Below are 49,451 nucleotides of genomic sequence, written 5' to 3' on the forward strand. Positions count from 1 at the left end.
GCCGCGTCTCGCCGGCCTGCCCCGCCGCCCGCGCGGTCCTTGACGGCACGCCCGACCAGGACGTCGCTCACGAGAGCGGCCGCTCGCCGAGGCACGGCGGCCCGGCGCCGAATGGCGTCGTGCCGGCCGTGCTCCGCCACCACACGACGCCGTGACCCGGGCGCCGTGCCTCGGATCCCGACACGCTCCTGGCCCGTTCTCTGCCCGTACCGGCAGGTCGGGTGCCGTATCGAGCGAGGCGGACATGGAACGCGGCAGGAGCGAGATCGTCGTCATCACCGGAGCCAGTGCCGGCGTCGGACGGGCGACGGCGCGCGCCTTCGCGGCCGAAGGGGCGCGGATCGGCCTGCTCGCCCGCGGGCGGGACGGACTCGTCGCCGCCGCCGAGGAGGTCGCGAGGCTGGGCGGGCGAGCACTGCCGATTCCGACCGACGTCGCCGATCCCGAGGCCGTCGAGCGCGCGGCCGCCGCGGTCGAGGCGACGTTCGGGCCGATCGACATCTGGATCAACAACGCGATGGCGACGATCTTCTCGCCCTTCGCGCGGATCACGCCCGAGGAGTTCCGGCGTGCCACGGAGGTGACCTATCTCGGCACGGTGCACGGCACCATGGTGGCGCTGAAACGGATGCGGCCGCGCGATCGTGGCACCATCGTCCAGGTGGGCTCGGCGCTGGCCTATCGCGCCATTCCGCTGCAGTCGCCCTATTGCGGGGCCAAGTTCGCGATCCGCGGCTTCACGGACGCCTTGCGCTCGGAGCTGCTGCACGACGGCAGCGCCGTCCACCTCACCATGGTGCAGCTCCCGGCGGTCAACACGCCGCAGTTCGACTGGGGTCGCAACAAAATGCCGCGCCGGCCGCAGCCCGTGCCGCCGATCTTCGAGCCCGAGGTCGCGGCCGGGGCGATCCTGTTCGCGGCCCGGGCACGTCGCCGCGAGGTCTGGGTCGGTGGCCCGACCGTCAAGGCGATCCTCGCCAACAGGCTCATGCCGGGTCTGATCGACCGCTATCTGGCGCATTTCGGCTACAGCGGCCAGATGGCCGACGAGCCTGCCGTGCCCGGCGCTCCCGACAATCTGTTCGCGCCGGTACCCGGCGACCACGGCGCGCACGGCCGCTTCGACCGGCTCGCCACCGACCACAGCACGGCACTCTGGGCGAGCGAGCATCGTGGCCTCCTCGTGGCGGGCGGCCTCGCGCTCGGCGCTCTGCTCGCGACGGCGCTGGCCGGTGGCGCGAGGCGCAGGCTGCCCTATGGCGAAGTCTGATCCGGCCATCCTGCGGCTGACGCGGACGCGAGCCGCCACCGGCCCGGTGGCGCACCGCGGCTCATTCGCCCGGTACGATGGCCTCCTCGGCCGCCCGGCTCTCGCTGCGCCCCCGCAGCAGCCGGCGCGAGAACGCCGCCAGATCCTCCATGTAGCTGTAGAGGACGGGCGTGATGAAGAGTGTCAGGAGCTGCGAGACCAGGAGCCCGCCCACGACCGCGATGCCGAGCGGCTGACGTAGCTCGGCGCTGGCACCTTCGCCCAGCGCTATTGGCAGCGTGCCCATGATGGCGGCGAGCGTCGTCATCATGATCGGCCGGAACCGCAGGAGGCAGGCTTCGCGGATCGCCCGCAGCGGCGGCAGCCCCTCGCGCTGGCGCACGAGTGCCACGTCGATCATCATGATCGCGTTCTTCTTGACGATGCCGATCAGCATCAGGAGGCCGATGATCGCGATCACGCTGAGGTCGAGCCCGAAGAGCGTCAGCGCCCCCAGAGCCCCCACCGCCGCTGCCGGCAGGCCGGTCAGGATCGTGAGCGGGTGGATGAAGCTCTCGTAGAGCACGCCGAGCACGATGTAGATCGTCACCACCGCCGCCAGCAGCAGGATGCCCTGGTTCGCGAGCGCATCCTGGAACACGCGCGCCGTGCCGGAGAAGGTCGTGCTGATCGTGGTCGGCACGCCGAGCTCGGCCTTGAGCGCATCGAGCCGCTGCACCGCATCGCCCAGGGAAACGCCGTCCGGCAGGTTGAACGAGATCGTCACCGCCGGGAGCTGGCCGAGCTGGTTGATCGTGAGCGGCCCCGCCGTCCGCTCGATGCGCGCGAAGGCCGAGAGCGGCACGAGCTTGCCGGAGCCCGAGCGGATCCGCACCTCGTCGAGCCGGGCGGCGGTCCAGGGAATGCGCGGGTCGAACTCGACGATGACGGCGTAGTTGTCGCCGGTGGCATAGATGGTCGAAGCCTGCCGCGCGCCGAAGCCGGTATAGAGCGTCGAGCGGAGCTGCTCGGCCGTGATACCGAGTGCGCGCACCTTGTCCCGGTCGATCACCACCTTCGCCTGCAGCGCCGTGTTCTGCAGATCGGTGGTGACATCGGTGAACAGCCGGTCCCGGCCCATGGCGTCGGCGAGCTTCATCGCCCAGCCGTCGAGTTCGTCGCGGTCGATCCCCTGGACCACGAACTGATACTGGCTCTTGCTCTGCCGCCCGCCGAAGTTGAGGTTCTGGATCGGCACGACGAAGCTCGCGAGGCCCGGCACCTTGGCGAGGTCGCGCCGGAGATCGCCCACCACCTTCGCGAGCGGCGGGCGCTGGTCCTGCGGCTTGAGCTCGACGAAGAACCGGCCATTGTTGAGCGTGCTCGTGGGCCCGCCGGCACCCACGATCGAGGCCACGTGCGCGACATGGAGCGAGCGCGTCAGAACGGCCTCGGCCTCGCGCTGGAGCGCCAGCATCGCCGGGAACGACACGTCCTGCCGTGCTTCGGTCTGGATCGAGAGCTGGCCGATGTCCTCCTGCGGGAAGAAGCCCTTGGGGATGTTCTGGAACATCCAGCCCGTGGCGCCCAGCGTGGCGAGGAACACCAGCAGCATCAAGGGCCGCACCTTCAGGCACGCATCCAGCGTCATGCGGTAGGCCGCGAGTAGGAGGGCGAAGCCCCGCTCGAACAGGTTGCGGCGTGGCTCGCCTTCGGCCGCGTGCCCGCCCCCCGGCAGCCGCGCGCACAGCATGGGTGCCAGCGTGAGCGAGACGAACGCCGAGGCCGCGATCGCGATCGTCACCGTGACCGCGAACTCGCGGAACACGCGCCCGACCACGCCGCCCATGAGCAGCACCGGGATGAACACGGCCACGAGCGAGAGCGTGATCGAGAGGATGGTGAAGCCGATCTCGCGGCTGCCCGCGAGCGCGGCCTCGAACGGGCGCATCCCCTCTTCGATGTGGCGGACGACGTTCTCGAGCATGACGATCGCATCGTCCACGACGAGCCCGACCGAAAGCGTGAGGGCCAGGAGCGAGATGTTGTCGATCGAGTAGCCCAGAAGACGCATCGCGCCGAAGGTCGCGATGATCGAGACCGGCACGGCCACGCTCGGGATCATGGTGGCGGCGAGCCGGCCCAGGAACAGGTAGATCACGAGGACGACGAGGCCCACGGTGAGCAGCAGCGTGAGCTGCACGTCGTGGACCGCCGCACGCACCGAGGCCGAGCGGTCGTTGAGGACGTGGATGCTGGCGGTGGGGCCGAGCTCGGCCTGGAACCGCGGCAGCATCTCCTTCACCTTGTCCACGACCTCGACCGTATTCGCCCCGGGCTGCCGCTGGATGGCGAGCACCAGCGAGCGCTGGCCGTCGTAGGCGCTGGCCTGCTGCGTGTTCTCGACCGAATCGATCACCCGCGCGAGGTCGCCGAGGCGCACCGGATGGCCGTCGCGTGTCGCCACGATCAGGTCGCGGAACGCGGCGGCGTCGGCGAGCTGGGTCTCGGCCTCGATCGTGAGATTCTGGGTCGGCCCCTGCACCGTGCCGACCGGCGTGTTGGCATTGGCGGCCGCGATCGCCGCCGCGACCTCGTCCACGCCGATGCCGCGCGCTGCCAGCGTGTCCGGGTCGAGCTGCACCCGCACCGCATATTTCTGGCTGCCGAAGATCAGCACCTGGCCGACGCCGTTCACGGTCGAGAGGGCCGGCGAGATCACCTGCTCGGCGAAGGCGTCGAGCTTGGGCAGCGGGGTCGTGTCGCTGGTCAGCGCCAGCAGCAGGATGGGGGCATCCGCCGGGTTCAGCTTGCGATAGCTCGGCGGGGTCGTCATCTCGACCGGCAGCAGGCGCTGGGTGCGCGCGATCGCGGCCTGCACGTCGGCGGCCGCCTGGTCGATGTCGCGCTCCAGGTCGAACTCGATCGTGATCGAGGTCGAGCCTTGCGCGTTGGTCGTGCTGATCTGCTGGATCGCCGGGATGGTCGAGAACTGCTTGATGAGCGGGGTCGCCACCGCGTTCGCCATCGTCTCGGGCGAAGCGCCCGGAAGCTGGGCCGTGACCGAGATCGTCGGGAAATCGACCTGCGGCAGGGCCGCGACCGGCAGCTCGCGGTAGGCGAACAGCCCGGCCAGCGTCAGCGCCAGCGAGAGCAGGATGGTGGCGACCGGCCGGCGGATGAACAGAGCCGAAAGGTTCAAGCGCCCGCTCCCTGCTTCGTACCCGTCCCGCCGGCACCCGTCACCTTCTCCGCGACGCGCGTCCCGTCGCGCAGGCGCTGCTGCCCCTCGATCACCACGTGCTCGCCGGGCTCGATGCCCTTGTCGACCACCACCACGTCCCCATGTGTCTCGCCGGTCACCACCTTGCGCACGGCCACCTTGCCGTCGGCGCCCACCACGTAGACGAACGGGCCGTCCTGACCCGGTTGGACCGCCGCCAGCGGCACGGTGACCGCATGCTCGTGCCTGCCGAGCTCGATCTCGACGTCGACGTACTGGCCGGGCCACAGGCTCCCGTCCTCGTTCGGGAGCAGGGCCTTGGCCGTGATGGTGCCCGATGTCGGATCGACGCCGCTGTCGATGAAGTCGAGCGTGCCTTGACCTTGCGGCCCCGTCCCGCCGTGGGCGAGCACCCGGACCGGCACCTCGCCCTGCGCCGCGGCCGCCCGCAAGGTGGGCAGATCGCGCTCGGGCAGGGTGAACGAGATGCGCAAGGGCTTCATCTGCGTGATCGTCACCAGCCCCTCGCCGCCGTCCGAGGCGCGGACGATGTTGCCCGGTGTCACCCGCACGACGCCGAGACGCCCGTCGATCGGTGCCCTGACCTGGGTGTAGCCGAGCCGGATCCGGTCGGCGTCGAGGGCGGCCTGGTCGGCCTGGATGTTGGCGGCCGCGATCTTGGCCTCGGCCTCGGCCTGGTCCACCTGCTGCGGGGCGGCGACGCGCTTCTCGAGCAGGTCGCGGGCGCGTCGGGCATCGGCCTGGGCACGGGCCAGCGTCGCCTGATCGCGGGCCAGCGCCGCCTCGTCCTTCGCGATCGCCGCCCGGATCTCGCGGTCGTCGATGCGGAACAGGAGATCCCCCTTCTTGACGATCTGACCGTCCCTGACGAGCTGCTCGACCACCTCGCCCTCGACCCGGGCGCGGACCATCACGGTCGCGACCGGCTCGACCCAGCCTACCGAACGGCGCGTCACGGGCACGTCCTGCCGCGTCGCCACCGCCGAGACCACCGCGATCCGCGGCGCTTCTGCCGGCGGAGACGCTTTCTGCGCCGCTCGCGCGTCCGGCGAGGCCGACTCGTTCCCGAGCCGGGCATAAGCACCGTAGCCAGCCGCACCCGACAGGGCCAACCCGACGAGGATCAATCGCACGTACCGCATCGAGGCGCGCTCCGCCGATCTCAGGGCGAGGGGCCGGCGGGCCCGCGCGGCGCCAGCCCGGCCAGGAGGAGATTCGCCACGGCCTCGGCCGGGTCGCCGCTGCCGCTGTCGGCCGCCATACGTACCCCGCCCAGAACCACCATGGCCGCGAGCTCGGGCTCGACGTCGGCGAAGGCACCGCTCGCGACCCCTTCGCGGATCACGGCCGCGATCTCGCCGCACACCTGCCGCAGCTCGCGCCGCAGCACCGCCCGTCCGGCGTCGCCGGGTCGCGTGGCGCTGCCTTCCGCGATGCGGATCAGGGCCTTGAGCCGACCGATCTCGGCGAACATCACCCGTACGAGCGCGCGCAGCCGTGCCGCCGGCGGCCCGGACTCGCGGGCGATGGCGGCGACCCGGCTTTTGAGCCCGGCCAGGATCGCCTCGATCGCCTCGACGAAGAGGGTCTCCTTCGTCTCGAAGTGCCGGTAGACGGTGGGCTTCGCTACCTGCGCCGCGCGCGCGATGTCGTCCATCTGCACGGCTTCGTAGGGTGCCGCGGCGAAGAGCCGTGCCGCCGCATCGAGGATCCGGCGGCGTCGATCCGGAAGGGAAGGAGAGGCGGGCAGGCAGGTCATCACGGCGACGAAATTGAACTCGCGGGTTTCGTTCAGCAAATGGTCACGACCGGAGGAGCCCGCAACCCGCTCACGCAGCCGTGCTATCGCGTCGGGTTCCGGTGCGCCGGGGGCCTGCCACCACGCCCCGACGGATCTTCGTCGCATGTGCTCGATCCGCTTCGTCCCGCCGGTGATGCACCGAAGAAACGGGGCGGATGTGGCGAAAATTTGCTGCGGACCCTTTCTCTTCGTCACAGTCCTTTGCAGAGGTCCGGTTCTGCGACAGCTCGTTACATTCGACCGCCCTCTGCTCGGACGACCGCAGCCGGCTCGCGCGACGACACTCGAGCCCGAGCGGCGGGTCCTGCCGGCGCAGTACATCATGTCCCGGCTGCTCGACCGGCTGGAGAAGGGAGAGCCTCGTCGCCCGCGAGCCGCAGCGGACGGTATGGCCCGTCTCGCCGCCTCGATCCGGCGCTGCGTGGGGACCGGCCGTCCGAGGCGGAAGCGGAACTCCTGGCCTACCTGCTCGGCCGGCTGACGGACCGCTCCCCCGGCGGAAAGACCCGGACACAATGGCAGCCGCGGACGGGGTCGGAGACCCGCCCGCGGCCGCATGCCGCCCCGCGACGGACAATCGGCTCAGAAGCGGTAGCCGAGGCTCAGGCCACCCCACAGGATGCCCTTGTGAAAGTCGCCGGGGTTGCGGAACTGGTAGTCGTAGGCGACCTTGGCGCGGAGCGGTACGGACCTGATGATGTTGATGTCGAACCCGAGCTCCGGGCCGACCACGAGGCCGTCCTGAACGCCGGCGCCGTAGACGCCGCCGAAGTTGGCGCTGAGATACGGGCGGAAGACCATGAGATTCAGGGGTGTGATGCCGAGATTCAGCACCGTGCGGCCCACGAGGCCGTTGTTGACGCCATTGAAGCTCTTCAGGATCGCCTGATCGATGGTGAGCTTGCCGAAGCGCCCGGCCATGACGTCGAAGGTGAGGTCGAGGCCGGCCATGTCGTTTTCGGTCTCGTGCTGGCCCGATGGTCCATCGGTCTCGCCGAAATTGTGGCCGTAGAGGCCGCCCACCGTGAACGTGAAGCGGGGCTGACGCTCGGGCTCGGCCGGCGGCGCCTGCTCCGCGACGGGAGCCGGTGCAGCCTCCGGTGCCGGAGGGGCTGCCGGTGGCGCGAAAGCGATCTCGACGCGGCGGTTCCTGGGCTCGCGCACACCATCGCCCGTCTGAACGGCCAAGTCGTGCTCGTCCCGTCCGGTCGCCACGATCTGGCTGTCCGGAACGCCCAGCCGCACGAGTTCCTGCCGCACGGCCTCGGCGCGGCGCTCCGACAGGCGCTGGTTGTAGGACGCCCGCCCCGACGTGTCCGTATAGCCGGTCACGGTGATCTGCGCCGAGCCCGTTCGCTTGTATTCATCGGCAGCCTGCGCCACCACCCGCCGCGCTTCCGGACCCAGGGTCGCCCGATCGAAGGCAAAATAAACGGTATAGTTACCTGGTGCTGTTTGAGTAGAGGGGGCGACAGACGAGGATCCACCGGTTTGCTGCGCGTAAGCAGGCGCAGCCAGAAGAGCCAGCATCGATGCGCCAAGGAGAAGAGATCTCATTGCGATGCCTCATCCAGTTCTCGGTCACACGCTCGCGAATCCACCCAGGATCATAACGTCGATCACTACCGATCGGTCACGACGAGATCGACGAAATTCTCATTGCGATATCTATTGTTGCTATTTTGCAACATGTGTTGTTTCCGAAACAGGAATGATTGCCCGCCAGCCATCGGAGCATTGCCCTCCTTGTAATAGATAATCTTGCCTAGATGATAAATTAATGATTGAATAACCGATGGCACGTTGACGGCACGAACACATGAGCGCCACGAATCCGTTGGACGACATATCGGCCCCGCCGTCCCACCACGGACACCGGCCGTTCCGGCTCTCGCTCGAAAGCATCGCTCTGATGCTGCGCCTCGCCGATCTTGCGGTGGTGGTGCTGTCGGCTCTGGCCGCCTGGTCTCTCCGTGGGAACGCCGGCCCGTCGCCACAGCTCTTGGGCTTCGGCATCGCTTGCGCGAGCCTGATGACGCTCGATCTCTTCGCCGCAGCGGGCCTTTATCGGCCGCAGGAGCTCGGCCGCATCCGGGTTCAGGCCGTACGCGTCGCCGGCGCATGGAGCATCGTGTCCCTCCTCCTCTGGCTTCTTGCCGCCGCCACCGGCAGCATGCGGTCGCTTCCGTCAGGGTTTCTCGCGAGCTGGTGGCTGTCCGCGCTCGCCCTCCTTACCGGTCTGCATGCCGCCATCGGCGATGGGGTGAGCCGCAGCCAGCGCCGGGGCCGGCTCGCCACCCGGATCGCTCTGGTCGGCGCCGGCCCACAGGCCGGCCATCTCGTCCGGGAGATCCGCCGCGGCGCGCCGGCGCTGCGGGTGGTCGGCATTTTCGACGATCGTCGCACCCGCATCCCTGATACGGTCGAGAACTGTCCCGTGCTCGGCACGCTCGACGATCTCGCTGCCTGGACCCGCCGTGGGGAGGTCGATCTGATCATCGTCGCCCTGCCGCACCATGCGGCGGCGCGCCGACTCGCCTGCCTCGAGAGGCTGCGCGTCCTGCCGATCGATGTCCGCCTCAGCCCGGACCTGCCAGGGCTCGAGTTCGGGATACGCGGTGCCGCCGAGATCGCGGGCCTGCCGCTCGTGCGCGTCTTCGACCGGCCGCTGGGCGGTGTCGCGTGGCTCGTCAAGGCGATCGAGGACCGGGTGCTCGCCGCCTTGATCCTGCTCCTGACCGGTCCACTCATGCTGGCGCTGGCGGTTCTCGTCCGGCTCGATTCACCGGGGCCCGTGCTCTACCGTCAGCAGCGTTTCGGCTTCGACGGCCGGCCGATCGACGTGCTCAAGTTCCGTACCATGTACGTCGACCGCTGCGATCCCGCCGATGGCGACGTCATCTCGGCCCGCCGCGGCGATCCGCGCGTGACGCCGTTCGGCCGGTTCTTGCGCCGCACCAGCCTCGACGAGCTGCCGCAGTTCTGGAACGTGCTCAAGGGCGAGATGTCGATCGTGGGGCCGCGGCCGCACGCCACGGCGCAGAGCCGCGAGTACGCCGCCCTCATCGACGGCTATCTCGCCCGCCATCGGGTCAAGCCCGGCATCACGGGCTGGGCGCAGGTCAACGGCCTGCGCGGCGAGGCCGACACGCTGGCCAGGATGCAGGAGCGCGTTCGCTACGATCTGCACTATATCGAGAACTGGTCGCTTCTGTTCGATCTGCGCATTATCCTGCGCACGCTGCTCGTGGGTTTCTCGCACCCGAACGCCTATTAGAGCCGTTCTCGAGCGACTCGGGAGCCTTCCCCCGACCTTCGCCCGACGGTGGAGAAAAGGTCGGGGTGGGGTGCTCCCTCGCCGGAGGAACGGCTCCGGAGCATCGGCTGCCTTGCCGGCCGCCCGAGAGCGCACGAGATCGTGCGAGGCCGCTTTCGCTCGGGAGCCGAGATCTTGCCTGTTTCCACCGCCGAGTACCTTGCCGGGATGCGCCGGCTGGCCGCCGGCGTCACCATCGTCACGACCCGGCACCAAGGCGTGCCGGCCGGTCTCACCGCCACCTCGGTGTGCTCGCTCACGGCCGAGCCGCCGCGCCTCGTCGCCTGCATCAACCGCGACACCGACACCCATGCGCTGATCCGGGCGAGCGGCATCTTCGCCGTCAACCTGCTCACCCAGGCGCACCGGGATCTTGCCGATCATTTCGGCGGCCGCACGGATGCTTTCGGTCCCGCCCGCTTCGCGCTCGCCGCCTGGACCACGGCCGTCACCGGTGCGCCCCTGCTCCTGGATGCGGCCGCGAGCTTCGACTGCCGGCTGGTCCAGGCGATCTCCGCCGGCACGCACTCGATCTTCATCGGCGAGGTCGAGGCGGTCCTGGCCCGGGACGAGGCCGAAGAGCTCGTCTACCACGATCGCGGCTACGCGGCGCTCGCCCGCGGCGACGGCTGAAGGCTCAGCCGGGGCGCGCTGCCGTCTCGTCCTCGGCTCCGAGCCGGCGCGCGCTTTCCCAGGCGAGGAGCGCCTGCTTGCGCTCGAGGCCCCAGTGATAGCCGCCCAGAGCGCCGGTATCGCGGATCACCCGGTGGCAGGGAATCAGCACGCCGATCCGGTTCCGGCCGCAGGCGCTGCCGATCGCCCGCGCCGCACCCGGCCTGCCGAGCTCGGCGGCGAGCTGGCCGTAGGTCACCGTCGTCCCTTCCGGAATCCGCATCAGCGCCCGCCAGACCTGGACCTGAAAGGGTGTGCCCTTGAGAAGGAGCTTGAGCGGTGCTCTGGTCGCCGACCCGCCGAAGGCGGCGTGCGCGAAAGGTGCGGTCGCGTTCGTATCGGCGACGAACCGGCTCAGGGGCCAGTCGGCCTTGGCCTCGACCAGGGCCTCCTCGACGGTCTGCCCTTCGAGGAAGACGAGACGAGCCAGTCCCCGCTCGCTCGCGACCAGGAGCGCTTGCCCGAACGGCGTCTCGTGCACCCCCCAGCGTAGGATCAGCTTCGCCCCTGCCTCCTTGTATTCGCCGGGCGTCATCGCCTCGAAGGTGAGGAACAGATCGTGCAGCCGCGACGGTCCCGACAATCCTACCTCGTAGGCCGCTCCCATGACGCTCTCCGCCCCGCGTAAGAGCTCTTTCGCGTGCTCGACCGTGAGCAGGCCCAAAAAGCGCTTCGGGCTGAGGCCCGCCCAGCGCGTGAACAGGCGCTGCGCATGGAAGGGGCTCAAGCCCATGGCCTCCGCCACCTCCTCCAGCGTCGGCTGCTCCAGCCGATGCCGGGCGATGTAGCGGATCGCGTGCGCAACGCGGTCGTAATCGCGCGCTTGCGTCATGCCGCTCTGCTCCATCACGGAATCTCCGTCACCATCGACCCTGTCGGCCGAGGGTCTAGCGCACGCCCGCCTCGTCTGCCGACCCGCTTCTTGCGCTGCTCCGGTGCTCGAGCGCGGCCAGAGCCCGCTCGTGCAGCGCCGCGGAATCCCGGCCGAAGCAGCAGAAGATGGCTTCCATCTCGGGATGCCGTTCCAGCGCCTCGGCCACGGCGCGGACCGCGATCGGGGCCGCCCGCTCCGGTGGGAAGCCGTAGATCCCGGTCGAGATCGCAGGGAACGCGACGCTCTTCAGCCCATGTGCCGCCGCCACCTCGATCGAGCGCCGATAGCAGCTCGCGAGCAGCGCATCCTCGCCGGCTCCACCGCCCCGCCAGACCGGCCCTACCGCGTGGATCACGTGCCGCGCCTTCAGCCGATAGCCACCCGTGATCTTGGCATCGCCGGTGGCGCAGCCGCCGAGCCGCGAGCATTCCGCCTCCAGCTCCGGGCCGGCCGCCCGGTGGATCGCCCCGCACACGCCCCCGCCACGGTGCAACTCGCCGTTGGCGGCGTTCACGATCGCGTCCACGTCGAGGCCGGTGATGTCGCCCTCGACCACGCGCATCCGGCTCTTCACGGTCCCATCTTGCACCATCGTCGTCCTCCCACGATGTTGGAGACAGTCTAGCTCCATCGCGGCCGTGAGGTCCCCTTGCATCGGCGTCCGCCTTTTCCGACGACCCGGCACAAGCTCCGCAACCTGTTCCAGTCGCTCGCCCTCCTGGCGGGGATGCTGACGCTCCTTGGCGTGTGCGCTCTCGTGGTGTGGGGTCCGCAGGGGCTGGTCTGGGCCGTCCTCACCGGTGCTTTCAGCCTCGTTCTCACGCCCACCGTGGCGCCCGATCTCGTCATGCGGCTCTACCGCGCCGTGCCGTTGCGGCCGCACGACGCCCCCGACCTCCACCACCTGCTCGAGACCCTCTCGCGGCGCGCCGGTCTCTCCCGCCTGCCGCGCCTCTACTACCTGCCGAGCCCGATCCTGAACGCATTCGCCGTCGGTACGGGCGACGCCGCCGCCATCGCCCTCACCGATGGCATCCTGCGCACGCTGACCTCCCGCGAGCTCGCCGGCGTGCTCGCCCATGAGATCAGCCACATCCGCCACCGCGATCTCTGGACCATGAGCCTCGCCGACCTGATGAGCCGGCTCACGAGTCTCATGTCCTGGTTCGGCCAGCTTCTTCTCCTGCTCAACCTGCCGGCCGTGCTCCTGGGCGGGGTCACCGTGCCCTGGACCGTCGTGCTCGTCCTGATCTTCGCCCCCACTGCCATGGCGCTGCTGCAGCTCGCCCTCTCCCGAGCACGCGAGTACGACGCCGATCTCGGCGCCGTGGCGCTCACGGGCGATCCCAGAGGCCTCGCTTCGGCGCTCGCCAAGCTCCAGCGCTACCAGGGCGCTTACTGGGAGGAGATCCTGCTGCCCGGCCGCCGCATGCCCGAGCCCTCGCTGCTGCGCACCCATCCGCCGACCGAGGAGCGCATCCGCCGCCTCCTGGCCCTGGAGGCGGAGGCCGAGCCGCCGGTCCTTCCACCCGTGCGACACCACCTGCCCGCCTGGGCCGCCGCCGTCCCGCACGGGCCGCGCTGGCGCTGGCCCGGCGTCTGGTACTGACCGGAGGCCGGCGCTATCTTGCCCCCGAGCCGCCCGGCGTCGCGGTGCGCGACGCCGCCCGCATCACCGACGGAAGGGAGCAACCCATGCCCGCCATGGCCAAGGCCGGAGAGCCCGGTGCTGCCGGCGCCTCGCTCGCCCGCTTCGACTGGCTCGATCCGTTCCATCTCGCCGACCAGCTCGGCGAGGAGGAGCGGCTGGTCCAGCAGGCGGCTCAGGACTATTGCCAGTCCCGCCTCCTGCCGCGGGTGCAGCAGGCCTTCCGTCACGAGACCTTCGACCGCGCCATCATGACCGAGATGGGCGAGCTCGGCTTCCTGGGCGCCACCATTCCCGAGGAGTTCGGCGGCGCCGGTGCCTCCTACGTCGCTTACGGCCTGATCGCGCGCGAGGTCGAGCGGGTCGATTCCGGCTACCGCTCGGCCATGAGCGTGCAGAGCTCGCTCGTCATGTACCCGATCTTCGCCTACGGCGACGACGCCCAGCGCCGGAAATATCTCCCGAAGCTCGCCAAAGGCGAGCTCGTCGGCTGCTTCGGTCTCACCGAGCCCGACCACGGCTCGGATCCCGGCAGCATGGTCACCCGAGCGCGCAAGACCGCGGGCGGCTTCGTCCTGTCGGGGGCGAAGATGTGGATCACGAACAGCCCGATCGCCGATGTGTTCGTGGTCTGGGCCAAAGACGACGAAGGTCAGATCAGGGGCTTCGTCCTGGAAAGGGGCATGAAGGGCCTCTCCGCGCCCAAGATCGAGGGCAAGTTCAGCCTTCGCGCCTCGATCACGGGCGAGATCGTCATGGACGAGGTCTTCGTGCCCGAGGCCAACCTGCTGCCCAACGTCAAGGGCCTGAAAGGTCCCTTCGGCTGCCTCAACCGTGCCCGCTACGGCATCGCCTGGGGGGTGATGGGGGCCGCCGAGTTCTGCTGGCACGCCGCTCGCGCCTACACGATGGAGAGGAAGCAGTTCGGCCGTCCCCTGGCCGCGAACCAGTTGATCCAGAAGAAGCTCGCCGACATGCAGACCGAGATCGCTCTGGGGCTTCAGGCCTCCTTACGCGTCGGCCGCCTCATGGACGAGGGCCGGGCGGCGCCCGAAATGATCTCGCTCATCAAGCGCAACAATTGCGGCAAGGCGCTCGCGATCGCACGAGCGGCGCGCGACATGCACGGCGGCAACGGCATCTCGGACGAGTACCACGTCATCCGCCACGTCCTGAACCTCGAGGCCGTCAACACCTACGAAGGTACCCACGACATCCACGCGCTCATCCTCGGTCGCGCCCAGACCGGCATCCAGGCCTTCACGGGATAGGAGGCGTGATCGCTCTCCTTCCGTGGACGCCGGATCGGGCGGCTCCGATGAACGAGCGCGACCTCGAGCGGGCGCAAGGAGCTCCTCATCGGGCATCGCCGTAGCAGCAGCTCTTGCGGCCCGTGAGCTGCCGCATACCCCGGCCCTCGGGCGGTGTGGCAGGACCCGGGCGCGTATCGGCTGCAACGTATCGGAAAGGATCACGAGACCCGTGGCGAGGTACGCCACTGCCGGCGAGCCGTCTCGGCGCTCCCCCTCGGCGGCCATGCGGCCGCCATCTCTGCGGGATCGGCTCGATGCCCGCCCGGCATCGACGGGTGGCGCTCGTCTCCGGCCTCGTTGCCATCAGCCCCGGCTCCGGCTGCGAAGCAGCGGACGGCAGGGGCCGATATCCGTGAGAACCGCTCTGGCGAGACGGGCGGACACGCCCGCCGTTCGTTTTCCCGAACGGAGCTGCCTCAGAAAAAGCGCACGCTCACGGCGTAGCCCAGATCGTCGAAGTCGAACGGCCGATCGGGACGGATGACCACTGGTACCATCTGTCGGGACGAGTCCTCGAGGCGCACCGGTTCGCCGGGCCGGTCGCTCTTGAGCCGGAAGTCGATCCGCTCGATCTGGCCACGATAGGGCTCGGCCTTGCCCGGCACCGTGACCTCGGCGGTCTGGCCGACACGCAAGCGCCGTGCTCGGTCGAGCGGCACCTCGGCGCGCACGGTGAGCGGCTGGTCGGCGGCAACCAGGGTCGCCACGAGCCCGCCGACCTGCACGGTCCGACCCGGCGGCACGAGCCAGGTGTCGATCACGCATTCGCACGGGCTCGCCAGCGGCACGGCCGTTCCGCCCTGACCGACCACGCGCGCTGCGGGGTCGCCCGGGTGCAGAAGGCCCTGGCCTGCCGCCTCGACCCGGCCAGTGGCGGTGGCCTCGAGCCGGTAGAAGGGCGCCTCGATCACCGCCCGGTCGGTGGTGACGACGAGATAGCGTTCATAAATGCCGGCCGCGATCAAGGCGGCGAGCCCGAGCCCGACCAGGACCAGGAGCGTCGAGCCCAGGATCCGTCGCACGCGCCGGCCGCGCGTCTCCTCCTGGCCGAGCCCTTCGAAGAGCCGTCGGACCCGTGCCTCGCCGCTATTGTCCCGGGCCACCACCGCCAGGATGTCGCCGCCCGAGACCAGCTCGCCCGAGAGGTAGGCGTCGACGAGATAGCGGAAGAGGTCCGCCTGGCCCTGGGAGAGCGAGAGGAACCGGCCGCCGAACCGGCTCTCGTCGGCGAGCACGTAGACCAACTGGCAGTCGAGTCGAAGCGAGAGCTCGAAGTCCTCGAACGGAAAGATCAGCCGGGCGGGAAACCGCTCGCCGGACCGGCGCGAGGCCATCGGGCCCGCTACGCCGAAGCCGCCCACCGACCAGTCGTCGACGGTGTAGCGCGTGCCGTCGATCTCGATCGCGATCGGGATGCGCAGCCGCACATGCTGGCGGTGGATCTCGGCCTCGTGGACGATCTGGGCCTGCATCGTCGTTTCCTAGCGCAAGGCGGCCGCGGCGGCGGCGAAGGTCGAGGTGCTGGGCGGCGTCAGCACGCCCGTGGCGAACGCCACGCCGGTCGTGAGCGCCGCCAGCGCCAGGAGATGGAGATAGGAGGAACCGAGCGCGCGCAGACCCGCCCGCCAGGGGCCGAGCGGCGGCGCCCAGCTTATGTTCTGCCGGGTCCAGCGCTGCCGATCCAGCCGGAACAGGACCCAGCTCTTGAGGAAGGCGCCGTAGAGCTGGGTGAAGTAGAGGAGCGGCGGGTAGAGCCCGCTGAACCGCGGCCGCACGGCCAGGAGGAGGAGGCTCTGCACGAGTCGCGTGAGCATCACCCACAAGGTATAGGCGTAGAGGAAAGCGGGGCTCGCGGCGAAGGCGAGCAGGATCGCTGTGATCGGCCCGATCAAGGGCGTCCACATCGAGATGCGCTGGTCGACCAGACACCACCAGACGAACCATCCGACCCGTGCCGGTCCCAGGGCCAGGCACCGGCCGCTCGCCCGCAGCATGTTGCCGAACCAGCGCAGCATCAGCGCGGTCGAGGCGCGCAACAGATCCGGCGCCGGCGGCTGCTCGATCGTGAGCACGGTGACATCGGGCACGTAGAGCGTGGCACGGCCCTGCCGGAGCAGCCAGTAGGCCGCCGACTTGTCCTCCCCGGTGAGGAGCGGGATGGGGCCGTGCCGCCAGTGGTCGAGCCGGTCGTGCTGGATCAGCGCGACGAAGGCCGGATCGGTCGCGATCTCGGCCCGGTAGGCCGACATCCGGCCCGTGAGCGTGATCAGCCGCCGCGACAGCCCGAGCGAGGACATCAGGAGGTGGCGCTGGGTGAAGCGGAGCTGATGCCAAGCCCGCAGGAGCGGCCCCCCGTGCGGCACGACGCAGTCCTCGTCGGTCGTCAGCGCCGCGAGGTCCGGCATCAGTCGGAAGAACGGCAGGATACGGGCGAGGCAGTCGGGCGGCAGCACCGTGTCGCCGTCCATCACGAGGACGACCGCGCCCGGCGCCGGTGCCTGTCGTGCCACCGCACGCAAGGCCGTGGCGAGCCCGTCGCGCTTGCCCGTGCCGCGGCCGCGCACGAGGATCAGCCGGACATGCTCGGGCGGGGCGGCCAGGCGGAACAGGTCCTTGATCAGGCGCTGGTCCGCCATCTCGACGATCGAGGTCACGATCGTGACCCGGCCACCACGGTAGCGCTCGGCCTCGACGAGTGCCGCCGCGAGCACGGCCTCGGTGGTCGGGACCGGAATCCGGTAGCTCGTGACGACGATGTAGACCTCGGGCGCCAGGAGCGCCCTCTCCACCTCGGGGTCCGCGGCCGCGAGATCGAGGATGCGGCGTCGCCAGCGCGGGAACACGTGCGCACGATACCAGAGCGAGCGGAGAAGATGCACCCCGCCCCAGCCGTAGCGCCAGACCGCGATCCAGCCCACGATCAGGACGAAGCTGCGCGCTCCCGGATCCCAGACCGGAGCCGGAGCCAGGAGTGCCAGCGCAGCCAGGAGAAGGAGATAAAGGGCGAGGAACAAGGCAGCTCTCAGTGCTGTGGTCGGCGCGGAGCCGGTGCGGCCCTCGCCATGGCCGGCGCGGTACGCGGGCTGTCGCTGCGGAGCCTGGGGCTCTCCATGAAAGTTTCCCGTTCGTTCGCCCGTCGGGGCATAAGGCCTGCCGTCGTCGTGGTCGATAGTGAAACTGCTGCTTCCGGACCCTACGCCGCAAGGGAACGGCGTACCGCGCTCTGCCGATCACAGCGGCACCATCCTGCACCCGTGATGATTGACGAAGGGTGAACGGCGGCACGCGGTACACCCCCTTTGCCGAGCTCGCCGCAACCGCCACATAATGGGTCCGCGCACGCCCACCCGGCCTGCGCGCGAGGAAGGCTGCGGGCCGACGAAAGGGCTTCTTTGCGACCATGACCGCCACCAACACCATCCTGATCGTCGACGACGACCTGGCGCTGCGCCGCGAGCTGGCCGAGCAGCTCTCGCTGCACGAAGGCTTCGAGATCCGCGAGGCCGGCACCGGCAAGGAGGCTCTCGAGCTCGCGAGGGGCCTGCCGTTCGCCGCCGTCCTGCTCGATGTGGGCCTCCCCGACATGGACGGCCGCGACGTCTGCCGTCTTCTGCGCAAGCAGGGCCTGAAGGCGCCGATCATCATGCTGACGGCGCATTCGAGCGACGCCGACACCATCCTGGGCCTCGAGAGCGGCGCCAACGACTATGTCGCGAAGCCCTTCCGCCTGGGCGTCCTGATGGCGCGCCTGCGTGCCCAGCTCCGCCAATTCGAGCTCAGCGACGACGCCGTGTTTCCGATCGGCCCCTACAGCTTCAAGCCGGCGGCCAAGATGCTGGTCCGGAGCGACAACCGGAAGATCCACCTCACCGAGAAGGAGACGGCGATCCTGAAGTATCTCTACCGCGTGGGCGATCGCCCGGTCTCGCGCGAGGTGCTGCTCGACGAGGTCTGGGGCTACAATGCCGGGGTCACCACCCACACGCTCGAGACCCACATCTACCGCCTGCGCCAGAAGATCGAGCCCAAGCCCGGCGAGACCACGCTGCTCGTGACCGAGCCCGGCGGCTACCGGCTGGTGCGCTGACGAGCGTCGGCCTCAGGGCCGGGGCGGATCGGCGGGTGAGAATTGGATGGCGGCGCGGCAGCGCTCGAAGCCGTCGTCCCTGTCGCGCTCCTGCTGCTCCTGCTCGACCTGGATCAGTGCCGGCGGCTTGGGATAGAGCACGCCATCAGTGGCGATACTAACCCCTAAATATAGGGATCGAGCAGCGCAGCGGGTGGTTGGCGCCTGGAAGAACGCCCGCACCCGCTCGGGCTGGCGCTGCAGCCGGCGCAGGTAGCCGCGCAAGCGGCGCTCGAGCCCATTCGATCCGTTGCCGCGGGACGGCGGCCCAGGCGCGGCTCGCGGTCGTTGGGCAGGAACGCGTCCGGGTTGTGGTCCGGCGCGTAGGCCGGCAGGAAGAACAGCTCGATCCTGTCGCGATGCTGCGCCACCCAGGGCTGGACCCTCCCGGCCTCGTGGGCCTCGAGATTGGCGACGATCAGGAACAGCTTGCGCCCGGCGCCGTGTTGAGCTCGGGCCTGTCAGTATTCGCGGTGAATGTGGCCTCGGACTTCTGGCGCGCGACTTCCTCGGCATTGACAAAGGCCGGCATCCGCGCGACCTGCTCCGAGCTCAGGACCACCGGCGTGCCGGTGCCGTCGAGGAAATGCTCCAGGTGCGCGATGGCGAGCTCCCAGCCATTATCGACTCCTCGGGCCTTGTCGCGGGCGGCATTCTGCCGGAAGAAGGTGAGATCATCCTCCATCTTGCGCTGCGCCTCGGCAACGTTGCGCGGATCGAGATAGGCGCGATTCGCGCTCGCGACGGACCCGCCGCGTCTAGGCAGCGGCCAGCTCGCGCAGATAGGTCGAGAGACCGATGCCGCGCCCCTGGCGGCCTCCTCGAGCGCTCCCGAACCGCTTCGTCCAGGCGAACGGCAACCGGGCTGCCCGTGTCGCAGCTTCTCGCAGGTTGTCCTCGGCTTTCGGATCGGCAGCAGGGGCAGGCAAGGGCCGCGGTCAATGGAACGGCTGCCGCTCGATGCAGGTGCCGTCGGCGGCGAAGAGGTAGCAGGCAGGGGCGGGGATGCCGATCCGGACCATGTCGCCGGCGCGGATCGGGGAGGCGGCTTCGGTCTTGACGACGAGGGGCTCGGGCGCGCCGGTGTCGACGTAGAGATAGCTCTCGGCCCCCAGGCGCTCGACGGTGATGGCGCGGCCGGGCAGGGCGGCGTCGCCGCTGCCATCCGCCCGCAGATGCTCGGGCCGGATGCCGATCTCGGCAGGCGGGACGTCGGTCCGGTGGAGATCCGATGGCAGGGGGAGGATGGTGCCATCGGACAGAGCGAGGCGGAGCGTGCCGTTCTCGGTGCCGGCGGGGGTGCAGGGGAGAAAGTTCATCTTCGGACTGCCGATGAAGCCGGCGACGAACCTGTTCCTGGGGTGCTGATAGAGCTCGAGGGGAGCGCCGAACTGCTGCACCCTTCCGGCGTCGAGGACGACGATGCGGTCGGCCAAGGTCATCGCCTCGACCTGGTCGTGGGTGACGTAGACCATGGTGGCGTCGAGCTCTTGGTGGAGCTTCGCGATCTCGACCCGCATCTGCACGCGGAGTGCTGCGTCGAGGTTGGAGAGCGGCTCGTCGAACAGGAACACCTTGGGGTCGCGGACGATGGCGCGGCCGATCGCCACCCGCTGGCGCTGCCCGCCCGAGAGCTGCCGGGGCTTCCGGTCCAGGAGGTGTTCGATCTGGAGGATGCGGGCGGCGTTCCTGACCCGTGCGTCGGCGGCCTCCCTATCGAGCTTCGCGAGCTTCAGGCCGAAGGCCATGTTGTCGTAGACGCTCATGTGCGGGTAGAGCGCGTAGGACTGGAACACCATCGCGATGTGGCGCTCGGCCGGCGGCAGGTCGTTGACGATCTCCTCGTCGATCATGAGCTCGCCCGAGGTGATGTCCTCGAGCCCGGCGATGAGGCGAAGCAGGGTGGACTTGCCGCAGCCCGAGGGCCCGACGAAGACGACGAACTCGTTGGGCTCGATCTCGAGGTCGACACCCTTGATGACGTGGACCGGCCCGAACGACTTGGTCACCCGGCGCAGCGTGATCGCGGCCATTCGCCCTCTCCTCGGCTCATTCCAGATGCGCGAACGCGAAGCCCCAAGGCGGCAGCAGGACGCTGCGGCCCGTGATCCTCGCACCCTCGGCCGAAAAGCCGGCGTCGAGCAGGGGCTCGCGCGAGCGGTAGCGCTGCGGCTTCGGGCCGAGGTTGAACAGGCACAAGAGCCGGTCGGCCTCGTTCGTGCGGACGAAGGCCAGCACGTCGGTCGTGGTGCGCAGGAAATCGATGGCGCCGGTCTTGAGCGGCTGGCGCTCGCGACGCCAGTTGAGGAAGGCACGGGTGGTGTTGAGGACGGAGTGCTCGAGCGGCTCCTGCAGATCGACGGCACGGGCGAGGTGGACGGCCGGCACGGGCAGCCAGGGCTCGCCCGTGGTGAAGCCGCCATGCGGCGCATCGTGGCGCCAGGGTATCGGCGTGCGGCAGCCATCGCGGCCTTTGAAGGTGGGCCAGAAGGCAATGCCGAACGGGTCCCTGAGCTGCTCGAACCCGAGCTCGGCCTCCTCCAGGCCCAGCTCCTCGCCCTGGTAGAGGCAGGCCGAGCCGCGCAGACAGCCGAGGAGGACGGGGATCAGGCGGCGGAGCTCCTCGGGCGCGTTGTCGCCGCCGAAGCGGGTGACGGGGCGGCAGACGTCGTGGTTGCCGAACGACCAGCAGATCCAGCCATCGCCGATCTCGGCCTCGAGCTTCAAGACCACGTCGCGGATTCCCTTGGCGGTGCCGGGGGCGCTCAAGAGATCGAAGCTGTAGACGAGATCGAGCCCGCCGCCATTGGTGTATTCGGCCGCCCGGAGCAGCGCGTCGTCGCCACTGATCTCGCCCAGGAGCACCTTGCCCTCGTAGCGTTCGGTAAGGGCATGCAGAGGCTTCAGGAACAGCTCCACCAGCTCGGGGCGGGCCTTGTTCCAGAACTGGACCTGCATCTCGTAGGGCGAGCCGGGGGCGGCACCGGCTGCGACCTTGCCGCGCCGGCGGGGATTGTCGTGGAGCCTCGTGTCGTGGACGCCGTAGTCGATGGCATCGAGCCGGAAGCCGTCGACACCGCGATCGAGCCAGAACCTCGCCTGCTCGAGGAGAGCGTCGATCACGGCCGGGCAGTGGAAGTTGAGGTCGGGCTGCTCCTTGAGGAAGTTGTGGAGGTAGTACTGGCCGCGCCTGGGCTCCCACTCCCAGGCGCTGCCGCCGAACACGGAGAGCCAGTTGTTGGGCGGGCTGCCGTCGGGCCTGGGATCGGCCCAGACGTACCAGTCGGCTTTCTCGTTGTCCCGGCTGGACCGGCTTTCCTGAAACCAGGGATGCTCATTGCTCGTGTGGCTCGGCACGAAGTCGATCAGCACCTTGAGGCCGAGCCGGTGCGCCTTCTCGAGCAGCGCGTCGAAGTCCTCGAGCGTGCCGAACAGGGGATCGACCGCACGATAATCGGCGACGTCGTAGCCGAAGTCCTTCATCGGGCTCTTGAAGAAGGGCGAGATCCAGACCGCATCGACCCCGAGCTGCTCGACATAGTCGAGCTTCTCGGTGATGCCCGGCAGGTCGCCGACCCCGTCGCCGTCGGTATCGAAGAAGCTTCGGGGGTAGATCTGGTAGATCACGGCACCCCGCCACCACTCGTCGCGGCGGCGCGCCGCTCTGGGGGTGAGGTGGACGACCGGCTCTCGCCGCATGGGTTCCTCCGCTTCAGCCTTTGACGGCACCTGCGGTTAGACCAGAGACGATGCGGCGCTGGAAGATCAGAACGAGCACGATCAAGGGCAGGGTGACGATCACCGAGGCCGCCATGATGTTGCCCCAAGGCAATTCGTGGGCGCTCGCCCCCGAGATGAGTGCTATCGCCACGGGCACGGTGCGCATCTCGGAGGAGAGGGTGAAGGTGAGCGCGAACAGGAACTCGTTCCAGGCGGCGATGAAGGCGAGGAGACCGGTGGTGGCGAGGGCCGGGCCGAGCAGCGGAAGGAAGACGCGCGTGACGATGGTGAAGGGCTTGGCCCCGTCGACGATCGCCGCCTCCTCGATCTCCTTCGGCAGCTCGCGCATGAAGGTCGTGAGCACCCAGACCGTGAAAGGAAGGGTGAAGATCATGTAGGAGAGGGTGAGAGCCAGGAGGTTGTTGTAGAGGCCGAGCCGATTGATCAGCTCGAACATGCCCGAGAGCACCGCGATCTGCGGGAACATCGACACACCCAGGATGGTGAGGAGGAGAAGGGTGCGGCCGCGGAAATGGATGCGTCCCAGGGCATAAGAGGCGGAGACGGCGAGGACGAGCGAGAGCGCCACGGTCGAGACCGCGACGAAGAGCGAGTTCAGGATGTTGCGGCCGAAAGGCTGCTCCCGGAAGACGGCGACGTAGTTGCTCCAGGCGGGCTCCCTGGGGATCAGATCGGTGCTGAACAGGGCCGAGCCCGAGCGGAGCGAGGAGACGATCGCCCAGTAGAACGGGAACACGGTATAGACGAGGATGACGGCCAGCAGGAGATAGAAGCCGAGCCAGCCCAGCGTGCGCTTCACCTGCCGCCGCACCCGGCCGGGGCGCCGGATCGCTGCCGTCGCCATGGCTCAGTCCTCCCGGCCGACGCGGGCCACGACGAGGTAGACCGCGGTGGTGAAGGCGATGATCGCGAACAGCAGGGTGGCCGCGGCCGAGCCGAAGCCCACGTCCTGGAAGTCGACGAGCTGCTGGCGAGCATAGACCGACATCGACATGGTGGCCCGGTTGTTGCCGGTCATGACGTAGATGAGATCGAAGATCCGCAAGGCATCGAGGGCGCGGAAGATGACGGCGACCAGGAGCGCCGGCTTCAGGAGCGGCAGCGTGATCTTCCAGAACACCTTGAGCGGATGCACGCCGTCCACCCTCGCCGCCTCGTAGATCTCGGCCGGCAGCATCTGCAGGCCGGCCAGGAGGAGAAGGGCCATGAAGGGCGTGGTCTTCCAGACGTCGACGATGATGACGGCAGCAAGGGCCGTGTCGGGCGAGCCGGTCCAGGCGATCGGGTGCTCGATCAGCCCGAGCCCGATCAGGACGGCGTTGATGATCCCGAACACGTCGTTGAACATCCAAGACCACATCTGCGCCGAGACCACGGTCGGGATCGCCCAAGGAATCAGCACGGCGGCGCGCAAGAGCCCCCGGCCGCGGAAATGCGCGTCGAGGGCCAGGGCGATCCCGAGGCCCAAGACGATCTCGAGCGTCACCGAGACCAGGGTGAAGACGAACGTGTTCCGAACCGCCACCCACCAGTCGGGGTCGGTCAGGAGATAGGTGAAGTTGTCGATGCCGACGAACTCGGCCGCGCCGAGGTCCGAGAGGTTGGCGTTCGTGAAGGCGAACCAGATCGTGCGAAGGAGTGGCCAGCCCGCCACCGCCGCGAGCACCAGGATCATGGGCGCCACGAACAGCCAAGCGGCCAGCGTGCGCTGGCGGGTGAGGCGCGAGCTGCGGCCGGGGACGGCGGCAGCCGCTTCTGCTGGAAGCTCGATCGTGGCCATCAGCGCTCTCCCTGGACTTACGGGCCGGGCAGGGGCCAGGATCTCACCAGCGGCCGCCACGCGACAGGCGATCGAGCCGCTTCTCGAGCGCGGCCAGGCTCTCCGCCGGCTTCTCCTGCTTGCTCAGGACCTGGTGCACGGCGTTGAAGAACTCGGCGCTCATCTGGTTGTACTTCGCACCGGTGATCCGCGAGGGCCGCGCCACGGCGTTCGTGAAGGTCTCGTAGAGCGTGCCGAAGAAGGGAACGGCCTTCAGCACGTCCTGATCCTGGTAGAGCGCTTTGATGGTCGGGTTGTAGGAACCTGCGACGGCGCGCCGTTTCTGCTCCTCGGCCGAGGTCAGGTAGCGGACGAGGTCGATCGCGATCTCGGGATGCCGGCTGTATTTCGAGACGGCGAGCTGCCAGCCGCCGAGCGCTCCGGTATGCTTGCCGTCGGGGCCACCCTTGGGCAGCGGCACCACGCCGATCTTGCCCTTGATCGGGCTGTCCTCGGCCTGCGCGAGCGCCCAGGCGTAAGGCCAGTTGCGCATGAAGATCGCGTTGCCGGACTGGAAGACGCCGCGGCTCTCCTCCTCGCTGTAGTTCAAGACCCCTTCGGGCGCGATCGTGCCCACCGTCGAGGCCGCCCAGGTCAGGGCCCGGACGGCCTTGTCGTTGTCGACGGTGACCTTGCCCTTGTCGTCGACGATCCGACCGCCGCCATAGCTGTCGATCCATTCGAGCGCGTTGCAGGTCAGGCCTTCATAGGCCTTGCCCTGGAACACGTAGCCCCACATCCGATCGTTGCCCTGGCTGCGCGCCTTGTCCTGCAGTTCCTTGGCGATGGCGCCGAGTTCCTCCCAGGTCTGCGGCGGCTGTTTGCCGGCGGCATCCAGGAGGTCCTTGCGGTAGTAGAGCACGCCGGCATCGGTGTACCACGGCATGGCGACGAGCTTGCCGTTCACCGTGTTGTTCTCGACGATCGCCTCGAAATGGCTTGCGAGCACGTCGGCCGGGACGTGGCTCTTCAGGTCGACGAAATGATTCGCGAGCGTGCCCGGCCAGATCACGTCGATCTGGAACACGTCGATATCGGGAGAACTCGCGGCCAGGATCTGCTGGTAGAGCGCCAGACGCTCGGTGGCGGAGTTCGGCGTGGAGACGACGTTGACCTGGTGCCCGGTCTTCTTGGCCCAGATCTCGGCACCCTCCTGGCAGATCTTGAGCTCGAGCCCGACCGCGCCACACGAGATCGCGATCGTCTCGGCCCTGGCAGCGGAGCCGCTGACGGTGGCCGCAGCCAGCAGCACCCCGGCCATGGCGAGCCTGCCCGATTCCAGCATCGTTCTGCCTCCCTCCGCAACAATCCGACCCGCACGAGGAGCCGCCACCCCGACAGGCGGACCTCGCCTCTCCATGCCTCCACGCGCGACTTCGGCGAAAGTGCGCGCCCCGCGGTCGTCCGATCGACAGAAGCTCCTGTTCTAGCGTGAGAATGAAACGCTCACGAGGATTCGGCAAGACCCGATCGCGTCGGAGCCGCGAACGGCGGCTGGTCGCTGTTCGCCGGCGGCGGCAGGGCCTGAGCGGTCTCGGGTTCCAGCACGAGCCGGCGCCGGTCCGGAGCGAGCCCGGCGACGCGGCCCGTGCGCATGGTCTCGACGGCATGGCGCAGGAGGGCGCCGGGCCGGCCTTCGGGATCGGCCAGGAAATAGCTGTGGCCGAAGCGGTCGTAGCGAGAGTTGAAGCCGTCGCAGTCCACGGCCACGACGTTGCGCGGGCTCGTGTCGAGGTCGGCCGGGCCGGTATGGCCGAGCCGCCGCCGGACGATCCGGTTCTTGACGTTGACGACCTTGCTCGAGCGCAGCGCCAGGTCGTCGGCGGCATGGTAGACCACGACGTTGCGCGCGGCCCCGGCGATGACCGTGCCTGGTTGGCCAGGGGCGAAGAGGTCGTCGGGCACGTCGGCCGCCGCCATGAACACGTTCCGGAACAGGGCCGGCACACAGCCATAGTCGTGGGCCCAGGAGGCGAGTGCTACGGCAAGCACGCGGTTGCCCATGGAATGGGCCAGCACGTTGACGTGCTTGAGGCAGGCCTCCTCGCGGCCCAGCCGGTCGCGCCAGGCGATGAACTTGCCGAGTATGCGGGCGAGCACGAGGCCGCTGATCTCGGCGGCGCGCTGATCGTCCCAGTAGTCGAGGACGAGGCCGAAATCGTCGTCGCAGGGCCAGACCAGAGGCACCACCTCGACGAGGCCGGGGGCGAGCGCGTCGCATAAGCGCTGCAGCCGCCCGGCGTCGGGAAAGATCTGCCGCTCCGGCTGGCAGTTGAAGCCGTGGACGAAGAGCAGGATCTGCTGACGGGCCGAGCGGCGCAGGCGCGAGAAGAACGGGGCGGCGGTGAGCTCGACGTAGCGGCCGGGCCCCTGCCGCTCGCAGAAATAGAGCGAGACGCCGGGCTCGCCGTCGCCTTCGGCGAAGGTGACGAAGCGGCCGGGATCGGACCGACGCGGGCCGGCGAGGCGGCGGTTGGTGACGAACAGCATGATGGCGGCTCCGGATGATGGTCATAATATATGAATATAATCAAAGAAATCGGCGCAGGGCAAGCGAGCTCTCTTGCCGGCGCGCGCATCCGGTGCCTTGCTCCGCGTCGAGCGGGGTCCTGCGGGAGGTTCATGGATGAACGTGCTCTTCATCACCGCCGATCAGTGGCGCGGCGAGTGCCTGTCGTGCCTCGGCCATCCGGTCGTGCGCACGCCGAACCTGGATCGCCTCGCCGCCGACGGCGTGCTGTTCACCCGGCACTTCGCGCAGGCGACACCCTGCGGCCCCTCGCGCGCCTCGCTCCATACCGGCCTCTATGCGCTCAACCACCGCTCGATCACCAACGGCACGCCGCTCGATGCGCGCCACAAGACTCTCGCCAGCCTCGTCCGGCAGGCGGGCTTCGACCCGGTCCTGTTCGGCTACACCGATACCAGCGCCGATCCACGCACGCTTCCGCCGGACAGCCCCTGGCTGCGCACCTACGAGGGGGTAGCGCCGGGCTTTCGTGTCGAGCTGCGCCTGCCCGAGGCGGAGGAGGCCTATTTCGAGCATCTGGAGGCGCGCGGCTACGGCCGGCTGGCTTACGACGAGATCTATGGCGGTGGCTTCCTGCAGCCGGCACCTTTCCGCGCCGAGGACAGCATCACCGCCTTCCTCGCCGGCCGCTTCCTCGCCTGGCTCGACCGGCAGCGGGCGGGCGAGGCCTGGTTCGCTCACCTGTCCTTCCTGAAGCCCCACCCGCCGTTCGTGGCGCCCGAGCCCTGGTTCTCGGCCGTGCGGCCGGAGGACGTGCCGCCGCCGGTGCGGGCGGCTACGGTCGAGGCGGAAGCGGCGCTGCATCCCTGGCTCGCCGCGCATCTCGCCCAGCCGGTCAAGGGCACGGCCGTGCCGGGCGGGGGGGCGGTGGATCGCCGCGCGATCCTGAGCGATGCGGCGCTGGCACGGCTGCGCGCGGTCTATTACGGGCTCATCGCCGAGGTCGACCACCATCTCGGCCGCATCCTGGAGGCGCTCGCGCGGCGGGGCGAGCTGGAGCGCACGCTCGTCATCGTCACGTCCGATCACGGCGAGATGCTGGGTGACCACTGGATGCTCGGCAAATCCGGCTTCTTTCCGCAGGCGTTCCACGTGCCCTTGATCGTGCGGCACCCCGAAGGGGCGCGGGGTGCGCGCGTCGATGCGTTCACCGAGCAGGTGGACCTCATGCCGACCGTGCTGGAGGCGCTCGGCCTGGCCGTCCCGCTGCAGTGTGACGGCCGCCCGCTGTCGGGATTCTTGACATGCAGCAAACCCGACCGCTGGCGTCGGGCAGCGCATTGGGAGCACGACTTCCGCGATATCGTGGACCGGACCTACGAGACGGCGCTGGGCCTGCCGAGCGACGACTGCGCGCTCGCCGTGCGCTGGGACGGCCGCCACGCCTACGTCCACTTCACGAGCCTGCCGGCGCTCTGCTTCGACACGGCGGCCGATCCGGGCTGGAGCTCGAGCATCGCCGGCCTGCCGGAGCGCGCGGCCGAAGTGCTGGAGCAGGCGCAGGCCATGCTCTCCTGGCGGATGCGCGCCGCCGAGCGGCGGCTCACGGGCTGTGCGCTTACCGAGCGGGGCGTCGTCGGCCGCTACGATCCGCTTTGACGACCACCTTCTCCGCAGCGTCGGCTCTGGCCTCGGGCCCGAGGCCTTCGGCGGTCGTGGTCTTGTCGGGCCAGCGGCAGATCGTGCGCACGGGGCAGACGGGACAGTCCGGGCGGCGCGCCTTGCAGACGTAGCGGCCGTGCAGGATCAGCCAGTGGTGGGCGCCGCGCTTGAAGCGCTCGGGCACCACGCGATCGAGGGCGGCCTCGACCGCCTCGGGTGTTTTGCCGAGGGCGAGGCCGGTGCGGTTGCACACTCTGAAGACGTGGGTGTCGACGGCGATCGTGGGTTCGCCGAACGCCTCGTTCAGGACGACGTTGGCGGTCTTGCGGCCGACGCCGGGAAGGGCCTCCAGGGCCACGCGGTCCTTCGGCACCTTTCCGCCGTGCCGCTCGAGCAGGATCCGGCTGAGCGCCAGCAGGTTCCTGGCCTTGGTGGGGTAGAGATTGATGGTCCTGATGCGCTCGCGGATGCCGTCCTCGCCGAGGGCCACCATGGCCTCGGGCGTGGGTGCCGCCGCGAACAGCGCCTTCGTCGCCTTGTTGACGCCCACGTCGGTCGCCTGCGCGGAGAGGACCACGGCGACCAGGAGCGTGAACGGGTCGGCGTAGACGAGCTCGGTCCTCGGTGCGGGGTTGCGGCTGGCGAGCAGCTCGAAGAACCGCTCGATCTCCTCGGCGCTCAGGAGGGTCAAAGGCCTCTCTTCCACCATCACCCCTCACCATCGTCGGCGTGGCGCGCACCCGAGCTGCGGTCTATATGATCGAGCCACAGACGCCTATGGGCCATCGGGCGCGATGCAAGACGACGAGACGGCTTTCGAAGCCGAGCTCTACCCCAATCAGTCCTTGGGGCGGCTCGGGTTTATCGTTCTGATGCTCGGCGTGTCCAGCGCCAGCGTGGCGCTGGGCGTCGCCTTCGCCCTGGCCGGTGCCTGGCCGGTCACCGGTTTCTTCGGCCTCGACGTGCTGCTGCTCTATCTCGCCTTCCGTTACTGCCAGCGACAGGCGCGGCAGCGCGAGCTCATCCGGCTCGATGCCTCGGGGCTGCACGTCCGCCGGATCGAGCCGGACGGTGCGGCCCGACACTGGCGTTTCGAGCCCTACTGGGTGCGGGTCGACATGGACGATCCGCCGCGGCGCGACAGCTTCCTGACGCTCGGATCGCACGGGCTCCGGCTGCGTGTCGGGACGTTTCTCACGCCCGAAGAGCGGCTCGATCTCGCCCGAGCCTTGCGCTCGGCCCTGCAGCGCTACCGCTGAACGCCCCTGGCCAGCAGCTCGCATTCCCATTCACCTGTCGGTTCTTTTGACAGAAAGCATGAACGGATAAAGCGTCCAGGTCTCGGCTGAAGCCATCAATGGGGCGTTTCGGAAGCATTGATGCTTGCCGACAAATTTCCATCTTCAATCGTGGGTCGGGAGGAAATTAATGTTAATAACCATTTCAATATCACGGGAAATTGTCCGGCAGATAATACACGGGCGTACGCGGCATGAATCTTTTCATGGGCCGCCAGGCTTCCGGGGATCATCGGCATGGTTTTTCGGTAAATCGTTTTATACTACTAAGATAAGTGCATGGCACGTTGTTTGCCTTACTGGATATGCGAGAAGCGATTCTCGGCGCGAGATCAGCAGAAAGAGACTTGGAGCGACGATGCATTACGTTCAGGCTCCCCATACTCACAAGGCGCAAGAAGGCTCGCTCGGGACGGACACGGCCAGCTACACGCTGCCGATCAGCAAGCTCAGAGGCGTGCCCTTCCAGGTGCGTGTGGCGTTGAAAGTGCGCCGCATCACCACCTGTAGCCAGCTCCTTACAGCCGCCGCCCTGTTCGAGGATCGCGAGGCGCTGGCCCGCGCCACCAAGATAGCGCCCGAGATCCTGACCGATCTCGTCCAGCGTGCCGACATGGCGCGGGTGAACGGGGTGGGCGCGGTGTTCGGGCTGATGCTGGAAGAGCTCGACATCCACGATGTCGAGACCCTGGCCCAGCAGGACCCGGAAGGACTGCACGAGAAGCTGCGCGAGTACAACCGGCGCGAGCGGCTCGCCCGGCGCTCGCCGACTCCGGAGGAGGTGAGCGACTGGGTCGCGCAGGCCCGCCGCCTGCCGAAGCTCGTGACCTACCGGCCGCGCTCGTCCCGAATGGCAGCCGAGTAGCGGAAACGGGCAACTCCGCTCTAGCCGCCGGCGGGACGCAGGCCCAGCACCTCGGCCATGCCATAGAGGCCGGGCCGCTGGCTCGCGGTCCAGAGCGCCGCACGCACCGCACCGCGTGCGTAGATGCGCCGATCGGAGGCGATGTGGGCGAGCTCGATCCGCTCGCCGGGTCCGGCGAACACGACACGATGATCGCCGACCACGTCGCCGCCGCGCATGACCGCGAAGCCGATGGCGCCCGTGGGCCGCGCCCCGGTGATGCCGTCGCGCGCGCGGGCGGCGACCGCATCGAGCTCGACGCCGCGCCCGCGCGCCGCGGCCCGGCCGAGGGCGAGCGCGGTGCCGGAAGGTGCGTCCACCTTGTGGCGGTGGTGCATCTCGAGGATCTCGATGTCGAAGCCGGGGTCGAGCGTGCGCGCCACCTGCTCGACCAGGCCCAGGAGCAGGTTGACGCCGAGGCTCATGTTGGGCGCCCAGACGACGACCGTGCGCTCGGCGTGACGGCGCAGCTCGCGCTCCTGCTCGGGCGAGAGGCCCGTGGTGCCGATCACGTGCGCGCAGCCGTGCTCGGCGCAGATGGCGACATTCTGCAGCGTGGCCTCGGGTGTCGAGAACTCGATCACGGCCTGCGAGGCTCGGACGAGAGCCGCGACATCGTCGCCCGCCGCCATGCCGATCGGGTCGAGACCCGCGAGCATGCCCAGATCCTGGCCGACCGCGGGATTGCCCGGCCGCTCGGCTCCGCCCGAAAGCGTGACGCCGGACGTCGTCAGCACCTCGCGCAGGTTGGTTCGCCCCATCCGGCCCGCGCAGCCGATCACCCCGATCCGCATCACCGTTCCTCGCTCCTGACGTGCGGGCGAGAAAGGACGCGGCACGGCCCGGTGTCAAGCGCGCCGCCGTCCGCCCGAACCCTTTGTCCTGCCGCTTGCCTTGCGCGGGCGATCGCGCCACGGTGGCGGCCGTCTCACCTTCATGGCGCAGCGAGGATGGCGATGCACGACAACCTGCTCGAGATGCTGCAGGCCGAGCTGCCGATCCGGCTCGTGGACTATGCGGTCCCGCACGGCGAGACCGGGCTCGTGATCGTCGACGAGGTCAACGGCTTCTGCACGGTGGGGGCGGGCAATCTGGCGCCCCCGGCTCCGGATGCGCAGATCGCCCGCATGGTCGAGGAGACCGTGGCGGTGGCGCGGCGGTTCTGCGAGCGGCGCTGGCCGGTGCTCGCGTTCCTCGACACGCACGAGCCCGGCAAGCCCGAGCCGCCCTACCCGCCGCACTGCGAGCGCGGCACGGGGGAGGAGAACCTGGTGCCGGAGCTGCTCTGGCTCTGTGACGACCCCGACGTCGCGATCATCCGCAAGGACTGCATCAACGGCTTCGTCGGTGCCATCGAGCCGATCTATCACGGCACGCACGGCACCTCGCACAACAAAGTCGTGGATTGGGTCAACGTCCACCGGCTGAGGAGCGTGCTCGTCACCGGCATCTGCACCGACATCTGCGTGATGGACTTCGTCCTCACCATGCTCTCGGCGCGCAATCACGGGCTGATGCCGACGCTCGAGGACGTGGTGGTGCTCGAGCCCGCCACGGCGACCTACGACCTGCCGCGGACGACGGCCGTCGGTCTCGGCCTGCCGGAGACGGCGGCACACCCCAAGCCCGCGACCCATCACATGGGCCTCTACTTCATGGCGTCGCGTGGCGCTGTTCTTGCGGGAAACGTCACGGGCTTGTGACCCGAGCCCGGCCGGGCGGCCGGCGGGCCGGTGGTGTTCTCCGGGTAACGTGAGGAACGTATCGGAAAGAGGCGTGCCAGATCGGTTCATCGGATGCAGCCCGCCTACATCAACCGGATCGCCACCGCCGTCCCGACTTTCGACGTGCACCGGAAGTTCTTGGAGTACGCGCCTTCGATGCTGCGTGATGGCCGCTCCAGGCGGCTGTTCCAGCGCATGGCCGAGCGGGCGCAGATCGATCATCGCTTCTCCTATATCGAGCCGCATCCCTCGCCGGAACTTTTGGACCGGATCGGCCTCTTCCGGCCCGGCGCCTTTCCCGACACGGGGCAGCGCATGCGCCTCTATGAGGCGCAAGCCCCGATCCTGGCCCTCGAGGCTCTCGAGGCGCTGGGTATTACCCGCGACGCGCATGAGATCACGCACTTCGTCGTGACCACCTGCACCGGCTTCTACGCGCCGGGGCTCGACCTCGAGCTCATGGCTCGCCTCGGTCTGCCGCCGGGCGTCGAGCGCACGCTGGTCGGCTTCATGGGCTGTCAGGCGGCGCTGCCCGCCCTGAAGCTCGCCGCCCACATCGTCCGCTCGCAGCACCGGGCGCGCGTGCTGATCCTGAACCTCGAGCTCTGCACGCTCCACCTGCAGGAGACGGACGATCTCGAGAGCCTTTTGACCTTCGTGCTCTTCGCCGACGGCTGCGCCGCCAGCCTGGTGAGCGGCGAGCCCGTGGGTCTCGAGATTCTGGGCTTTCGCAGCACGGTGCTACCGGACAGTCGCGACCAGATCGCCTGGCGCATCGGCGAGAGCGGGTTTCGCATGTGGCTGGATGGTGCCGTCCCCGCGACCATCGCCAAGGGGCTGCCCGGTCACGTCCAGGGACTCCTCGGCAGCCGCGATTCCAGCGAGGTGGGCTTGTGGGCGGTGCATCCCGGCGGCCGCTCGGTGCTCGATGCGGTCGAAGATGCGCTGCGGCTCGATGCGACAGCGCTCGACGCCTCGCGCGCTACTTTACGCGCCTACGGCAACATGTCCTCGGCCACGATGATGTTCGTGCTCGGCCGGCTGATGGAAGCACGGCCGCGTCCGTCGCTCGGCTGCGCGCTCGCTTTCGGCCCCGGCCTCACCGCCGAGGCCATGCTGTTCCGGGTCGGGGAGGGGGCGTGGCCGAGCTGAGCGCCGATGTCGCGATCGTCGGCGGCGGGCCCGCCGGGGCGGCCGTGGCCTGCCGGCTGGCAGGAGCGGGCCGGCGGATCGTCCTGCTCGAGCGCGCGCGGGAGCCGCGTCACAAGGTATGCGGCGAGTTCGTGAGCTTCGAGGCGGCGCATCATCTCGCGACACTGGGGTCCATCCGCGATCCGCTCGGGCATCTGGGTGCGGTACCTATCGGACAGGTGCGGCTCGTCGCGCGTGCGACGCAGGCCACGGTCTCGCTGCCGTTTCCGGCCTGGGGGCTCTCGCGGCTCCGTCTCGATGCCTGGCTCCTGCACGAGGCCGAGCGGGCCGGAGCCGACGTGCGCCGCGGTTGGACGGTGCAGGGGATCGCCGCCGACGGCACCGGCGGCATGCGGCTCGCGACCACGGGCGGCCCGCTCGCCGCGCGCCGTGTCGTGCTCGCGACCGGCAAGCACGAGCTGCGCGGGCACCAGCGTCCGGGATCTCGCGATGCGCTCGTCGGGCTCAAGCTGCACGTGCGCCTTTCCCCGAGCCAGGGTCGAGCCCTCGTCCGCCATGTCGAGCTCGTCCTGTTCGAGGGTGGCTATGCCGGGTTGCAGCAGGTCGAGGGCGGGATCGCCAATCTCTGTCTGCTCGTCACGAAGGAACGCTTCGCGTGGTCGGGGTGCGACTGGCGGCGGCTGCTCCTCGAGGTGCCGCACCTGAAGGAGCGGCTCGTGGATGCGGCTCCTTGCTGGCCGCGGCCGCTCGCGATCTGCCGTATTCCTCACGGCTATCTCCATCGTGCGAAGAGCGAGGACGATGTCACGCCCGTCTACCGCGTCGGCGACCAGCTCGCGGTGATCCCGTCCTTCACCGGCGACGGCATGGCCATGGCCCTGCACACGGCCTCGCTCGCGGCGGACGCGATCCTGGCCGGGCGATCGGCGGCCTCGTTCCATGCCGAGGCGGTGCGGCTGCTCGAGCGGCCGGTCCGGCTTGCGAGCCTGGTCTCCCGCGCGGGTGCCGTCCTCCGATTGCAGGAGCCGATCGTCCGCGCCTGCCGTCTGGCGCCCGCCCTCGTGCGCGGGATCGCCCGGCACACCCGGATTCCCGGCGCGATCCCCGAAGTCCGTAGCGCGGCGGGTGCGCGGGCCGGTTGAGGCCGATGGTGCTGCGGTGTGTGCCGTCACGGCCCGGCAGAGAGCACGCGGTCCTCAACCCGGCACCTGGAGCGACGGACCTCGCATCACCGGCGCGGGTTCGCCGGCAGCATTCGCCTTTTCCTGCGGAACCGGGGGCGTCAGCTCGCGGCCCGTATGCTTGGCGATCGCCTGCGCCGCATCCGCGAGCCGGCCCACCACCTCGTCGGCATCCAGCTGCTCACCCGTGCTCGCCGTTGCAGCGCCCTCGCCCTCGTCGAACGTCCACAAGCCCACCACGATCGGGACCATGACACCGTATCGGCCGCGGACTCGGCGCAGAATGCGACGGGCACGGCCGCTGGCGGTGGGGCCCACCGCGGTCACGAGCAGGGCCTCCACGTTCTCGAGCGATGGCAGCGCCGCCGCACGCAGCCGCCCGCCGGGTCCGGACATCGCGGTCGTGGCGGGCAGTCCGACCACGCCGAGTGCTCGTGCGGCGGTTCGCGCCGCCAGTTCGTCCATGCGCGAGCCGGCGCCGAGACAGAGCGTATGCCGGCCGACAGCCTCGACGGCAGCGCTCGGGACACCGGCATCGCTCGCGAGATCGTCCAGAAGCGCGCTCAGGTCCTCGGCCATGGCCTGAAGCCGGCTGCGCTCGAGGACACCTCGCGCACGGTCCTGGGCCACGAGCGCCAGCGCCGGCAGCAGGACCTCGTCGCAAGTGGCAAGCAGGCCGTGCTGCTCGAGATGCTCCTCGGCCACGTCGGCAGCCTCGTCCGCATCGTCGGCGAGGAGGCGCTGGTAGAGCTTGACGTCGGGAGTGAGCACCTGCCGGTTGCCCAGGATCACCTCGAGGAACTCGAGCTGCGGCACGTGCCGGCCGATGACGACGAGGCAGGCGGTGAGAGGGGCGGCGAGCAGCAGGCCCACCGGCCCCCACAGCATGGTCCAAAAGGCGGTGGCGACGATCAGCGCCACCTTGGAAAGGCCGGTGCTGGCCCCGAACAGCATGGGCTCGAGCACGTAGGCGCACATGGCCTCGATCAGGACGAAGCTACCCGCCGTCAGGAGCGGCATGGTCCAGCCCGCGTCCACCGCCATGCCGAGCGCCAGCGGGAACAGCACCGAGATCGGGGCGCCGATGTAAGGAATGAAGCGCAAGACCACGCCGATCAGGCCCCAGAGAAGGGCGCTCGGCACGCCGATCAGCCACAAGGCCATGCCGAACAGGACGCCGTAGATCAGGTTGATCGTGAGCTGCATCAGGAGATAGCGGCCGATACGCGAGCCCGCGTCGTTCATCGCCTCCGTGGCGCGGTGCACGTCGCGCGCCCCGAACAGGCGGATCACGCGGTCGCGCAGGTTCTCGCGCTCGAGCAGCACGAAGACGATGAACAGAAGCATGATACCGAGCGTGGCGAGGGGCTCGGCGAGCACGCCCGCGAGCTGCACCACGGTCGCGATCGGCGAGCTCGGCGGCTCGTGCACCTCGACCGGGATCGGGCGTGGCGCCTGAACCTGTCCCATCCTCGGCGCCTTGCCGGCATCGGGGGTCGTGACCTTGTCGAGCTCCTCGCCCATGCGGCGCAAGACCTCGGCGGTCTGCTCGAACACGCTGCCGCTCGCCGTCTCGGGTCCGAGGAGGCGGATCTTCTGACGCAGATTGTACTCGTAGCGCGGTAGCTGACCGGCGAGCCCGATCGCCTCCTCGACCAGGAGGTAGGCGAAGCCCGTGACGAGGGTCAAGGCGAGGACTACGACCAGGAGCACCGAAGGCGTCTTGCCCAGCCCCAGGCGCTTCAGGCGGTTCGTGAGCGGAGCGAGCGCGAAGCTGACGAGGACCGCCAGCGCCAGCGGTACGAACACGCCGTGGCCGAGATAGAGCGCCGCGATCACGGCAGTGCCCACCGCCACGATCGAGGCGACCGGGACGGCTGGACCGGCACCCGCGATGCCGATCGGTTGTGGCGTCATCGGCGGCTTCCCACGCTCATGGCGCTGCTCCGCTCAGGCCCGGCCACGGTTGACGAGCAGCGCTACCGGTAGCTGCGTCAAGAGGTCGGCGAGGCGCAGCCGGCCGTCGCGGGGTGCCGTGGACCCGCTGCCCAGAACGTCGGCGAAGACGAGATCGTGCCATGCCGGCGGCAGCACGACGCTGCCATCACCCCAGGCATCCGGTGCGATGCGCAGGTTTCCGTCGACGAGGCCGGCCAGCCGTCGGCCCACGACCACGATCAGGGTCGCGTCGCCGTGGTAGCGGGCGAAGGCCAGCGCATGACCGCTCTTCTCCCCTTCGACCGCGAGCGCCTGGTAGGCACCCTGCGCGAACAGGTCGGGAGCGCGCGCGCGCATCGCCAGGAGGAGGGCGAGCAGCCGCGCCTTGACGGCGCCATCGGCCCAGCGACCGGCGAGATCGGCCGGCGGGGTGTCGTCGTCGAGCAGGCGCTGGCGCTGCGCGAAGTCGACGGGCCGTCGGTTGTCGGGGTCGACCAGGCTCAGATCCCACAGCTCGGTGCCCTGATAGATGTCGGGCACGCCGGGCGTGGTGAGCTTGAGGACGAGCTGGACGAGGCTGTCGGCCGCGCCGATCGGCGCCAGCCGGGCGACGAAGCCGCCGAACGCCTCGAGGAAGGGCCGGGAACGGTCGGGATCGAGAATCGCCGCGAGAAAGGCCTGGGCCGCTCCCTCGTAGGCCTCGTTCGGGTCGTTCCAGTCGGAGCGCTCCTTGCCTTCGCGCAGCGCCTTGCGCAGCCAGCCCGCCAGCCGCTCGCGCAAGGCCCCGAGCGCTTCCCGATCGATCGGCGCCGGCTCTGCCGGCCAGGCACCCAGGAGCGATTGGTAGAGCATGTACTCGTCCTTGGCATGGATCGCAGGTGAGCCCCGCCGGAGCGGCGCGTTGAGCTGGCGCCACCCTCGTACCGCCTCGGCCCAGGCTTCCGGCTGCTCGCTCAGGACCGCGAGCCGCGTGCGCGCATCCTCGCCGCGCTTCGTGTCGTGGGTCGCCGTGGCGAGCAGGTTGCCGGGCCAGCGCTCGAGCCGGTGTGCCATCAGGCGATGGAAGGCCTCGGGCTCGAGACCGTGTGCGTCGGGCTCGCCGCCGACCTCGTTGAGCGCCAGAAGGCGGGGATAGCGGTAGAAGGCGGTGTCCTCGGCGGCCTTCGCCATGAGCGGCCCGGAGAGCTGCTGCAGGCCCAGGACCAGGGTCCGGGCTTCGCCCTGCGGTCCGGCCAGCAGGCGCTCGAGCCGGTTCAGGATCGCTTGTACTTCCGGGGTGGCACGCTCGCCGGCCTCGGCGAAGACCTGCTCCAGAATGCCGGCATCGGTGGCGCTCCAGGAGTTGCCGCCGCCATAGGTGCGATAGACCGGGAACGCGATCAGGAGCTCGCGCAGAGCCGCCTGCGCCGCATCCTCGCCGATGCCCAGGAGGCGGGCGACCCGCTCGCCGAGCACGGTGAGCTCGCCCGCGAAGAGCTTTTCCAGCACCTGGCCCTTGGCGGCACGCAGGACCTCGCGATAGCTCGCCGTCTCGCCGGTGATCTCGCCGGCCAGCGCCTCGAGCCGGTCGAGGCCGGGACGGTCGACGAGAAGGCCCAGCACCTCGTTCATGAACTCGTAGCCGGTGGTGCCGGCAACGGGCCAGTCCTCGGGAAGCTGCTCGTCGCCCACCAGAATCTTCTCGACCACGATGTAGAACGGCGTCGCACCGGAGCGGACCTCCGCGCAGCGCCGCCGCAGGCGTTCGAGATAGGCCTTGGAATCGGTGAGGCCGTCGACGTGGTCGATGCGCAGGCCCTGGACGAGATCGCGCGCGACGAGATCGAGGATCAGCCGGTGGCTCTCCTCGAACACTTCGGGCTCCTCGACTCGAAGCCCGCCGAGCTGGTCGATGTTGAAGAAGCGGCGATAGTTGCGCCGGGTGGTGCCTTCCTTCCAGAACACGAGCCGGTAGGGCTGGGCCTCGATCAGCCGGCGGAGCGCCGGCGCGTCGGGCTCGCTCTCGGGCAGGTCGCTCTTCGGGCTCACCGGGAAGCGCTCGTCGACGTAGCGTAAAGTCGGCTCACCCGAACCATCGGCGCGGTCGAGCCCGATCTCGCCGCGGCTCAAGACCTCGTCGAGGGTTCCGCCCAGGACGGGAAGGACCAGCTTGCCCTCGGGATCGCGGTCGAAGTCGATGTCGAAGAACCGGGCGTAGCGGCTCTCGCGGCCGTGCTTCAGCACGTCCCACCACCAGGGATTGTCCTGGCCGACCCCCATGTGGTTGGGCACGATGTCGAGCAGGATCTTCATCCCGTGCCGCTGCACCGTCCGTGCCAGGGCCTCGAACGCCGCCTCGCCGCCGAGCACGGGGTCGAGCCGGTTGGCGTCGACCACGTCGTAGCCATGGGTCGAGCCTCGCGCCGCCTGGAACGGCGGAGAGAGGTAGAGATGACTGATGCCGAGGCGGGCGAGGTAGGGGACGAGTTCCGCAGCCTTGGCGAAATCCATGCCGCTTCTGAGCTGCAGGCGGTAGGTGGAACGCGGCAGTTCGGGCATGGGCATTACTCCTGCGCCGTTTCCTTGTCGCTCGTGGCTTCGTCCTGCTCGATCGCCTCGGTCGCGGGCGCCACTGCGGCCGGCGGCTCCTCGGTGGTCGTCGGCGCCGTGACCGCCGTCTCGCCGGGCAGAGGCGGGGCGGTGGCGGCGAGCGCCAATGCCGGCTCGGTCGGCGTCGGTTCGGCGCGCACCGCCTTCAGCGAGCGGTCGCGACGGATGAGCACGACGAGCGAGCGCCCTTCGAGCGGGTAGTCCTCGCCGGCATCGTAGCGCGTTCCTTCCGCCTCCGCGCCGCGGGCAGTCTCGATCAGCACCTCCCAGGCCTTGCCGAACTCGGGACCGGGCAGGGTGAAGGAGATCGGCTCGTGGAAGGCGTTCATCAGCACGATGAAGCCGTCGTCGAGCTCCTGCCGGCCGCCGATCGAGTAGAACAGCTCGCCGGCCTCGCCGCCCAGAAGGAAGCCCAGGCAGCGCGTTTCGGGGAAGTGCCAGTCCTCGGAGCACTGCTCGCGGCCTTCGGCGTTGAGCCAGACGATGTCGCGCGTGGCCGTGCCGCGGATCTGCTGACCACGGAAGAAGTGCGGCCGGCGGAACACGGGATGCTCGCGCCTGAGCCGGATCAGGCGCTGCACGAAAGTGGCGAGCTCGACGTCGGCCTCGCCCCACTTGATCCAGGCGATCTCGTTGTCCTGGCAATAGGCGTTGTTGTTGCCGTGCTGCGTGTTGCCGATCTCGTCGCCGGCGAGCAGCATCGGCACGCCCTGCGAAAGCAGGAGTGTCGTCAGCATGTTGCGCTTCTGCCTGGCGCGCAGAGCCAGTACCTCGGGATCGTCGGTCGGCCCCTCCGCCCCGCAGTTCCAGCTATCGTTCTCGTTGATGCCGTCGTTGTTGTTCTCGCCGTTGGCCTCGTTGTGCTTCTCGTTGTAGCTGACGAGGTCGGCAAGCGTGAAACCGTCGTGCGCGGTGATGAAGTTGACCGAGGCCGAGGGCCGGCGGCCCTGGTGCATCAGCATGTCGGCCGAGCCCGTGATGCGGGACGCGAGCTCCTGGATCTGGCCGGGGTCGCCCTTCCAGTAGCGTCGGACCGTGTCGCGGAACTTGCCGTTCCATTCCGACCAGCCGGGCGGGAAGCCGCCGACCTGATAGCCGCCTTCGCCGAGATCCCAGGGCTCGGCGATGAGCTTCACCTGCGAGAGCACGGGGTCCTGCCGCACGGCATCGAGGAAGCCCGAGCCGTAGTCGAAGGCATAAGGATCGCGGGCAAGGGCCGAGGTCAGGTCGAAGCGGAAGCCATCGACGTGCATCTCCTCGACCCAGTAGCGCAAAGAATCCATCACCATCTGCAGCACGCGCGGGTGGCTCAGGTTCAGCGTGTTGCCGCAGCCGGTGCTGTCCCAGTAGAAGCGCGCGTCCTCGGGGCTGAGCTTGTAGTAGGAGGCGTTGTCGATGCCCTTGAACGACAGCGTCGGGCCCATGTGATTGCCCTCGGCGGTGTGATTGTAGACGACGTCGATCATCACCTCGATGCCGGCATCGTGCAGGCAGGCCACCATCGTCTTGAGCTCGCCGATGTGGCCCGAGGCGAGATAGCGCGGCTCGGGCGCGAAGAAGCCGATCGAGTTGTAGCCCCAGTAGTTGGTGAGGCCGCGCTCGATCAGGTGCCGGTCCTGGACGAAGGCGTGGATCGGCAGGAACTCGACCGCGGTGATGCCGAGTGCTCTGAGATGGTCGATCACCTCGGGGAGCGAGAAGCCGGCGCAGGTGCCGCGGACCTGGTCCGGAACGGCCGGGTGCAGCATGGTGAAGCCGCGCAGATGCGTCTCGTAGAGCACGCTTTCGTGCCAAGGGATGTGGAGGAGCTTGTCATCGCCCCAGGTGAAGGCCGTGTCCACCACCCGGCATTTCGGCATGCCCCGGGCATTGTCGCGCGTGTCGAACGACAGGTCCCCGCGCCGGCTGCCGATGCGGTAGGCGAAATGCGCGTCCGACCAGTGCAGATGGCCGACGAGCTGCCTGGCGTAAGGGTCGAGCAGGAGCTTGTGCGGGTTGAAGCGGTGGCCGCGCTTCGGCTCGTAAGGGCCGTAGACCCGGTAGCCGTAGAGCTGCCCCGGGCGGACATCGGGCATGTAGCCGTGCCAGACCTGGTCGGTGTACTCGGGCAGCACGATGCGTTCGAGCTCGCGCTGTCCGCGCGGGTCGAACAGGCAGAGCTCGACCTTCTCGGCATTGGCGCTGAACAGGGCGAAGTTGACGCCGCGGCCGTCGAAGGTGGCACCCAGGGGGTAAGGTCGGCCCGGCCAGATGCGCGCGCGCCGCGTGATGTGAATCATGTGATCGTTTCCGTACTCGAGGCGGTGGCGACGACGTCGCCGGTCAGGTCATTCGGTCGAGCATGACCTGGGTGATGAGCGTGATGCCCCCGTCGGTACGTCGGAAGCGGCGCGCATCGAGCGCCGGATCCTCGCCGACGACGAGACCCGGCGGCACGCGCACGTCGGAATCGACGATCACGTTGCACAGCCGGGCACCCCGACCGATCTCGGCATAGGGCATGATCACCGCACCATCGACGTCGGCGAACGAGTTCACCCGTACTCCGGTCGAGAGCAGCGAACGCCGCACGCGGGCACCCGAGACGATGCAGCCGTTGGCGACGAGCGAGCTGATCGCCATGCCGCGCCGGTCCTCCTCGTCGTGGACGAATTTCGCGGGCGGCAGCATCTCGGTCGAGGTCCAGATCGGCCAGCGGCGGTCGTAGAGGTCGAGGGCGGGCAGCACGCTCGTCAGATCGAGATTGGCCTCGAAGAAGGCATCGAGCGTGCCGACGTCGCGCCAGTACGCTTCGGCGTTCTCGCTGGTCCTGATGGCGGAGCGGCCGAAGCGGTGCGCCACCGCGCGGCCGTGCTGGACGACATAGGGAATGACGTCCCGGCCGAAATCGTGCTGCGAGTAGGGCTCGGCGGCATCGCGGCGGAGCTGGTCGTAGAGGAAGGCGGCATCGAAGACGTAGATGCCCATGCTGGCGAGCGCCATCTCGGGCCTGCCCGGAATGCCCGGCGGGTCGTTCGGTTTTTCGATGAAGTTCTCGATCCGGTCCTGCTCGTCGACGCGCATCACGCCGAAAGCGACCGCCTCCTCCCGCGGCACCTCGATGCAGCCCACCGTGACGTCAGCACGGCTGTCGAGATGCTGCATCAGCATCTCGGCGTAATCCATCTTGTAGACGTGATCGCCGGCGAGGACGACGATGTGCTCGATCGGGTAGCGCTCGAGGATGTCGAGGTTCTGGTAGACCGCGTCCGCCGTGCCCTGATACCACTGACCATCGCCGGTGCGTTGGCTCGCCGGCAGGATGTCGAAGCTCTCGTTGCGCTCGGAGCGCAGGAAGGTCCAGCCCTTCTGCAGATGCCGGATCAGGCTGTGCGCCTTGTACTGGGTGGCGACGCCGATGCGGCGGATACCGGAATTGATCGCGTTCGAGAGCGCGAAGTCGATGATCCGCGCCGTGCCGCCGAAATGGACCGCGGGCTTGGCGCGGCGGTCGGTCAGCTCCTTCAGGCGCGAGCCGCGCCCGCCGGCCAGAACGAGCGCGAAGGTGTTGCGAATGATGCTGGCCACTGCCCCGTGCGACCGCGAGGACAGCTCGGATGATAGCGCATAGGCCAAGGTCGTCCTCCGGTCGTGACCAGCCGTTTCCCGCCCCGGTGATGGTGCGGCCGCTTTCGCCCAACAAACGCTTTGAGAAGGACTTGGTTTCTCGATCTTTCGCACCTGCCGAACGGACGACGGCGCGGCGGGCCGATCGGCCCGCCGGTCACTTCCTTTCGTTCCGATCCTCGCGGCCGATATCGCTCACCGAAGTATAGAAGCCCTGGTCGTGGGAGACCTCGTGCGCGCCCGTCTCCTCGTCGAGGAAAGAAAGCGCACGCGCGAGACGGGCCACGAGATTGGGTTCGCCGCCACCTCCGATGGGCGAGCCGGTGTTCTGCCGCCAGCGCTCGAGGATGGCGCGCTTCTCCTCCATGCCCAGCTCCTTGTCCTGAAGGACCGCCTCCGGGCTGTCGAACACGCTCGAAGGATCGCGCAGCGCACGTTCGGCGCGGATCGATGTCATGATCGTTCCTCCTGGTCCGAGACGAAAAGGTTAGGGCGACACCGCCGACGGCGATGGTCCGAAGCCTGCCACGACTCAAGACGCGGAAAGGGGCGAGGTTCCCCTGATTGCGCTATCCTCGGGGAACCTTTTCGCCTGTCGGGCGTTTTCGGACAGGGTGCGCCATGAGGCGTGCCGCTGCGGTGATGCCGGGGGGCAAGAAACGATGCAGAACGACCAGCGCGTCCAAGATGTCATGGAAGGCGAGAAGGCCATCGTCACCTGGTCCGACACGGCCGATGCCGCCCTCGGGCGGATGCGCGGTCTCGGCTGCGATCGTCTGGCCGTCATCGATCCTTACGGCGTGATCGGCATCTGCGAGCGCAGCGTGCTCATGGCCTACCAGCAGCGCGGCTCGTGGCTGGGCTCGATCTCGGTGGCCGACCTCATGCGCCGTGGGCCGTTCTGGTGCCGCGAGGACGACCCCTTGAGCAAGGTCCTGCTCTCGATGGAGCGCCTGAAGACCGACATCCTGGCCGTCCTCGACAAGCGCGGCCGGGTAGTGGGCACGGTCAGCCGTCAGCAGCTCGAAGCCGTCCGGAACGCGCAGGAGCATGCCCAGACCGACGCACGCCACTGATCAACGCGGGCCATGAGGAGTGGTCATGGCGGCAGGCGGTGTCCTCGCCGCCGTGTCCATCTCGGGCATGTCGTCCGCCCAGCGCTGCCCGGTCGCGATCACGCACGAGAGGCCGCGCGGCGTGGTCGTCACCGCGGTCCAGGTGCCAGTGGTCGGCGAGGCGAAGATCTGCAAGAGCTGCCCGTTGCCTTGCAGGCCAGCCGAGACCGGCACCTCGCCGTAGCTCTGGTCGAGCAGCCTGGCAAGGTGGGCAGTCTGACCGCAAGGAAGCTCATGTCCCGATGCAGGGCTAGCGAAAAGTGCAATCGCGCCAAGTCCTGCCAAGAACAGGCCGGGGGATCGCATGAAGGTCACTCCTGCCGAGGCCGGGCCGCATCGGAATGCGGCTCGGTGTGACTCGGGAGTAACAACAGAACGATCCCGAACGAGGTTCCGAACCTTTCGGCTCTACTTTCCGCCGCTGGCCAACTTGGTCCAGAAATGCTCCTCGAGCTGCGGCACGGTCAGGCTCGTCAGATCCTTGTCCATCTCTCCGACGATCCGCTGCGACACCTCCTCCGTGAGCGCGGCGCGCAGATCGCCGAGCGCGCGCGGAGCAGCCACGAGGTAGAGCTCGTCGAAGCGCTGCTCGTGCGCCGCCGCGGCCAGCTTCTGCGCCACCTGCCGCGCGAACTCGGCCTGCTCGTGGCGCTGTGCGTCGGTATGAGGCTCGATGGCGCTGCGGTGGCCGGGCGAGCTCGATTCGAAGGTGCGGCCCTGCCGGTCGCTGACAAGATCGGACGTCTTGCGGCGCGCCGTCTCCGAGGCGAGCTCCTCGATCGGCGTCAGCCGCCGTGTCCGCCGATCGGCGCTCAGGATGCGCGCTCTCGCGCCATCTGCGACCACGACCCAGACCGTCTTTGCACGCATCGTTCGACCCTCGTTTCCGTTTCCTTTGGAGAACAGCGTTCAGTCGTTCTCGCCCACCTCGTCGGCGGTCAGGAGCTCGTAGACCTGCGCTGCCGGCCCCTCGAGCGGATGGGAGGCCTCTCCCAAAGCCTCGTCGGCTCCTGCCGCCCGCATGAGCGCCTGCTCGATCTCGGCATAGGTAGCGCCGGTGGCGAGGATGGCCGTGTGGAGCGTCGCGTCCTCTCCGCCGACGAGACTCGCGATCTCCGCGAGGGTCGGCCGTTGCTTGGCGTTCGAGCGGGTAGTCGGCATCTCGCTTCCTCCTCCACGAACGGGCTCGAAGCATCCTAGGCTCGATGTGGGGGCTCGCCTTGATTCACGTCAAGCCCTGCGAGGAGCTTCGGAGGGCATGCCGGATGAAGCTGGGCTCACGATCTCTGCCGGCGAATCCTTCGATCCGGCAGCTAAGCCAAGATGCCGCAGGAAATCGTTTCCGAGTGCGACCACAAAACGACTGATCGTGACGAGCCGGTTTCGGTAGACGTGTCGATGCCGGATGCAACCGGAACGAGAGAATTCTTCTTTGATCCGGGTCATGCAAGGGGCATCGAAGAATAAATCGGCAAGACGGCTTCGGACATGCCAGACGAACGCTTCGGGTCCGCATCGGCGACCGGCGTCGAGGTGCTCGCCCTTACCGGGGTGTGCACGCTCGAGACCGCCGTCGCCACCAAGCATCTGCTCCAGGAGCGGCTCCAGCCCGGCAAGGTTCTCGCCCTCGACCTCGAAGGCGTGACCGAAGCCGATCTCACCCTGCTCCAGCTCGTCGTCGCCGCACGCCGTGCCGTCGAGGTTCAAGGGGGGACGCTGCGGCTCGAGCCGGGTGCCGGCGCTCTCGTGCGCGCCCTCGCCGAGACCGCAGGTCTCCTCGCCGACCCGACCGAACGCCGTTTCTGGGAAGGAGTTCGCCCGTGAGCAAGCCCATCCTCTGCGCCGACGATTCCGCCAGCATTCGCCAGATGGTGGCCTTCACCCTCCAGAGCGCCGGCTACGAGCCCGTCACCGCCAACGACGGCAGCGATGCGCTCGCGAAGCTCGAGGTCCAGCGCTTCGCCATGATCATCACCGACCTCAACATGCCGGGCTGCGACGGCATCGCGCTGATCAAGAAGATCCGTGCCGATCCGCGCCATGCCGGCGTGCCCATCGTCATGCTCACCACCGAATCCGAGGAGAGCAAGAAGATGGAGGGCAAGGCCGCGGGTGCGACGGGCTGGATCGTCAAGCCGTTCGACCAGGCGAAGCTCCTCGCCGTCGTCAAGAAGCTCGTCGGCTAGGACCGCCCCGATGACCGCCTTCGATCCCGCCGGCACCTTTCTGCTCGAGGCACGCGAGCTCTTGCGCGAGCTCGAGGCCGGGCTCCTCGAGCTCGAGCAGCGGCCGGACGACCGGGCCCTGGTCGACACGATCTTCCGCGCCTTGCACACGCTCAAGGGCTCGGGCGGGATGTTCGGGCCGCCGGCGCTGGCAACGTTCGCGCACGAGGTCGAGACGCGCTTCGAAGGCATCAGGCGCGGCAGCGAGACGGCGACACCGGCGCTCACCGGCCTGCTGCTCGCCGCCCGCGACCATCTCGAGCAGCTGCTCGAGGCACCCGACACGGCCGACCCCGCCGAAACCGAGCGCCTCGTCGTGGCCTTGCGCGACACCGGCGAGACTGCCTGTATCCCGGCTGCGCCGGCCGAGCCGGTCGCGACCGAGCCGTCGGCCAGGGCCTGGCGGATCGGGATCCGCCTGCCGGCGACGGCGCTCGAGTTCGGCACCAATCCTCTGGGCATGCTCGACGAGCTGCGCGCGCTCGGTCCTTGCGAGGTGCGGGCACGGACCGAAGCGGTTCCGGCTCTGGGCGAGCTAGACCCGACCAAGCTCTATCTGCACTGGGACGTGCGCCTGGTCACGACCCGGCCGCGCGCGGCGATCGAGGACGTGTTCATCTTCGTGGCCGACAGCGGCGGGATCGAGATCGCGGAGGATACGGCGGAGCCTGCGCCGGAGTGCGCCTCGGTCACGGTCGCGGCTGTGGGTCCGCCGGCAGCTCCTGCCAACCACGACGCTCCGCCCGCTGCGGCGAAGGAGGCCCGTCGGCTCGGGCGGCGGGAGGCCGCCCGGAGCATGGACCGGCCCGAGGCCAGCGTGCGGGTGGCGGCGAGCCGGCTCGATGCCCTCCTGGACCAGGTGGGCGAGCTCGTCATCGCCCAGGCCCGGCTCACCGCACTCGCTCAGAGCCGCAAGGATCCCGTGCTCACCGGGGTGGTCGAGGAGATCGAGCGCCTCGCGGCCGAGTTGCGCGAGTCCACGATGGGCCTGCGCATGCTGCCGATCGGCACGCTCTTCGGCCGCTACCGCCGCGTGGTGCGCGACCTCTCGCAGGAGCTCGGCAAGGCGGTCGAGCTGACCACGGCGGGCGAGGCGACCGAGCTCGACAAGACCATGATCGAGCGGCTGGGCGACCCGCTCGTGCATCTGATCAGGAACGCGGTCGACCACGGCATCGAGGATGCTGCGACCCGGCGCGCGGCCGGCAAGCCCGCGCACGGCTCGCTCCATCTCGAGGCGCGCCAGGCCGGGGCCGAGGTGCTGATCAGCATCAAGGACGACGGCGCCGGGCTCAACCGGGCCCGTATCCGCGAGAAGGCGGTGGCGCGCGGCCTGATCGCCGCCGATGCCGTCCTGTCCGAGCGCGCGATCGACCAGCTCATCTTCCATCCCGGCCTGTCGACCGCGGCCACGATCAGCAACATCTCCGGCCGTGGGGTGGGCATGGACGTGGTCAAGCAGACGATCGAGGACCTCAGGGGCTCGATCGAGGTGGCCTCGGCGCCGGGGGCGGGGACCACGATCACGCTGCGCTTGCCCTTGACGCTCGCGATCATCGACGGGCTTCTGGTCCGGGTCGGTGCCAGCATGTGCGTGGTGCCGCTCGCGGCGATCGAGGAATGCGTCGAGCTCGCGGCGGCCGAGCACAAGGGCTCGAGCGGGCGCAGCTTTCTCGACGTCCGCGGGGCGCTGGTGCCGTTTCTGCGCCTGAGCGAGCTGTTCGGCGTCGGCGCGGGTGCCCGCGAGCACGAGATGGTGGTGATCGTGGCCAGCGAGCAGGGCCGGGTCGGGCTCGTGGTCGACCAGGTGGTGGGCCACCACCAGACCGTGATCAAGTCGCTGTCGCCCCTGCACCGTGGCATTCCGGGGCTGGGCGGGGCGACCATCCTGAGCGATGGTCAGATCGCGCTGATCCTGGACACGACCGGCCTGATCCAGTCGGCGCAGGACCAGGCCACGTGGCGCCTCTCGGCGTGAGAGGCTTTCTTCCACAGCGGTGAACGACATGCAGCACGCCGAGAAGAGCCGTGTCGTCGGCCCCGGGCGGGCCGGTGAGTTCCTGACCTTCGCTCTCGACCACGAGACCTTCGCGATCCCGGTGGAGGCGGTGCGCGAGGTGGTCGACCCGCTGCCGACGGCGCAGGTGCCGCGAGCGCCCGACTTCGCGCCGGCGCTGGTCAACGTGCGCGGCAACGTGGTGGCGCTGATCGACCTGCGCCGGCGCCTCGCCATGCCGCCGGCCCCTGCGGATGCCGAGGCGCGGGTGGTGGTGAGCGAAGTTGCGATCGGCGGGGAGCCGACGCTGGTGGGTATCCAGACCGATGCGGTCCACGGGGTGATCGATGTGCGCGGCGCCGTGGTCGAGCCGCTGCCGAAGCTCGGCACGCGCTGGCGGACCGAGTTCATCCAGGGCGTGGTCAGGCAGGATCGGGGCTTCGTCATCATCCTGGACATGGCGCGCATCCTCGCGCCCGACGACGCAGCGCGCCGTTCCACCGACCGGGGGTGACGCCCGTGCGCTTTTCCATCGAGGCCAAAGCACCTTCGAGCGGATGAGCGCCTGAGCGGGCCGGGATGGCGGCTCATCGGTCGCCGTCCCGGCCATCGGCCCACCTCGACGTTTCCCTCCATCACACGCAACGAAAAGAACGAAACGATGCGGTTCCCCATCAAGGCCAAGCTGGCCGCCTCCTCCGGACTGATCCTGATCCTGCTCGCCGCCACGGCTTACGTGGGCGTCGCGAGCCTCGGCACGACGAACGATCTTCTCTCCGAGATCGTGGACGGCTCGCTGCAGCGTCTCAATCTCGCCCGCAACATGCGCAACAGCGCGATTCAGGTCGGGCGTAGCGTCACTCTGACGATCGCCGCCGATAGCGACGCGGTGATGCAAATGGCCGATGCGGACACGAGCCGGTATCTCGATTCCTTCCGAGCCGTGAGCGAGGGCTACGCCAAGCTCGCGAGCAGCGACGAGGAACGGCAGCGCCTGAAGGAGATCGACGCCGCCTGGAGCAAGTACGTCCAGCAGATCGCCGAAGCCCGTCGTCTGACCTTCGAGAACACGAACGTCAAAGCCGCCGACCTCGTCTTCGGCAAGGCTGCTGAAGCCATAGCCGCCGTCCTCAAGGGCATCGACGAACTGCAGGGCCGGCTCGCCGTCTCGGGGGGCGGCTCGACCGCCGACATCGCCCTGGCCGAGTTCAAGGAGCACGTGGGGGAGCTGCGGCTCGCCACCTACCAGGTGGTCCTCGCCACCAACGATCACATGCTCGCCGGGTTCAACGATGCCGCCGACAGCGCACGTGCGGCGGCCGACAGCAGCCTCGGCACGCTCGCGCGCATGGTGAGCGGCGATCTCGCTACCCAGGTGCAGCATCTGCAGGCCGCCTGGAACGATTATGTCGCGATCGCCAAGGAGGTGATCCGGCTTGGGAACGAGAACTCCAACGCCAAGGCGCTCGCCATCGTGGTCGGCCCGGCTCAGGCGAGCTTCAACGAGGCCATGGCCAAGATCGAGGCCCGAGTGAAGCAGGTCAACGAGGAGCTGGCGGCGGCCCGCCAGGCTGCAGCAGGTAAATATCAGGAGGTGCGCCGTCTGCTGATCGCGATGGCGACGGCGGCAGTCGTCGTCGGCATCGCGGCCGCGGCCTGGATCGGTCTGGGGATCAGCCGCGGCCTGGGGCGGGTAGTGCGGGCGGCCGAAGCGGTGGCGGTGGGCGACCTTTCGCACCGGGTCCGGCTCGAGAGCCGCGACGAGATCGGCGCGCTCGGCCAGGCGAT

The 49,451-nt window shown here is 69.1% G+C and carries 45 protein-coding genes; 19 read left to right on the forward strand and 26 right to left on the reverse strand.

All coding sequences use genetic code 11. From position 1 onward, the window contains the following. The first annotated feature begins 244 nt into the window (after positions 1-244). A complete protein-coding gene (locus U1T56_RS21190) occupies positions 245-1,270 on the forward strand; it encodes an SDR family oxidoreductase (protein WP_418161499.1) in 1,026 nt (341 codons plus the stop codon). A 61-nt stretch (positions 1,271-1,331) separates the two neighbouring features. Here the strand turns inward: U1T56_RS21190 and U1T56_RS21195 are convergent, their stop codons facing one another. The 4 genes from U1T56_RS21195 to U1T56_RS21210 all read right to left on the reverse strand — a co-directional run bounded on the left by U1T56_RS21195 (position 1,332) and on the right by U1T56_RS21210 (position 7,851). After that, entirely contained in the window at positions 1,332-4,451 is a 3,120-nt protein-coding gene (locus tag U1T56_RS21195) for an efflux RND transporter permease subunit (RefSeq protein ID WP_418161500.1), read from the reverse strand. Continuing rightward, positions 4,448-5,635: an efflux RND transporter periplasmic adaptor subunit gene (locus tag U1T56_RS21200; protein WP_418161501.1), complete on the reverse strand. Its 1,188-nt coding sequence runs from the start codon at positions 5,633-5,635 to the stop codon at positions 4,448-4,450. Before U1T56_RS21200 ends, U1T56_RS21195 begins: the two co-directional genes overlap by 4 nt. A 20-nt stretch (positions 5,636-5,655) precedes the next feature. Then, on the reverse strand, positions 5,656-6,291 hold the full coding sequence (locus U1T56_RS21205) for a TetR/AcrR family transcriptional regulator (RefSeq protein WP_418161502.1): 636 nt from the start codon (positions 6,289-6,291) through the stop codon (positions 5,656-5,658). A gap of 585 nt (positions 6,292-6,876) precedes the next feature. Beyond that, entirely contained in the window at positions 6,877-7,851 is a 975-nt protein-coding gene (locus tag U1T56_RS21210; protein ID WP_418161503.1) for an OmpA family protein, read from the reverse strand. Positions 7,852-8,113: 262 nt separating this feature from the next. Between U1T56_RS21210 and U1T56_RS21215 the strand changes: the two genes are divergently transcribed. Both U1T56_RS21215 and U1T56_RS21220 read left to right on the forward strand, forming a co-directional pair. Then, entirely contained in the window at positions 8,114-9,571 is a 1,458-nt protein-coding gene (locus U1T56_RS21215; RefSeq protein ID WP_418161504.1) for an undecaprenyl-phosphate glucose phosphotransferase, read from the forward strand. A 174-nt stretch (positions 9,572-9,745) separates the two neighbouring features. Next, complete coding sequence (locus tag U1T56_RS21220) at positions 9,746-10,243, forward strand: flavin reductase family protein (protein ID WP_418161505.1); 498 nt, start codon at positions 9,746-9,748, stop codon at positions 10,241-10,243. A gap of 4 nt (positions 10,244-10,247) precedes the next feature. Here U1T56_RS21220 and U1T56_RS21225 read toward each other — a convergent pair whose 3' ends face one another. Further along, the gene (locus U1T56_RS21225) at positions 10,248-11,114 is read right to left on the reverse strand and encodes a bifunctional helix-turn-helix domain-containing protein/methylated-DNA--[protein]-cysteine S-methyltransferase (protein WP_418161506.1); all 867 of its coding nucleotides are present in this window, start codon (positions 11,112-11,114) and stop codon (positions 10,248-10,250) included. A 55-nt stretch (positions 11,115-11,169) separates the two neighbouring features. Beyond that, positions 11,170-11,748 carry an O-acetyl-ADP-ribose deacetylase gene (locus U1T56_RS21230; RefSeq protein ID WP_418161507.1) on the reverse strand — a complete coding sequence of 193 codons (579 nt, stop codon included), beginning with the start codon at positions 11,746-11,748 and terminating at the stop codon, positions 11,170-11,172. Positions 11,749-11,805: 57 nt separating this feature from the next. Between U1T56_RS21230 and U1T56_RS21235 the strand changes: the two genes are divergently transcribed. After that, on the forward strand, positions 11,806-12,765 hold the full coding sequence (locus U1T56_RS21235) for a zinc metalloprotease HtpX (protein WP_418161508.1): 960 nt from the start codon (positions 11,806-11,808) through the stop codon (positions 12,763-12,765). Positions 12,766-12,851: 86 nt separating this feature from the next. Continuing rightward, a complete protein-coding gene (locus U1T56_RS21240) occupies positions 12,852-14,075 on the forward strand; it encodes an acyl-CoA dehydrogenase (RefSeq protein ID WP_418161509.1) in 1,224 nt (407 codons plus the stop codon). 458 nt (positions 14,076-14,533) lie between these two features. Here U1T56_RS21240 and U1T56_RS21245 read toward each other — a convergent pair whose 3' ends face one another. Next, on the reverse strand, positions 14,534-15,589 hold the full coding sequence (locus U1T56_RS21245) for an HlyD family efflux transporter periplasmic adaptor subunit (RefSeq protein WP_418161510.1): 1,056 nt from the start codon (positions 15,587-15,589) through the stop codon (positions 14,534-14,536). 9 nt (positions 15,590-15,598) lie between these two features. Beyond that, complete coding sequence (locus U1T56_RS21250; RefSeq protein WP_418161511.1) at positions 15,599-17,131, reverse strand: glycosyltransferase; 1,533 nt, start codon at positions 17,129-17,131, stop codon at positions 15,599-15,601. A 386-nt stretch (positions 17,132-17,517) separates the two neighbouring features. On the opposite strand from U1T56_RS21250, the gene U1T56_RS21255 reads away from it, so the two are divergent. Then, complete coding sequence (locus U1T56_RS21255; RefSeq protein WP_418161512.1) at positions 17,518-18,204, forward strand: response regulator transcription factor; 687 nt, start codon at positions 17,518-17,520, stop codon at positions 18,202-18,204. A 12-nt stretch (positions 18,205-18,216) separates the two neighbouring features. Here U1T56_RS21255 and U1T56_RS21260 read toward each other — a convergent pair whose 3' ends face one another. The 9 genes from U1T56_RS21260 to U1T56_RS21300 all read right to left on the reverse strand — a co-directional run bounded on the left by U1T56_RS21260 (position 18,217) and on the right by U1T56_RS21300 (position 26,293). Then, positions 18,217-18,468 carry a hypothetical protein gene (locus U1T56_RS21260; protein ID WP_418161513.1) on the reverse strand — a complete coding sequence of 84 codons (252 nt, stop codon included), beginning with the start codon at positions 18,466-18,468 and terminating at the stop codon, positions 18,217-18,219. Then, positions 18,369-18,671 carry a transposase gene (locus tag U1T56_RS21265; RefSeq protein WP_418161542.1) on the reverse strand — a complete coding sequence of 101 codons (303 nt, stop codon included), beginning with the start codon at positions 18,669-18,671 and terminating at the stop codon, positions 18,369-18,371. Before U1T56_RS21265 ends, U1T56_RS21260 begins: the two co-directional genes overlap by 100 nt. Beyond that, a complete protein-coding gene (locus U1T56_RS21270) occupies positions 18,662-18,928 on the reverse strand; it encodes a hypothetical protein (protein WP_418161514.1) in 267 nt (88 codons plus the stop codon). Before U1T56_RS21270 ends, U1T56_RS21265 begins: the two co-directional genes overlap by 10 nt. 253 nt (positions 18,929-19,181) lie before the next feature. Continuing rightward, positions 19,182-20,276: an ABC transporter ATP-binding protein gene (locus tag U1T56_RS21275; protein WP_418161515.1), complete on the reverse strand. Its 1,095-nt coding sequence runs from the start codon at positions 20,274-20,276 to the stop codon at positions 19,182-19,184. Between the two features lie 16 nt (positions 20,277-20,292). Beyond that, on the reverse strand, positions 20,293-21,942 hold the full coding sequence (locus U1T56_RS21280) for an alpha-glucosidase (RefSeq protein ID WP_418161516.1): 1,650 nt from the start codon (positions 21,940-21,942) through the stop codon (positions 20,293-20,295). 13 nt (positions 21,943-21,955) lie between these two features. Beyond that, positions 21,956-22,828, reverse strand: a complete 873-nt coding sequence (locus U1T56_RS21285; RefSeq protein WP_418161517.1) for a carbohydrate ABC transporter permease — start codon at positions 22,826-22,828, stop codon at positions 21,956-21,958. Between the two features lie 3 nt (positions 22,829-22,831). Next, a complete protein-coding gene (locus U1T56_RS21290) occupies positions 22,832-23,764 on the reverse strand; it encodes a carbohydrate ABC transporter permease (RefSeq protein WP_418161518.1) in 933 nt (310 codons plus the stop codon). Positions 23,765-23,807: 43 nt separating this feature from the next. Further along, positions 23,808-25,088 carry an ABC transporter substrate-binding protein gene (locus tag U1T56_RS21295; protein WP_418161519.1) on the reverse strand — a complete coding sequence of 427 codons (1,281 nt, stop codon included), beginning with the start codon at positions 25,086-25,088 and terminating at the stop codon, positions 23,808-23,810. A 161-nt stretch (positions 25,089-25,249) separates the two neighbouring features. Continuing rightward, entirely contained in the window at positions 25,250-26,293 is a 1,044-nt protein-coding gene (locus U1T56_RS21300; protein WP_418161520.1) for an alpha/beta hydrolase, read from the reverse strand. A gap of 136 nt (positions 26,294-26,429) precedes the next feature. Between U1T56_RS21300 and U1T56_RS21305 the strand changes: the two genes are divergently transcribed. Beyond that, positions 26,430-27,932, forward strand: a complete 1,503-nt coding sequence (locus tag U1T56_RS21305) for an alkaline phosphatase family protein (protein ID WP_418161521.1) — start codon at positions 26,430-26,432, stop codon at positions 27,930-27,932. Here the strand turns inward: U1T56_RS21305 and nth are convergent. After that, a complete protein-coding gene (gene nth / locus U1T56_RS21310) occupies positions 27,892-28,626 on the reverse strand; it encodes an endonuclease III (protein WP_418161522.1) in 735 nt (244 codons plus the stop codon). The genes U1T56_RS21305 and nth overlap by 41 nt on opposite strands. A gap of 103 nt (positions 28,627-28,729) precedes the next feature. Between nth and U1T56_RS21315 the strand changes: the two genes are divergently transcribed. Both U1T56_RS21315 and U1T56_RS21320 read left to right on the forward strand, forming a co-directional pair. Then, the gene (locus tag U1T56_RS21315; RefSeq protein WP_418161523.1) at positions 28,730-29,194 is read left to right on the forward strand and encodes a DUF2244 domain-containing protein; all 465 of its coding nucleotides are present in this window, start codon (positions 28,730-28,732) and stop codon (positions 29,192-29,194) included. 397 nt (positions 29,195-29,591) lie between these two features. After that, the gene (locus tag U1T56_RS21320; RefSeq protein ID WP_418161524.1) at positions 29,592-30,098 is read left to right on the forward strand and encodes a DUF4332 domain-containing protein; all 507 of its coding nucleotides are present in this window, start codon (positions 29,592-29,594) and stop codon (positions 30,096-30,098) included. 20 nt (positions 30,099-30,118) lie between these two features. On the opposite strand, the gene dapB is transcribed toward U1T56_RS21320, so the two are convergent. Then, positions 30,119-30,931 carry a 4-hydroxy-tetrahydrodipicolinate reductase gene (gene dapB, locus U1T56_RS21325; RefSeq protein ID WP_418161543.1) on the reverse strand — a complete coding sequence of 271 codons (813 nt, stop codon included), beginning with the start codon at positions 30,929-30,931 and terminating at the stop codon, positions 30,119-30,121. A 162-nt stretch (positions 30,932-31,093) separates the two neighbouring features. Between dapB and U1T56_RS21330 the strand changes: the two genes are divergently transcribed. From U1T56_RS21330 to U1T56_RS21340, 3 genes are all read left to right on the forward strand, one after another. Next, positions 31,094-31,840 (forward strand): isochorismatase family protein, encoded by a 747-nt coding sequence (locus U1T56_RS21330; RefSeq protein WP_418161525.1) that lies wholly within the window; start codon positions 31,094-31,096, stop codon positions 31,838-31,840. A gap of 93 nt (positions 31,841-31,933) precedes the next feature. Further along, positions 31,934-33,013, forward strand: coding sequence for a type III polyketide synthase (locus U1T56_RS21335; RefSeq protein WP_418161526.1), 1,080 nt, complete (start codon positions 31,934-31,936; stop codon positions 33,011-33,013). Continuing rightward, positions 33,001-34,155 (forward strand): NAD(P)/FAD-dependent oxidoreductase, encoded by a 1,155-nt coding sequence (locus U1T56_RS21340; protein WP_418161527.1) that lies wholly within the window; start codon positions 33,001-33,003, stop codon positions 34,153-34,155. Before U1T56_RS21335 ends, U1T56_RS21340 begins: the two co-directional genes overlap by 13 nt. A gap of 54 nt (positions 34,156-34,209) precedes the next feature. Here the strand turns inward: U1T56_RS21340 and U1T56_RS21345 are convergent, their stop codons facing one another. The 5 genes from U1T56_RS21345 to U1T56_RS21365 form a co-directional block, all read right to left on the reverse strand. Next, complete coding sequence (locus U1T56_RS21345) at positions 34,210-36,111, reverse strand: AI-2E family transporter (protein ID WP_418161528.1); 1,902 nt, start codon at positions 36,109-36,111, stop codon at positions 34,210-34,212. 33 nt (positions 36,112-36,144) lie between these two features. Continuing rightward, positions 36,145-38,670 (reverse strand): malto-oligosyltrehalose synthase, encoded by a 2,526-nt coding sequence (gene treY, locus U1T56_RS21350; protein WP_418161529.1) that lies wholly within the window; start codon positions 38,668-38,670, stop codon positions 36,145-36,147. A gap of 5 nt (positions 38,671-38,675) precedes the next feature. Further along, positions 38,676-41,000, reverse strand: a complete 2,325-nt coding sequence (gene glgX, locus U1T56_RS21355) for a glycogen debranching protein GlgX (RefSeq protein ID WP_418161530.1) — start codon at positions 40,998-41,000, stop codon at positions 38,676-38,678. Between the two features lie 43 nt (positions 41,001-41,043). Further along, entirely contained in the window at positions 41,044-42,288 is a 1,245-nt protein-coding gene (gene glgC / locus U1T56_RS21360) for a glucose-1-phosphate adenylyltransferase (protein WP_418161531.1), read from the reverse strand. 196 nt (positions 42,289-42,484) lie between these two features. Then, a complete protein-coding gene (locus tag U1T56_RS21365) occupies positions 42,485-42,784 on the reverse strand; it encodes a hypothetical protein (RefSeq protein WP_418161532.1) in 300 nt (99 codons plus the stop codon). Between the two features lie 205 nt (positions 42,785-42,989). On the opposite strand from U1T56_RS21365, the gene U1T56_RS21370 reads away from it, so the two are divergent. Next, complete coding sequence (locus U1T56_RS21370) at positions 42,990-43,403, forward strand: CBS domain-containing protein (RefSeq protein WP_418161533.1); 414 nt, start codon at positions 42,990-42,992, stop codon at positions 43,401-43,403. Between the two features lie 25 nt (positions 43,404-43,428). Further along, entirely contained in the window at positions 43,429-43,626 is a 198-nt protein-coding gene (locus U1T56_RS21375; protein ID WP_418161534.1) for a hypothetical protein, read from the forward strand. Between the two features lie 224 nt (positions 43,627-43,850). Here U1T56_RS21375 and U1T56_RS21380 read toward each other — a convergent pair whose 3' ends face one another. Both U1T56_RS21380 and U1T56_RS21385 read right to left on the reverse strand, forming a co-directional pair. After that, positions 43,851-44,312 (reverse strand): host attachment protein, encoded by a 462-nt coding sequence (locus tag U1T56_RS21380; RefSeq protein WP_418161535.1) that lies wholly within the window; start codon positions 44,310-44,312, stop codon positions 43,851-43,853. 39 nt (positions 44,313-44,351) lie between these two features. Further along, positions 44,352-44,603: a hypothetical protein gene (locus tag U1T56_RS21385; protein ID WP_418161536.1), complete on the reverse strand. Its 252-nt coding sequence runs from the start codon at positions 44,601-44,603 to the stop codon at positions 44,352-44,354. 327 nt (positions 44,604-44,930) lie between these two features. Between U1T56_RS21385 and U1T56_RS21390 the strand changes: the two genes are divergently transcribed. From U1T56_RS21390 to U1T56_RS21410, 5 genes are all read left to right on the forward strand, one after another. Beyond that, positions 44,931-45,266, forward strand: coding sequence for an STAS domain-containing protein (locus U1T56_RS21390; protein WP_418161537.1), 336 nt, complete (start codon positions 44,931-44,933; stop codon positions 45,264-45,266). Beyond that, on the forward strand, positions 45,263-45,628 hold the full coding sequence (locus U1T56_RS21395) for a response regulator (RefSeq protein WP_418161538.1): 366 nt from the start codon (positions 45,263-45,265) through the stop codon (positions 45,626-45,628). Before U1T56_RS21390 ends, U1T56_RS21395 begins: the two co-directional genes overlap by 4 nt. Before the next feature lie 10 nt (positions 45,629-45,638). Then, positions 45,639-47,645 (forward strand): chemotaxis protein CheA, encoded by a 2,007-nt coding sequence (locus U1T56_RS21400; protein WP_418161539.1) that lies wholly within the window; start codon positions 45,639-45,641, stop codon positions 47,643-47,645. A gap of 28 nt (positions 47,646-47,673) precedes the next feature. Next, positions 47,674-48,177 (forward strand): chemotaxis protein CheW, encoded by a 504-nt coding sequence (locus U1T56_RS21405; RefSeq protein WP_418161540.1) that lies wholly within the window; start codon positions 47,674-47,676, stop codon positions 48,175-48,177. Positions 48,178-48,324: 147 nt separating this feature from the next. Further along, positions 48,325-49,451: MCP four helix bundle domain-containing protein (locus U1T56_RS21410; RefSeq protein WP_418161541.1), on the forward strand; the 1,127-nt coding region annotated here is incomplete at its 3' end.

The organism is Benzoatithermus flavus, from assembly GCF_037908215.1.
Classification (GTDB): Bacteria; Pseudomonadota; Alphaproteobacteria; order Geminicoccales; family Geminicoccaceae; genus Benzoatithermus; species Benzoatithermus flavus.

Excerpts from the sequence above, each read along its gene's own strand:
- U1T56_RS21275 (WP_418161515.1), bottom strand. The coding sequence starts at position 20,276 with ATGGCCGCGATCACGCTGCGCCGGGTGACCAAGTCGTTCGGGCCGGTC.
- treY (WP_418161529.1), bottom strand. The coding sequence starts at position 38,670 with ATGCCCGAACTGCCGCGTTCCACCTACCGCCTGCAGCTCAGAAGCGGC.
- U1T56_RS21210 (WP_418161503.1), bottom strand. The coding sequence starts at position 7,851 with ATGAGATCTCTTCTCCTTGGCGCATCGATGCTGGCTCTTCTGGCTGCG.
- U1T56_RS21385 (WP_418161536.1), bottom strand. The coding sequence starts at position 44,603 with ATGCCGACTACCCGCTCGAACGCCAAGCAACGGCCGACCCTCGCGGAG.
- U1T56_RS21230 (WP_418161507.1), bottom strand. The coding sequence starts at position 11,748 with ATGGTGCAAGATGGGACCGTGAAGAGCCGGATGCGCGTGGTCGAGGGC.
- U1T56_RS21240 (WP_418161509.1), top strand. The coding sequence starts at position 12,852 with ATGCCCGCCATGGCCAAGGCCGGAGAGCCCGGTGCTGCCGGCGCCTCG.
- U1T56_RS21200 (WP_418161501.1), bottom strand. The coding sequence starts at position 5,635 with ATGCGGTACGTGCGATTGATCCTCGTCGGGTTGGCCCTGTCGGGTGCG.
- U1T56_RS21300 (WP_418161520.1), bottom strand. The coding sequence starts at position 26,293 with ATGCTGTTCGTCACCAACCGCCGCCTCGCCGGCCCGCGTCGGTCCGAT.
- U1T56_RS21380 (WP_418161535.1), bottom strand. The coding sequence starts at position 44,312 with ATGCGTGCAAAGACGGTCTGGGTCGTGGTCGCAGATGGCGCGAGAGCG.
- U1T56_RS21320 (WP_418161524.1), top strand. The coding sequence starts at position 29,592 with ATGCATTACGTTCAGGCTCCCCATACTCACAAGGCGCAAGAAGGCTCG.
- U1T56_RS21305 (WP_418161521.1), top strand. The coding sequence starts at position 26,430 with ATGAACGTGCTCTTCATCACCGCCGATCAGTGGCGCGGCGAGTGCCTG.
- U1T56_RS21400 (WP_418161539.1), top strand. The coding sequence starts at position 45,639 with ATGACCGCCTTCGATCCCGCCGGCACCTTTCTGCTCGAGGCACGCGAG.
- U1T56_RS21335 (WP_418161526.1), top strand. The coding sequence starts at position 31,934 with ATGCAGCCCGCCTACATCAACCGGATCGCCACCGCCGTCCCGACTTTC.
- U1T56_RS21270 (WP_418161514.1), bottom strand. The coding sequence starts at position 18,928 with ATGGAGGATGATCTCACCTTCTTCCGGCAGAATGCCGCCCGCGACAAG.
- U1T56_RS21295 (WP_418161519.1), bottom strand. The coding sequence starts at position 25,088 with ATGCTGGAATCGGGCAGGCTCGCCATGGCCGGGGTGCTGCTGGCTGCG.
- U1T56_RS21345 (WP_418161528.1), bottom strand. The coding sequence starts at position 36,111 with ATGACGCCACAACCGATCGGCATCGCGGGTGCCGGTCCAGCCGTCCCG.
- U1T56_RS21255 (WP_418161512.1), top strand. The coding sequence starts at position 17,518 with ATGACCGCCACCAACACCATCCTGATCGTCGACGACGACCTGGCGCTG.
- dapB (WP_418161543.1), bottom strand. The coding sequence starts at position 30,931 with ATGCGGATCGGGGTGATCGGCTGCGCGGGCCGGATGGGGCGAACCAAC.
- U1T56_RS21280 (WP_418161516.1), bottom strand. The coding sequence starts at position 21,942 with ATGCGGCGAGAGCCGGTCGTCCACCTCACCCCCAGAGCGGCGCGCCGC.
- U1T56_RS21190 (WP_418161499.1), top strand. The coding sequence starts at position 245 with ATGGAACGCGGCAGGAGCGAGATCGTCGTCATCACCGGAGCCAGTGCC.
- U1T56_RS21290 (WP_418161518.1), bottom strand. The coding sequence starts at position 23,764 with ATGGCCACGATCGAGCTTCCAGCAGAAGCGGCTGCCGCCGTCCCCGGC.
- U1T56_RS21285 (WP_418161517.1), bottom strand. The coding sequence starts at position 22,828 with ATGGCGACGGCAGCGATCCGGCGCCCCGGCCGGGTGCGGCGGCAGGTG.
- U1T56_RS21315 (WP_418161523.1), top strand. The coding sequence starts at position 28,730 with ATGCAAGACGACGAGACGGCTTTCGAAGCCGAGCTCTACCCCAATCAG.
- U1T56_RS21370 (WP_418161533.1), top strand. The coding sequence starts at position 42,990 with ATGCAGAACGACCAGCGCGTCCAAGATGTCATGGAAGGCGAGAAGGCC.
- U1T56_RS21375 (WP_418161534.1), top strand. The coding sequence starts at position 43,429 with ATGGCGGCAGGCGGTGTCCTCGCCGCCGTGTCCATCTCGGGCATGTCG.
- U1T56_RS21330 (WP_418161525.1), top strand. The coding sequence starts at position 31,094 with ATGCACGACAACCTGCTCGAGATGCTGCAGGCCGAGCTGCCGATCCGG.
- U1T56_RS21215 (WP_418161504.1), top strand. The coding sequence starts at position 8,114 with ATGAGCGCCACGAATCCGTTGGACGACATATCGGCCCCGCCGTCCCAC.
- glgX (WP_418161530.1), bottom strand. The coding sequence starts at position 41,000 with ATGATTCACATCACGCGGCGCGCGCGCATCTGGCCGGGCCGACCTTAC.
- U1T56_RS21245 (WP_418161510.1), bottom strand. The coding sequence starts at position 15,589 with ATGCAGGCCCAGATCGTCCACGAGGCCGAGATCCACCGCCAGCATGTG.
- U1T56_RS21405 (WP_418161540.1), top strand. The coding sequence starts at position 47,674 with ATGCAGCACGCCGAGAAGAGCCGTGTCGTCGGCCCCGGGCGGGCCGGT.
- U1T56_RS21365 (WP_418161532.1), bottom strand. The coding sequence starts at position 42,784 with ATGACATCGATCCGCGCCGAACGTGCGCTGCGCGATCCTTCGAGCGTG.
- U1T56_RS21225 (WP_418161506.1), bottom strand. The coding sequence starts at position 11,114 with ATGACGCAAGCGCGCGATTACGACCGCGTTGCGCACGCGATCCGCTAC.
- U1T56_RS21390 (WP_418161537.1), top strand. The coding sequence starts at position 44,931 with ATGCCAGACGAACGCTTCGGGTCCGCATCGGCGACCGGCGTCGAGGTG.